Origin of the sequence: Streptomyces sp. NPDC002889 (genome assembly GCF_042888425.1) — a bacterium.
In the GTDB taxonomy this organism is placed as follows: domain Bacteria; phylum Actinomycetota; class Actinomycetes; order Streptomycetales; family Streptomycetaceae; genus Streptomyces.
Genome location: NZ_JBIAPT010000007.1, coordinates 243,810 through 300,931, shown reverse-complemented (window position 1 = coordinate 300,931; position 57,122 = coordinate 243,810). Strand labels below are relative to the sequence as shown.

Genomic DNA, 57,122 nt, shown 5'->3' with positions numbered 1-57,122 from the left:
GGGGAAGCGCTCGTCCAGCAGGTCGAAGGCCTTCTGGGCCTCCGTACCCGGCATCGAGAAGGAGGAGGAGGTGGCGGTGGACGCGGAACCCGCGCCGATACCGGCGAGTACCAGCAGTGCCACCCATATCAGGGCGACGAGTCGGCGCCGCTTGAAAGCGGACCGCCCGAGTTTGTACAGGAACGTAGCCATGAGTACGGGCTCCCGGTCAGGTCGTTGGGACAACAGAGGGCAGGAATGACCAGCCCGACGACGTGAGCGGTGCGCGTCAGGTGGGACTTTGTCGGTGGTGCTCGGTGGTACGGGGAGAGGTGAATCAGAGGCCGCGGGCGGGGAGACCCAGTGCGGGGAGCACAACGGCATCCAGGTAGTCGCGCAGGAAGCACTGGGTCATGGGCTCGTCCTGGATCAGTGGGTGCGCGACGAAAGCACCGACCAGCATGTGCGAGAGGAACTTCAGTGCGGGGTTGTCCGGGGCGAGTTCGCCGCGGTCGATCGCCCGCTGCAGCATCGCGTCGAGCCCGGTGATCTCGGGTTCGATGAAGAGCTCGCGCAGCGCCTGCAGCAGGTCGTCGTTCTCGTGGACCGCCCGGGTGAGACCCCGCATCAACGCGGTGTCCCGCTCCATCTGGCAGTTGTCGGAGAGCGCCACCATCTCGTGGAAGTCGCCGCGCAGGCTGCCGGTGTCGATCCTGGAGATGTCCACCGGCTTGCTGTGCCTCAGGGACATGGCGACCAGCTCAGGCTTGCTCCCCCACTGGCGGTAGAGGGTGGCCTTGCTGGAGCGGGTCCGGGCGGCGACGGCGTCCATGGTCAGGGCGTCGTAGCCGACCTCGCGCAGCAGGTCGAGCACGGCGTCGTACAGTTCGGCCTCGCGCTCGGGGGTGAGCCGGCTGCGGGTCATGACGGCCTCCTTCCCGGCCTCATCCGAACGAAACGGTTTCGTACACCTCGAAGGTAGCCCATCCCGCGAGCGAAACGAAATCGTTTCGCTTGTGGCCTCGGTCACGGACACGGACACGGCCACGGATACGGCCGGGGCGCCACGAACACCGAGGGCGGGGCCTTTCTCCGGACTCACCCGTCCCACAAGTTGCCGCGCACCCTCGGCACCGAAAGCATTGGGGGGTGAGTGACGACGTCGCGTATCTCCGCTTCCCGCACCTGCACGACGACTTGCTGTGCTTCACGGCCGAGGACGACCTGTGGATCGCGCCCCTGGTGCCGGAGGGTGATCCGCCCGGCCGCGCCTGGCGGATCACCGTCGACCGCACCAGAGTCGGCCATCCGCGCTTCTCCCCCGACGGCAGCCACATCGCGTACACGACCTGGCGCAGCCTCGACCCGGAGATCCATCTCGCGCCCGTCGACGGAGGACCCGCTCGCCGGCTCAGCTACTGGGGATCGACCGACACCCGGGTGTGCGGCTGGACGCCCGACGGCCACATCCTCGCCGTCTCCTCGCACGGCCAGCCGTTCTCGTACTTCTCCTGGGCCTACAGCGTCCCGACCACCGGCGCGCCCGGCGCAAAGCTGCCCTGGGGCCCGGTGTCCGACATCGCCGTCACCGATCTTGCCGGAGGCGAGGGACGCACCCTCCTCCTCACCGGCAAGCCGCCCCACGAACCGGCCGCCTGGAAGCGCTACCGCGGCGGGGCGACGGGCCGGCTGTGGCTGCACGGCGAACGGCTGCTGGCGGACCTGGAAGGCCATCTGGACAGCCCCATGTTCATCCGCGGCACGGGCACCGAGCACTGGTCACCCGACGACGGGGGCCGGATCGCGTTCCTCTCCGACCACGAGGGCGTCGGCAATCTGTACTCGTGCCTGCCCGACGGGACAGGGCTGACGCGCCACACCGACCATGACGCCTTCTACGCCCGGCACGCCTCGAGCGACGGTCGCAGGATCGTGTACCAGTGCGCGGGCGACCTGTGGATCGTCGACGACCTGAGTCCCGATGCGCAGCCGCGCAAGCTTCAGGTACGGCTCGGCGGCCCGCGTGCCGGCCGCCGTACCTACCAGGTGCCGGCCGCCAGCCACGTCGGCGCGGTCGCGGTCGACGAGACCGGGCGGGCCAGCGCCGTCAATGTGCGCGGCAGCCTGTACTGGCTCACCCACCGCGACGGGCCCGCACGCACCATCGCGGACACCCCGGGCGTACGGGTACGGCTGCCGGTGATGCTCGGCAGCAGCGGGCGGGTCGCCTATGTCACGGACGCGCAGGGCGAGGACGCGGTCGAGATCGCCTACCTCCCGAGGGCCAGCGGCGACAAGGAGCCACGGCTGCTCGACGGGGAGCAGCTCGGCCGGGTCCAGGAGATGGTCTCCGACCCGAGCGGGGAGAGGCTCGCGATCGCCTCGCACGACGGGCGGCTGCTGCTGCTCGACGTCTCCGAGGAGTCCACCGGGAGCGTGGGTACTCCCCCTGGCTCCGCCGGGGGGACCCCCACCCAGGCCGAAGGCTCCGGGGGAATCACCGAACTGATCAGCTCCGACAACGGGCCGGTGCGGGACCTGGCCTTCTCTCCCGACGGCGGCTGGCTGACCTGGTCCCATCCGGGCGTCGGCCGCTCACTGCGCCTGATCAAGCTGGCCCGGATCGCCGACCGTACGATCGTCGACCTCACCAACGGCCGGTTCGAGGACGAGAATCCGGTCTTCACACGCGACGGGCGCTATCTGGCGTTCCTGTCGTGGCGCGGGTTCGACCCCGTGTACGACGTACACACCGGCGACCTGTCCTTCCCGCTGGGCTGCCGGCCCTATCTCGTGCCGCTGTCGTCCGCCACGCCCTCTCCCTTCGCGCTGTCGCCCGAGGGACGGCCGGCGGCCGGCGGGCTCGATCCGCTGGAGGAGAGCCCGGACAGCTCGGTGATGGTCGAGATCGAGGGCCTGGAGAGCCGGGTGACACCGTTCCCGGTCACCGCGTCCAAGTACTCGGCGCTCCATCCGGTCGCCGGCGGCGGGCTGGTCTGGCTGCGCTGGCCGATCTCCGGCGCGCTCGGCGAGACGTTCGTCAACCCGGCCGACACCTCGGGCCGGCCCACCCTCGAGCACTTCGACATCTCCAAGGCCCGCAAGACCGAACTGGTCGGGCACCTGGACTGGTTCGGGGTCAGCGGCGACGGCACCCGGCTGGTCGTCATGGACGAAGGAGACATGCGGGCGGTGCCGGCCACCGAGATGGGCGACAGCGACTCGACGGTCTATCTGGACCTGCGCCGCATCCTGCACGAGGTGGACCCGGCCTCCGAGTGGCGCCAGGCGTACGGCGAGGCGGGCCGCATCACCCGCGCGTACTTCTGGGAACCGAACATGTGCGGGATCGACTGGGACGGGGTGCTGGAGCAGTACCGACCGCTGACCGAACGGGTCGCGTCGCCGGACGAGTTCGCCGATCTGATGCGTGAAGTGCTCGGCGAACTGGGCACCTCCCACGCGTACGTCACCCCGGCCCGGCGCAACGAGGGGCCGCCGCACTACCAGCGGGCGATGGGTCTGCTCGGCGCGAACCTGGTGTGCCGGGACGGCAAGTGGGTGCTCAGGCGGATCCTGCCGGGCGACTCGTCCGACTCCAAGGCACGCTCACCGCTCGCCGGTACGGGCATCCGCGAGGGCGCGGTCCTCACCCATGTCGACGGGCGCCCGGTGGACCCGGTGACCGGCCCTTACCCGATGCTGTCCGCGGCGGGCGGTACGACGGTCGAGCTGACCTTCCGCCCGGCCGACGACGAGGACGGACCGGCGCGCCGGGTGGCGATCGTGCCGCTGGTCGACGAACGACCGCTGCGGTACCAGGACTGGGTGGCCAAACGCCGTGCGGTCGTACGGGAGTTGAGCGGCGGCCAGTGCGGGTACCTCCACATCCCGGACATGGGCGGCTCGGGCTGGGCCCAGTTCAACCGCGATCTGCGCCTGGAAGTGTCGCGGCCTGCACTGATCGTGGACGTCCGCGGCAACGCGGGCGGCCACATCAGCGAACTGGTCGTCGAGAAACTGAGCCGCAACATCCTGGGCTGGGATCTCACGCGCAACGCCCAGCCGGTGTCGTACGCGTCGAACGCGCCGCGCGGCCCGGTGGTCGCGATCGCGGACGAGGCGACGTCGTCGGACGGCGACATGATCACGGCGGCGTTCAAAATGCTGAAGCTGGGCCCGGTGGTGGGCAGTCGCACCTGGGGCGGCGTGGTCGGCATGACGGGCCGCCACCGTCTGGGCGACGGCACGGTCATCACGGTCCCGATGAACGCGGCCTGGTTCGAGGAGTACGGCTGGTCGATCGAGAACCACGGCGTCGAACCGGACCTGGACGCGCTGCGCACCCCGCTGGACTGGGCGGAAGGCCGCCACGCCCAGCTGGACGACGCGATCCAACTGGCCCTGGACATGCTCAAGTCCTCGCCCCCGGCCGTCCCCCCGGACTACACGGAAGTCCCCGACCTCCACCGCCCCCCACTGCCCCCGAGGCCATGACACCGGGCCGTCGGCCGTGACGCCCGCGCCGTCCGGCTTCCCTGCCGCGCAGGGCATTCCCTGCCCAGGTGGGCCGGGTGGCGGCCGGCCCGAGGGGCCCGACTTCCGCTGCTGGCCCCAACTCCCTGCCCGGGTGTGACCGCTGACCCGGCCGGCCGGAAAAGGCGCGCGCACGCTTGCCGGTCGCCCGGCCAACTCCCTTGTCCTGCCAGGCCCACGAGGCCGAAGAAGCCACCCGCCGACGGGACAGAACAGCGGGCCGCCCGTCATCCCTACCTCGGCCCACGGCGACAGACCTGCTCCACAGCAGGCCGCACGGGACGACCCGGCTCCGGCGAACCCGAGTCGTGGGACGTGCTCGCGTCGCGAACCCGCCGCGCCCGCCGGGGGCACGGGGAGTACCTCGGTATCTCCAACTCCCCGAAAAGGACGGGCATATGGGGAGACACCTCGCACCGAGAAGAGGCGCACCCGCGATACGGGTGCGCCTCGTCAACCGTGTCCTGCGTACGCTTCGTCAGGCCTCGCGGTCCTGGTTGAACCTCGCCTCGTCCTGCATGCCGTCCTGGGTCCGGCCGCGCCGCTGCTCCCTGGACTGCGGGCCGCCGGTCCGCGGGGCGCGCCGGGCGGCCTCTTCCCGGCCGGGCTGCGGTCGCTGACGCTGCGGCGGCTGCTTCGGCTTGGCACCGCGCGCCGCCTGCTTCGCCTGGTCCGCGAGCTCCTGCGCCTTGTCCTTGAACTGGTCCTGGATGCCCATGGAAGTCACTCCTAGAAGGGTGTGAAGGGGTCGGGGGTCACGTACGCCCCCTGGGCTGCGACCAGCCTTGCATGCACGGACACAGCGCGCATTTCGATCAGTTACGCTCCGTACGAGCCGACTCGTCGGCCGCTCCGCCGGCCCCGACGAGCCCCTTCGCGACCCCGCCCAGCCGCGGTTCGAAGCGCCGCATCTCCCGCTGGCCGACCGTCCCGACGAGCCCCGGCAGAAGGCCGCGCACCGACTGCATCCCGCGCAGCCACCACTGCGCGTACACATGCGAGGAGCGCCGTTCGATCCCGGCCACGATCCGGTCCACCGCGGGCCCCAGCGGATACGTCCGGTTCGCCGGCCACGGCAGCCGCTGCCGCAGCTCCCGCATCACCTCGTCCTGGTCCGCGCCGCGCACCATGTCCGTGTCCGTCCAGGACAGATAGCCGACCCCGACCCGTACGCCCCGGTAGCCGACCTCCGCCCGCAGGGCGTGCGCGAATGCCTCGACGCCCGACTTGGACGCGCAGTACGCCGTCATCATCGGTGCCGGCGTGATCGCCGCGAGCGACGCGATCTGCAGGAAGTAGCCCCGGCTTTCCATCAGCACCGGCAGAAAGGCCCGCCCTGTCACGGCACTTCCGATCAGGTTGACCTCGATCACCCGCCGCCAGGACGCCGGATCGGAGTCCACGAACGGACCCCCGGACGCCACACCGGCGTTGGCGACGACGATGTCGACCTTGCCGAAGCGTTCCTTGACCTCCTGCGCCACCCGCGCCATCGCCTCGTGGTCGGTGACATCGGCGTACCAGTGCTCGCTGTCGGCGTGCAGCCGCTCCGAGACCTTCTTCAACTCGTCCGGTTCGAGGCCGACCAGCGCCACCTTCGCGCCGCGCGCCGACAGTTTGCGGGCCAGCAGTTCGCCGACGCCGCGCGCGGCTCCCGTGACGACCGCGACCTGCCCGTCCAGGCTCTTCCTGCTCATACGGCCTCCTCCTTCGCGTTCAGGTACGTACCGGCCAGCTCTCGGATCTTCGCGGTGACGGCCTCCGGAGCCTCCACCGGTGTCATGTGCCCCATGCCGGCGAGCTCCACGAGTCCGACGCACGCGGGCAGTGTCGCGGCCAGGCGGCGGGCGTGGACCATCGGGGTGAGCCGGTCGGCCGTACCGCCGATCACGAGCGCGGGCACGTTCAGGCCCCGTACGCCCGCGTCGAGATCGAGTCCACCGAGCACCTGCGCCCATGCCACCCGGGACGCCCGCGGACAGGCGTGCACGATACGGGCGCACTCGGCGACCGTCTTCGGCGATGAACCGGGGCCCATCGTCCCGTACTTGAGGATGCGCCGGGACAGCGCGGTGACCGGTCCGAGCGGCGCTCGCGCGCCGAGAACGAGATGGGTGAGTCTGGTGCGCAACCGCCCTGGCCGCAGCGGCAGCAGCAGCGACTCGTCGACCAGGCGCGCGCTGCCCGTGCTGCACAGCAGGACCGCGGCGGCGTGCTCCTGGAAGCGGACCCGCCCGGACGCGGCCAGCATCGTCATGCCGCCCATGGAGTGCCCGGCGAGCACGGCCTTGACGCCCGGTGCCAGTACGGCCCCGAGGACGGCCTCGAGGTCGTCGGCGAGCGCGTCGGTGGTCCATCCGCCGGGAGCGGCGGCCGGCGAACGGCCGTGGCCCCGCTGGTCGTAGACGATCACCCGGTGGTCGGCGGCCAGATCCCGTGTCTGCGCGGCCCAGAAGTGCGTGGAGCAGGTCCAGCCGTGGGAGAGCACGACGGTGGGGGCGTCCTCGGGACCGTGTTCCTCGACATGGATGCGCGACCCGTCGGCGGAGACCGCGGTCAGTTCCCGACGGGCAACGGGCGGGGCGTCGGTGCGCTTGAGGAGACGGCTCATCGCACGGCCTCCGCGCTCTGCCGGGTGCGCCCGGCCATCGGCTTGGGCGCGCGGACGACCTCGTACTCCGAGAGATCCACCCGCCGTGTCGCACTGCGGAACTCGCCCGTCGTGCCCGGCCAGAGCGTGGTGTTGCGGCCGGCTGCGTCGAGGTACCAGCTGGTGCAGCCACCCGTGCTCCACACGGTCCGCCGCATCCGTTCCTGGACCTTCCGGTTCCACGCGTGCACGGCGGACGGCCGCGCGGCGAGCACGGTCCCTTCGCCCAGCACGGTCAACTGCCGCATGTAGTCGGCCAGATAGTTCAGCTGGGACTCGATCATCAGGATCATCGAGGAGTTGCCGAGCCCGGTGTTCGGGCCGATGATCGTCATCCAGTTGGGGAAGCCCGCCGCGGTCGCGCCGCGCAGCGACTGCATGCCGTCCTTCCATGCCTCGGCGAGGGTGATCCCGTCGGCGCCGACGACCCGCTCGGCGATCGGCATGTCCGTCACACGGAACCCCGTACCGAAGATGATCGCGTCCACGTCGGTCTCGGTCCCTCCCCCGGAGCCGGCGCCCCGGGAGGTGCCCTCGGCGGCGACCAGCGTCGAGCCGCGCACCTCGCTCAGTCCCGAGGCCACCACCTCCACATTCGGCCGGGTGAGCGCCGGGTAGTAGGTGCTGGACAGCAGGATGCGCTTGCAGCCGATGCGGTACGAGGGCGTGAGCTTGGCCCGCAGCTCCGGGTCCTTGACGGATTTGGCGATGTTGGCCTTGGCGAGCCGCTCGACGAGGCCGAGTTCGTTCGGCCGCTTGGTGAAGGCCTGCACCTGAAGCTCCCGGATGCCCCACAGCAGTCCGCGCCGGGCGGCCGCGGTGAACGGCAGCTGCCGGTGCAGCCAGCGCTCGGCGCCGGTGATCTCGCGGTCGATGCGCGGCATCACCCACGGCGGGGTGCGCTGGAAGAGCGTCAGACCGGCGACCTTCGGCTGGATCGCGGGCACGATCTGGATCGCGGACGCGCCGGTCCCGATCACCGCGACGCGCTTGCCCGTCAGGTCGTAGTCGTGGTCCCACTGCGCCGAGTGGAAGACCTTCCCGGGGAAGTCGGCCAGCCCCGGGATCTCGGGGATCTTCGGGTCGGACAGCGGCCCGGTCGCGGAGACGACGACATCCGCGGTGAGCGCGCCCTGCGAGGTCTCGATCTCCCAGCGCAGCGCCTCGGTGTCCCAGCGCATCATCAGCACCTCGTGGTTCAGGCGCAGGTGGGGGCGGAGCCCGAAGGTGTCGGTGACGTGTTCCAGGTAGGCGCGGATGTGCTCCTGCCCGGAGAAGGTGCGGGGCCAGTCGGGGTTGGGGGCGAAGGAGAAGGAGTAGAGGTGCGAGGGCACGTCGCAGGCGCAGCCCGGGTAGCTGTTGTCGCGCCAGGTGCCGCCCACCGAGTCCGCGCGCTCCAGGACGACGAAGTCGGTGATACCTTCGCGGCGCAGTCGGACCGCGGCCCCGAGGCCGCCGAATCCGGATCCGATCACCGCCACCCTTACGTGTTCGTGCTGCTGCTCGCTCATCCCGCCGCCTCCTGCTGAACGTCCCGGACCGAACCCAACAAACGCTGCCAGCAATCACTGGCATGGTTGGGAGAGTAGAGCAGCCGCATACCCAGGGGTAGGGGTAGGGCCCGACAAGTTACCGGCGGTACAACATAGGCTTCTGCCGTGACAGAAGCGCGCGAGTACCGCATGGAGGAACTGGCCAAGGAGGCCGGCATCACGGCGCGCACCGTGCGCTTCTACCGCGAGCGCGGCCTGCTCCCACCTCCCCGCCGCGAGGGCCGGATCGCCTGGTACGACGACCACCACCTGGCCAGACTGCGGACCATCGCCGCCCTCCTGGAGCGCGGCCACACCCTCAACGGCATCGCCGATCTCGCCACCGCGTTCGAGAGCGGACGGGACGTGGGCGAGGTGCTCGGCCTCGGCGAACCCACCGAGGAGACCCCGGTCCGGCTCACCCCGGAGGCACTCGCCGACTACTTCCAGGGCGAGGTCACAGCCGAGAATCTGGCCACCGCGCTGGAGCTCGGCTATCTGGCCGTCGACGGCGACGAGATCGTCCACATCAGCCGCCGGCTGCTGGACGTCTCGGCAGCGCTCGTACGGGAGGGTGTCCCGCTCTCCGCCGTCCTGGAGGCGGGCCGCCAGGTCCGCACCCACGCGGACGCCCTGGCCGAGCTCTTCTTCGACATGCTGAGCACCCGCAGCGCGGCGTCCGAACTGAACCGGCTGCGCCCGCTGGCCAAGAGCGTGGTCGAGGCCGAGCTGTCCATGGCGATGGACCGCCGCCTGCGCACATCGCCGGAGGCCCGGCAGACATAGCGGCCGGGGCACCGGGGGCGTCGCGCTCGTCCGGACGCTCCGTGCCGCCGGGACTCGCCGCGCCGCACCGAGTCGCCGTGCCGCGCGGACCGCTGCGGCACCCGAGCCCCTGCGGCGGCAGCGGCGCCGAGCCGCGGCCCCGCGCAAGCCGCCAGAAGCGGCGCAGACACAGCCGGCCGAGGCACCAGAAGGCGCCGCGCCCGCCGGGACTCGCCGCGCCGCCGGGCCCGCCATGCCGCCCGGACCAAGACGCCCCCGAGTCCCCGCGGCGGCCGTCGGCGCGCCGCGCACACGGGGCGGCGTGCCTACAGCTCGTACACCGCCGTCACCGGCGCATGGTCGCTCCACCGCTCGCCGTGCGTCGCCGCGCGCTCCACCCACGCCTTCACCGCGCGCCGTGCGAGCCCGGACGTCGCCACCTGGAGGTCGATGCGCCAGCCCGTGTCGTTGTCGAAGGCGCGTCCACGGTAGGACCACCAGGAGTACGGCCCCTCCCGGTCCGGGTGGAGCGCGCGCACCACATCCACGTACCCGGCCTCGTCGTAGACACGGGAGAGCCACTCCCGCTCCTCGGGGAGGAAGCCGGAGTTCTTCTTGTTGCCCTTCCAGTTCTTGAGGTCGGCCTCCTGGTGGGCGATGTTCCAGTCGCCGCACACCACCACCTCACGGCCGTCCGCCGCCGAACGGGCCCGCAACTCGCCCAGATACGGCAGGAACTCGTCCATGAAGCGCGTCTTCTCGTCCTGCCGGGCCGTGCCCACCTCGCCCGAGGGCAGATACAGGCTGGCGACGGTGATTCCCGGCAGATCCGCCTCGACATAGCGTCCGCTGCCGTCGAACTCGTCCGACCCGAACCCGATCCGTACCTCGTCCGGCTCGCGGCGCGTGTACACGGCGACCCCCGCACGCCCCTTCGCCGCGGCCGGGGCATGCACCGTGTACCAGCCCTCGAGGTCACGGAGCTCGGCCGGCAGCTGCTCCGCCTCCGCGCGTACCTCCTGGAGGCAGACCGCATCGGCGGACGTACCGGCCAGCCACTGCACGAAGCCCTTCTTCGCCGCGGCGCGGATCCCATTCACATTCACACTTGTCACGGTGAGCACCACGGCACCATACAGACCGCCCGCAATCGCATACACGTACGCTTCTCGGCATGCATGTCAGAACAAGGGCCTTCGACCACCCCGACGCCGTCAAGCTCAATGACCAGGTGCAGCTCGAATACATCGAGCGCTACGGGGACGACGAAGGGGATGCCACCCCCCTGGACGCGTCGATGTTCGTCCCGCCGAAGGGCCTGTATCTGATCGCGTACGACGATCAGGAACGCCCCCTCGCCACCGGCGGCTGGCGCTCCCAGGACGCGGGCCCGCTCGGCTACTCGGACGGAGATGCCGAGCTCAAGCGCATGTACGTGATCCCCGAGGCGCGCGGTCTCGGCCTCGCCCGCCGCATCCTCGCCGCCCTGGAGGACGACGCCCGCGCCGCCGGCCGCACCCGGATGGTGCTGGAGACGGGCATCATGCAGCCCGAGGCGATCGCGCTCTACGCCTCCTGCGGCTATCTGCCGTGCGACAAATTCGGCCACTACCGGGAGTACGAGAGCAGCCGCTGCATGGCCAAGGAATTGTCGCGCCCCTGACATTTACGCGCTTCCCGTGGCACTCTGCCTCACGCACGCCGATCCGCACCGCCTCATCCCCCACCCCGCCCCTGCGCGTAGTCGGGCGGGCACGGCACAAGGAGACATGCGTGAGAAGCCATCGCACTGCCACCGCGGCCCTGTTGGCCGCCACCGCCCTGCTCGCCGGGGCACTGTCGGCCACCTCCGCCGGCGCCGCCCCCGCTCCCTCCCCCGCCCCCGCGTCCTTCGCTCCGCAGCAGGCGGCCAAGGGCTTCTGGACAGCCGAGCGGATGCGCGACGCCACCCCCCTCGATCTGGTCCGGGCCACGCCCGGCGCACTCAAGGCCCCCGCACCGGGCGGCAAGGAGACCGTGATCGGCCCCACCGCCTTCCCGCAGGCCGGCGGCCCGTGGACCGGGGGCGGCGCGGTCGTGAAGACGTCGGGGAGGGTGTTCTTCACCTTCCAGGGCCGTACCGCCTCCTGCTCCGGCAACTCTGTGACCAGCCAGAACGGCAGCACCGTCGTCACCGCGGGCCACTGCGTGAAGTACCAGGGCGCCTGGCACACCAACTGGGTCTTCGTGCCCGCCTACGACAACGGCCAGGCCCCGTACGGCCAGTGGAGTGCGACCAGGACGCTGACCACCGACCAGTGGGCGGCGAGCGAGGACATCAACTACGACGTCGGCGCGGCGGTCGTCGCCCCGCTGAACGGCAAGACGCTCGCCGAGACGGTCGGGGCCCAGGGGCTGAGCTTCAACGGCGGCTACAACAAGGCGATGTACGCCTTCGGCTTCCCCGCGGCCTCGCCGTACGACGGCTCCAAGCTGATCCACTGCAGCGGGAACAGCTCCAAGGACTTCCTGTTCTCCAAGGACCACAGCCTGGGCTGCAACATGACCGGCGGATCGAGCGGCGGCCCCTGGTTCACCTCGTTCAGCGAAGCCACCGGCACCGGACTGCAGGCGTCGGTGAACAGCTTCGGGTACACGTTCCTGCCGAACCGGATGTTCGGCCCGTACTTCGGCAACGAGGCGAAGGCGGTCTACGACAAGGCCCAGGTTTCCTGAGCCCTTGGCCGGCGGGGGCTCGGTCTCCCCCGCCGGTCCGGCCGGTCCGGCCCAGCGCAACAGCCGGCAACCCCCTGATCTCGCCCAGGAGTTCACCGTCGGCGTCGCGGGCCACCGGCCCGTCGAAGACCAGCCCGTCCACGCAGGCGAGGAATGTCACGGTCCGGCGCCCGGCCACCCCCTGGGGCACGTTGTGCGCCACCAGGAAATCCCGTACGCGATCCCGCGCGGAGTTCTCCCTCGGTACGAGACCCGCAGCTCCGGGTGAAACACGCGCGACGCCGTCCCACTGGCGGAGGTCCGCCGCCGCTTCGGCCACTGGCACGACCCGATCCCGGCGCAGCTGGACGTGACCACGCCGGCGACGTACTCCACCACGACATCGCCGAACTGCTCACGCCACTCCCCTCCTTCACCACCGGCAGCGTCGCCCTCCTCGGTGACGCCGCCCACGCCATGACCCCGCATCCGGGCCAGGGAGCCTGCCAGGCCCTGGAGGACGCGACGACCCTCGCCGCCGCCCTGGCCGGTGGAACCTCCCTCGAATCGGCCCTCGCCCGGTACGACGCCGAGCGCCGCCCCCGCGCCCAGTCGGTCGCCCGCGCGGCCCGCCAGGCCGGCCGGATGGGCCAGCAACTTGCCCACCCCGTGGCGGTGGCAGTCCGCAACACGGCCCTGCGCCTGGCACCGGCCGGCGCTACAGTACGGACGATCCTGCGTCACTCCTCCTGGGTACCGCCGCACCTGGAGCCGGCCTCGCGATAGTGCAGGAGCCCCTGCCGGGTTTCCCCGGCAGGGGCTCACACATGGTTCCGCAGGTCCGTCGCGCGTCAGGCGAGGGCGCCCTCACCCTTCGCGAGCAGCCACTCCCGGTTCAACGAACCGAGGGGGATGCGGTGCTGGAAGACGGGCGTACCGAAGATGGACAGCTGCAACTGCAGCCATCCGGCCAGATCCACTCCGCCGTAGACCTTCCAGGCCCCGGCCGCCGACGTCGGCGTGGCCGTCGCGGCGGCCTCGCCCCGCAGGTACGGGGCGAGATCGGCGGTGACGCCGACCGCTCCGTACAGGCCGATGCTGGCCTCGGCCCCGAGGGCGGCCTTCACCTTGCCTGCGGCGGCCACCTTCGCGCGCACCGGGGTGCCGGTCATCTCGGCGGTGCTGACCGGCTTCCAGCCGCCTTCCTTCGAGTAGCTGCCGCCGACCCGGAAGTCGCCCTTGAGGTCCTGCTTGACCTCGACGGTCACGGTGCCGTCCGCGGCCACCTGGACATAGGCCGTGAGATCGAGGTTCACCACGACGGGCACGGGACCGACCTGGATCACGGGGTCGGCATGCAGCTTGGCGAACGGAATCCGCACCGGCTTGCCGCCCGCGGCGGCCTTGCCCTTGAGCTCCCACTGCGACGTCCAGTCACCGCTCAGGCCCAGGAACGCCGAGTCCGGCGCGAGGACGGACGACCCGTCGTACGAGAACTCGACCTTCGGCGCGAGCTGCACAAAGCCCGCGACCGACGCCGCCCCGCTCACGGGAACGCCCTCGGTGACCGGCAACGGGACCGACGCACCGACATCGATCCGCAGGCTGCCCAGGGGGACGTTCGCACCGTGCGGGCCGACCTCGATGTCCCCGGCCTTGGCCCAGGAGACCTTCACGCCCTGCACCAGCGGCTCGACGTCGATGGTCGCCGGGTCGACCGGCACGGCGCCGTCGGCCTTGTCGTCACCGAGCAGCGCGCCGAGCGTCGCCGGCTCGGTCTTCACCTCGGTGCCCTTCTCGGTCTGCCCCGCCACATCGGTGACCTTGGCGAGCAGCCCGTCGGGGGCCCCGGGGGCGGGCCCGCTGGCGATGATGTCGCCCACGGCGGGGGCACCGTCGGCGGGACCGGCCGCCGGCGCCGACGTCCCGCTCGGGGACGCCTTCCCGCTCGGCGCCGACGTCCGGCCCGGGGACGGCCTCCCGCTCGGAGACACCTTCCCCGCACCGGATATGACGGCACGTCGGCTGGTGCGGTCGTACGAGGCCACCTTCAGCGGCGACTTCTTCGCCTTCCCGTCCCCGCCCACCCGGGCGACGGCGGTCGGCTCGCCCTCCGGCACCCCGGCCACCGCGAGCTGCTGCGAGGGAGTGGCTTCGGGGGTGACGGTGCTGACGGCCTGCGGTGCTTCGGCGCCGGCCGCGTCCGGGGACGACGCCCCGGTATCGGCCGAGCACCCTGTGGCGAGCAGGGAAACAGTAATCAATGCCGCGAAAGCGGCATTTCTGGCACAGAGCTTACGCACGTGGGAGTCCTCGGAGCGTGTGTTTGGGGGATACGCGCAACAGGGAAGGGACTCGCGAATACCAGCGAGTAACAACCGGCCGAACGATCCCACATACACAGCGGCCGCCGTGGCGATTCCCCACAACCGCCTCAATGACGTGCGCCACACCGTCAACTCCCGTCCCGGCAACCGCTCCAGGGCAATCGGCGTGCGATCGGATTCTCCATGGTGTGCCTGAACCTCGTGCTTGCGGCTGCGCTGGGGGCGGAGGTCCCCGATGGCGTCGCCGACACGAGCCTTTGGGCGCCAACGCCCCAAGTTCGCGGAGGCAGTTGGCCGCACACGCGCGGAGCTGGAGTTTGAGGTACCGGACGCTGCCGACGCGGCTCTGGCGTGGGCTCGGCCGGCAGGCTTCGGACGCGCCACGCAGCGGGCCGCGGTCGAGGAAGTGTGCTCCCGCGAGTACTTCGGTGGAGGACCTGTTCGATCTGCTGCTGGACGGACTTTCCCCCGGCGGTCGTACCGGGTGGTGACGGCTGACCTTCGCCTCGCTCCGCGAGGAGCCCGCCGACCCGGGCCCAGTCCCGCGAGCGACGCCGAAGAGCCCCTGCCGGACTTCTCCGGCAGGGGCTCTCGGCTGCGGTGGACGTATGGGAATGCAATAGGGCCGAGCGCGGCCTACGGCGCGAGCCACTCCGCCTGGAGCTGGGGAGCCACGTTGGTCTCTCCTGTGAACAGCCAGGTCGAGGTGGCGTCACTTCCGGTGGTCTGGAAGGCCCTGAGGGAGATCACGTCACCGACATTCAGCTGAACAATCGTCGAAACGTCCTGCGACGTACCCATGCCGACCGGGGCGTCCGCGGTGTCCTGCCCGTCAAAGGCGACGACACTGCCGTTGACGGAGATGCGAAGTTGACGCTGCCCCTCGTCATTCGCAGTGAAGTCCCAGAGAATCCTTCCCTTGAGGAGGTAACGCCCGGCGGTGTTGACCTCCAGCGTCGAGGTCGTCGAGTCGAACATCGTGTCCGTGTCGTAGGCGGCGCCACTGAAAGTGATCTGGGTCTCGGCGTTGGTCGGGATGGTCTGAGATTCGCCGGCGAAGACACTCGCTCCGACATTGACCGTGGGCACGGCAGGCCCCGTGGCCCCGGTCGGTCCCGTCGCACCCGTCGGTCCTGTCGGTCCTGTCGGTCCCGTCGGGCCGGTTGCACCCGTCGCACCCGGGTCACCCTGCCCGCCCGTCGGTCCCGTCGGACCAGTCGCACCCGTCGGTCCCGTCGGTCCCGTCGGGCCGGTTGCACCCGTCGCACCCGGGTCACCCTGCCCGCCCGCCGTCCCCGTCGGCCCTGTCACACCCGGGTCACCCGGCCCACCCGCCGTCCCCGTCGGGCCCGCCGCACCGGTCGGCCCCGCCGCACCGGTCGGCCCCGCCGCACCGGTCGCCCCCTTCGGGCCCCGTTTGCATTTGTCCTTGCCGCGGCGGTCCGACTCGTCCTTGCACTTGTCGTCTACGCCGCCCGGTCCGCTCGGCGCGCTCACGCGTTCGCCCGTGCTCTGAGCCGCGACCGCGACCGGACCGACGACCCCGGCCGCCAGGACCAGCGCGAGTGAGGTGATCGCGCCGGCCGCGCTCCACTTGGCTCGACGGGGCAGGGGTCCCAGCCGGGACCCTGTCCTGTTGGCAGGACTCATGTACGTGCTCCTTGTTTCGATCGGTTGGGGACTCCAGGTCCGATCCCAAGGGCGAGCTTGACCCGCGCGCAGCCGATCGATCGTCACACCCGGTCGGCGCGCGCCGATTATCAATAACTCGGAGTAATCGTTGGATCCAGGTGGGGCGCTCTTCGTCCGCCGATACGCACGCGGTGCGCGCGGCCGGCCGGGCGCCGTTCCGAGCCGCCCGGCTCGTGCGGTGACGAGGGCCGGACGTGCAGTGCGGAAGACGGCGGTGCACGACAGCCGGTCCGGTCCGACACGCACGCTCCGGCTCACACCTCCGGGGGACCAGTGCGCCGCCCGCGGCCACGCCACGCATCCGGCCCTGACACGAAGCAGGCAGCGACGCAAGCCTGTTGACCCCCGATTCCGGCAGGGGGCTGCGGATCCAGTGAGCCCCCGCTCGGTGGATCCGGGCACGCCTGCAGAGCAGTGCGTCACTGCGGTACGGACAGGAGCGGGGGCACGCAAGGCTCTTCGGAAGCGGAGAGGCATCCGGGCGGACCGGATCAGACGCAGTTGCGGTACTTCACTGCTGCACGACGCCGAAGAGCCCCTGCCGGACTTCTCCGGCAGGGGCTCTCAGCTGCGGTGGACCTGTGGGGATTTGAACCCCAGACCCCCTCGATGCGAACGAGGTGCGCTACCAGACTGCGCCACAGGCCCTTGCAACGAGTGAAACTCTAGCATCCCGATCGGCGTGCTTGGAAATCCGTTTCTCCGCTGGTCACGGACACCGCCCGGGCCGGTGTCACTCGTTGGCGGCACGCCGCCTGCCCTCGTCGGCGTACTGGTCGAAGAGCGGGGTGCGGCCACGTTCGCGCGGGCGACGGGGCGACGTCGGGCGCCGGCTCGAAGGGACGTCCGCGGTCGGGGCCGGGGCGTCGGAGCCCGCCTCGGCCTGTGCCTTCGCCTGCGCCTGGTTCGGCTCCGCCGTCGAGGAGCGGGCCGCGCTCCAGGTCTCCGGATCGCTGACCTCCACCCCACCGGAGGCACGCGGGGCGACCGGGGCCGTCACATACGTCGGCAGCGGGACCGGAACCGGGTCCCAGCTGTCGCCGCGGGCCGGGCCGCGCTCGCGCTGCTGGTCCACCCACTCGGCGTGGTCGGTCTGCTCGACCAGCGCCCGGCGGTCCGCCTCCTGGGGGGAGAGCTGGGGAGCGGGGTCGGGTTCGGTGAGCACCGCGGGTTCCCCGTCCGGCTCGGCAGCCGTCTCCGCCGCCGACTGGTGCCGGCGGGGACCCCTCTCCCGCAGCCGCTGCGCCGCGGCCTCGGCCCGGCGCCGGTCCATGGTGAACGCGAAGCGCCGTCGCTCCTGCCTGCGCAGATGAAGGATGTAGAAGCTCAGGAGCAGGGCCGGTACGGCCGGAGCCCACAGGAAGCCGAGCCCGCCGACCGCCGCGACGATCGCGCCGGCCGTGAAGGCAAGGAAGAGGACGATGGTCGTCCGTCTGCGACGGGCCAGGACCCGGCTGCGCCGTGCGCGCTCGACGGCGGCCCGGTCGGGCCGCGGCCGACGGCCGGCCGGAGGCCCCGCCGGACCCCGCCTCTTGGCCGTCTGGCCGGCCTGCCCCTGCGACGCCGGGGTGCGCCGCCCCGGCACCTCCATGCGGGCTTCCGTACGGGCCGGGGGCGCGGCGAAGGCCCGGACGTCCACGGAACTCAAACGGTCCGTGACGGCGTCCGGGTCCACCTCGGGCTCGGGCTGCTCGGCACTGCGCTCCCGCAGCTCCTTGGCATATCGGCGCTCCATCGCCGCACGTCCGGACAGCAGCCGGATGGCGGTGGAGAAGCGTTCCGTCGGACGGGCTTCGTTCAGCTCGTCCTGCCTGCGGAGCCACATCGGCACCAAGTAGGCGGCCCAGGCCCCGACGATGACTGCGTAGATGAGGCCGCTGCTGCTCACGCATCACACCGTAGAGGGATTTGCGCAAGGGGATCCGCCAATTGGCCCGGTGTGTCGCACGATCTGGCTGATATCACGGACTTTTTTTGTGATTGTTCGGATCAGCTCATGGTCGACACCGATCGTTTTCGAACGTTTATTTTATTTCTCGAGCTGTGCCAGGTCGTGCCCGGTGCCAGCGGCGGAGCAGCCCCTCCGGCACCTCCTCGGCCGTCAACGCGAAGACCAGATGGTCCCTCCACGCACCGTCGATGTGGAGGTAGCGGGGGCGCAGTCCCTCTTCACGGAATCCGAGTTTCTCCACGACGCGGCGGCTGGGACCGTTCTCGGGCCGAATGCAGACTTCCATCCGGTGCAGCCCGACCGTACGGAAGCAGTGGTCCACGGCGAGAGCGACAGCGGTCGGCATCACCCCGCGGCCCGCGACCTCGCTGTCCACCCAGTAGCCGACATGGCCCGAGCACATCGAGCCCCAGGTGATCCCCGCGACCGTCAGCTGGCCCACCAGCCGGCCCCGGTACTCGATGACGAACGGCAGCATCCGCCCCGCGTTCGCCTCAGCGCGCAGATGGCGGACCATCTGGCGGTAGGTGGGCCGACGGGCCACCGGGCCACCGGGCGCCGGCGGCGGGATCGTCGCCTCCCACGGGCGCAGCCAGTCGCGGTTGCGCCGGTTGACCTCGCGCCAGGACTGCTGGTCACGCAGCCTTATCGGGCGGAGGGTGACATCTCCGTCCGCCAGCGTCACCGGCCAGGGCATCCTCATGACGGCCGGGGATGGTCGCCGCCACGGATCTGGTCGACGGCATGGCGCAGGAGATGTTCCAGTACGGCGAGTCCGTCGTGCACGCCGCCGGTGGAGCCGGGCAGGTTCACGATCAGCGTGCGTCCTGCCACGCCGGCGACGCCCCGCGACAGGGCCGCCGTGGGCACCTTCTCGCGTCCGTGGGCGCGGATCGCCTCGGGGATGCCGGGGATCTCGTGGTCGAGCAGTTCGCGGGTGACGTCCGGGGTGCGGTCGGTGGGCGAGATGCCGGTGCCGCCGGTGGTGAGGATGACGTCGTACCCGGCGGCGACCCCCCCGCGCAGGGCCTCGCCGACCGGGTCACCGTCGGGGACGACGCGGGGGCCGTCGACGGCGAAGCCGAAGGAAGCCAGTCCCGCGGCGATGACCGGACCGCCCTTGTCCTCGTACACACCGGCGGCGGCACGGTTGGAGGCGGTGACGACGAGCGCTCGGTACGGCGCGTCCGGGGCGGTCATGAGCCCGTCTCCTCGCGCGCCGCGTCGCGCGACCAGTCGCCGGACTTGCCGCCCGTCTTCTCCTCCACCCGGATGTCCGTGATGACCGCCGCCTTGTCGACCGCCTTGACCATGTCGACGACGGTGAGCGCGGCGACCGAGACCGCGGTGAGCGCCTCCATCTCCACGCCCGTGCGGTCCGTCGTCTTCACGGTGGCAGTGATCTCGACCGCGTCGTCCGTGACGGACAGATCCAGTTTCACCCCGGAGACGGCGAGCGGGTGGCACAGCGGAATGAGATCGGGTGTGCGCTTGGCGCCCATGATGCCGGCGATCCGGGCCGTGGCGAGCGCATCACCCTTGGGGACACCCTCGCCGCGCAGCAGCTCCACGACCTGCGGGGAGACCAGGACCCGGCCGGTGGCCCGCGCGGTGCGCGCGGTCACGTCCTTCTCGGAGACGTCCACCATGCGGGCCGCCCCCGCCTCGTCGATGTGCGTCAGCCTGCCTTGGGTACTCATCTTCGCGCCTGTGCTCCCGGTCCGGACCCTTGGGCCTGTGTGGGCAGACACGGTACCGCCACTGCCCGGCTCTCACCCCAGGAGGACCGCGTCGACCTCCGTGCCGGGCTCCACCGAGGTCTCGGCCTCCGGGACGACGATGAGGCAGTCGGCGTGTGCGAGCGCCGCGATCAGATGGGAACCGGCGCCGCCGACGGGGGTGACGCTGCCGGCCTCGGAGTCGTACGTGCCCCGCAGGAACTGGCGCTTGCCCGCCGGGGACGACAGGGGCTTGTCGGCCTTGAGCACGGCGCGCGCCTTCGGGCGGTGCACATCCGGCAGTCCCATCAGCGCACGGATCGCGGGGCGGACGAACAACTCGAAGGAGACGTAGGACGAGACCGGGTTGCCGGGCAGGGCGAGCAGCGGGGTGTGCTCGGGGCCGATCGAGCCGAAGCCCTGCGGCTTGCCCGGCTGCATGGCGAGTGTGCGGAAGTCGATCCCGCTGCCGGGCACGTCCTCGTCGCCTACCGACGAGAGGGCCTCCTTGACCACGTCGTACGCACCGACGCTGACGCCACCGGTGGTCACCAGCAGGTCCGCGCGGATCAGCTGGTCCTCGATGGTGGCGCGCAGTGTCTCGGCGTCGTCGGTGACCGCGCCGACGCGGAAGGACAGGGCGCCCGCGTCCCGTGCGGCGGCGGCCAGCGCGAAGCTGTTGGAGTCGTAGATCTGGCCCTGGCCCAACTCGCCGCCGGGCTGAACCAGTTCGCTGCCGGTGGACAGGACGACCACACGGGGCCGCGGCCGCACCCGCACGGTGCCGCGGCCGATGGCGGCGAGCAGACCGATCTGCGGGGGTCCGAGGACCGTGCCCGCCTGAAGGGCCAGGTCACCGGCCTGGACATCGCTGCCGCGGGCGCGCACATGGGAGCGCGGCTCGACCGGACGGTTCACGCGGACCTCGCCGCTCGCGCCTTCGGGCGCCTCCCCGGCCGGACGCATGGTGGTGGCCGCTTCCCCGCCGCTGCCGCCGTCGGTCCACTCGACGGGGACGACCGCCTCGGCACCGGGCGGCAGCGGGGCTCCGGTCATGATGCGCGCTGCCTGGCCGGGGCCGACGGTGGGCAGCGGGCCGCTGCCCGCCGCCACATCGCCGATGACCGTCAGCACGGCAGGGAACTCCTCGCTGGCGCCGGCGACGTCGGCCGTGCGCACCGCGTACCCGTCCATGGAGCTGTTGTCGAAGGGTGGCAGCGCGACGGGGACGGTGACGTCGTCGACCAGGACACAGCCCTGGGCGTCGGGCAGCTGGAGCTCGATGGGATCCAGTGGGCGGATCGCGCCGAGGATGTCCTCCAGGTGGTCGTCCACCGACCATGTCGTGCTGCTCACGGTCCTACATCTCCTCGGTGACGTAACTGCGAAGCCAGGTCCGGAAGCCCGGGCCCAGGTCTTCACGTTCGCACGCGAGTCTGACAATGGCGCGCAGGTAGTCGCCACGGTCGCCGGTGTCGTAGCGGCGACCCTTGAAGATCACACCGTGTACGGGGCCGCCCAGCTTCTCGTCCTCGGCGAGCTTCTGGAGGGCGTCGGTGAGCTGGATCTCGTTGCCGCGGCCCGGCTCGGTCTCCCGCAGTATGTCGAAGACGGCGGGGTCGAGGACGTAGCGGCCGATGATCGCCAGGTTGCTGGGGGCCTCGGTCGGGTCGGGCTTCTCCACCAGGCTGGTGACCCTGACCACGTCGCCGTCGCGGGTGGGCTCGACGGCCGCGCAGCCGTACAAGTGGATCTGGGACGGGTCGACCTCCATCAGAGCGACGACGCTGCCGCCCTCGCGCTCCTGGATCTCGACCATACGGGCCAGCAGCGGGTCGCGCGGGTCGATCAGGTCGTCGCCCAGCAGGACGGCGAAGGGCTGCTCGCCCACGTGCGGCGCCGCGCACAGCACCGCGTGGCCGAGGCCGCGCGGGTCGCCCTGGCGCACGTAGTGCATGGTGGCGAGGTCGCTGGACTCCTGTACCTTTGCGAGCCGTTCGGCATCGCCCTTGCGGGTGAGCGCTTCTTCGAGCTCGTAGTTGCGGTCGAAGTGGTCCTCGAGCTGCCGCTTGTTGCGGCCGGTGATCATGAGTACGTCGGAGAGGCCGGCCGCGACCGCCTCCTCGACGACGTACTGGATCGCGGGCTTGTCGACCACAGGCAGCATCTCTTTGGGAGTGGCTTTCGTGGCAGGCAGAAAACGGGTGCCGAGGCCTGCGGCGGGGATGACAGCCTTGCTGATCCTGGAGTGCGACTGAGTCATGCGGAGCACCCTATCCGGTGAGTATGGGCGGAAGATGATACTCCGGTTAACTTCAGTCGCATAAAGACATATACGAGAGGCTTACAAACGGGTAATGGGCGAAGAAATGTCCGGAAAGAGTGCGGTACGGACCGAACTCCTCGACGCACGAGGGCTTCTGTCCACCAAGGACGTCCAGGAGGCCGCCGCGGTTCTCGCCCGACACGCCCTCGAGCTGCCGGAATTGACCGGAGCGACCACAGTCGCGGCCTATGTCTCGGTCGGACGCGAGCCCGGCACCCGCGCACTGCTCGACGCGCTGCACGCCCGGGGCATTCGCGTCCTGCTTCCCGTACTGCTGCCGGACAACGACCTGGACTGGGGCGTGTACCGGGGCGCGGACCATCTGGTGCGCGCCGGGCGAGGCCTGCTGGAGCCGGACGGCGAGCGCCTGGGGCCGCACGCCGTCGTCGAGGCCGGTGCCGTACTGCTGCCGGGCCTCGCCGTGGACGCCCACGGCATGCGGCTCGGCCGCGGCGGCGGCTCGTACGACCGGGTGCTGGCCCGGCTGGCCGCAGCCGGAGCGGACCCCGCGCTCGTGGTGCTCCTCTACGCGAACGAGGTGGTCGAGCGGATCCCCGTGGAACCTCACGACCACCCCGTGCACGCGGTGGTGACACCCGAAGGCGTCACCCGCTTCAGCCGGCCGCCGCGCCCTTCGGCGTGAGCGTGAGGGTGTCGACGGTCTTCGCCGACACGGCCTGCTCGCCGTAGGCCCAGTCCAGCAGATCGCCGTTCGCCCACTTGTCCGTCTGGTCGGTGTAGTGCGCGTTGTAGGCGTGCCCCGACGCGCCGGTCAGGTTGATCCACCGGGACTTGTCCCAGTCGCCGACGTTGAGGACCATCCGCATCGAGGGCACCCAGACCACTCCGTAGCCGCTCGCCGCGTTCCAGCCGGTGGCGTTCACCGCGGCCTCGCCGCCGCCCAGGTTCCACGGCCCCCGGTTGAGGACGAACTGCAGGAAGCCCGGACCCTCGGTGCCCAGCGTCTGGTTCTTCAGCGTCAGCTGGTGCAGCCGGCCCCAGCTCCAGCTGGAGGCATCCTTGCCGAGCTCGGCCGTCAGCTCCCAGCGGGCGTCATCCATGGCGCGGCCGAGCAGCTCGTCACGGGTCTCGGTGGCGGGCTCGGTGCGGCGCTTCGGGGAGCTCCACCACTCGTTGTTCTCGTCCTTCAGTATCCGGCGCACCACCTCGTACCAGCGGTCGCCGCCGTCCGGCTGCGCCGTGTCCCCGTCGCGCCGGCCGCACTCGCGCACCCGCTCGTCGAGGTCGTCGTCCGGGGCCGTGCTGTCGGCCCGGCGGACGTTGAGGCACTCGTCCTCGACCCGCAGCTCCTTCGGGAGCTTGTTGCCGAACGCCAGCTTGAGGACATTGCGCCACACCACGTTGAAGTACGCCGCGGCACCGGAGTCCGGCTCCTGGGTGTAGTCCCAGCCCTCCAGCAGCTTCTGCGCCTCGCGGACGTACGGGTCGGAGATGTCGATCTTGAGCAGATACGGGGTGAGCAGCTTGGCGATCTCGCTGCTGTTGTCCATCTGCATGGTGCGCATGTCTTCGGTCGAGATCTTGCCGCCACCCTGGATCTTCGACTCGATGAGGTCGTTGATCCGCTGGCTGCGGGCGCCGTAGCCGTAGTCCTTGGTGATCAGGTACGGGTACTTCTCGGCGTCGACGACCGACTGGTTGGCGGTGACGATGTAGCCGCGGTCCGGGTTGTACTCGTACGGCAGCTCGTCGAAGGGGATGTAGCCCGTCCACTTGAACTTCGGATCCCAGCCGGGCGCGGGCGTCGAACCGTCGCCCAGGGCCCGTATCGGGATCCTGCCCGGCGCCTGATAGCCGATGTTCCCCTTGGTGTCGGCGTAGACCAGATTCTGCGACGGCACCTCGAACTTCCGCGAGGCCTTGCGGAAACTCTTGAAGTCCTTGGCCCGGTCGAGCTCGAAGACAGCGTCCATGGAGTTACCGGGCTGCAGGGCGGTCCACTGCAGGGCGACGGCGTAGCCGGAGCCGCGGTCGGGGGCCGCATTGGAGACCGGGGCCTTCTCGCCGACCTTCTCCAGCTCGCTGCTGCGGTCGGAGACCAGAGGCCCGTGACCGGTGGAGCGGACGGTGATCTTCTTGTCGGCGCCGCCCGCGACCTTGATGACCTCCGTGCGGGTGGTCAGTTTCCTCTCCCTGGCGCCGACCTGGTAGTTGTCGCCGGAGAGCTTCTCCAGGTAGAGGTCGGTGACGTCCGCGCCGAGGTTGGTGAACCCCCAGGCGATGTCCTGGTTGTGGCCGATGATCACACCGGGCGTACCGGAGAACGTGTAGCCGGCGACGTCGTACTTGCAGGCGGCGGAGACCGTGCGGCAGTGCAGGCCCATCTGGTACCAGAGCGAGGGCAGCTGCGGCGCGAGGTGCGGGTCGTTCGCCAGCAGCGGCTGGTTGGTCGTCGTGTACCGGCCGGCGACGACCCACGAGTTGGAGCCGATGCCGTTGCCGGACGGCCCGAGCAGAGCCGGGATCGCGTCCAGGGTGTCGGACAGCGCGGACAGCTGGGAGTTCAGCCCCTGCGTGGCGCCCGCAGGGCTCTCCGCCCCGTTGCCGGTGCCGGTGCCGTTCCCGTTGGCACCGCTGCCGTCGCCGCCGTCGTTCAGGTCGGACGGCTTTGCCGCCGGATCGAACCTGCCCGTGGCCGGATCGATCCCGCCCTCCGCGACGATCGGCTTGTTCCGGTCGTACGGGTAGGCCGGGTACAGGTCGTTGATCTGCTCCTCGCTGAGCCTGCTGGTCAGCAGCGAGCGGTCGATCTCCTCCTGCATGTTGCCGCGCAGGTCCCAGGCCATCGCCTTGAGCCAGGCCACCGAGTCGACGGGCGTCCATGCCTCGGGCTTGTAGTCGTTGGTGAAGGCCAGGGCCGCGTACTCGACGGAAAGCTCCTCGGCCGAGCGCCCCTTGAGATAGGCGTTCACACCGTCCGCGTACGCCTGCAGATACTTCTTGGTCTCGGCCGACAGCTTGGTGTCGTACTCCTGCTGCGCGACGCGGCGCCAGCCCAGCGTGCGCAGGAAGGCGTCCGTCTCGACCTGGCCCGAGCCGAACATCTCGGAGAGCCGGCCGGCCGTCATATGGCGGCGGACGTCCATCTCCCAGAACCGGTCCTGCGCCTGGACGAAGCCCTGGGCTCGGAAGAGGTCCTCGTCGGTGTCCGCGTAGAGCTGCGGAATGCCGTGGTCGTCGCGCTTGACCTCGACCTTGCCCTTCAGGCCGTCGAGTTCGATGGTCCCGCTGGTCTGCGGGAAGGAGGCGCGCACCGTACTGATGCTCCAGTACGTGCCGTAACCGACACCCGCGACGAGCGCCAGCACCAGGACGAGCACGAGCAGGCGGGCGCGTCGCCCCTTCTTCTTGGGGGAAGGGGCGGTTGTGTTGGCGGGCATCGCTGTCCTTCGAGGGGCAGGGTGGTCCTGGGAATGCTGGAGCAACTCTAGGCGCAGCGTTCAACCGGACCGGACGCGGTATCCGTAAGGCATCGTCCACCCCCGTCCGGACCGATCATTCGACCGTCAAGAAAGCGTTAAAGATTAGGTAAGGTAACGAAGTGTCGTTCGCCGGTTCGACGATCCGGCACGCATGCGCGAGGGAAGGATCGGCCACTGACTGTCCACCAGCTCAACGCACTCCTGCTCATCTGCTCGCTCGTTCTGCTCGTCGCCGTCGCGGCCGTGCGCATCTCGTCCCGCAGTGGGCTCCCCAGCCTGTTGCTGTATCTCGGCATCGGGGTCGCCCTCGGGCAGGACGGCATCGGTGACGTCAGTTTCAACGACGCGAACCTGACGCAGGTGATCGGTTATGCCGCACTTGTGGTGATCCTGGCCGAAGGTGGCCTGAGCACCAAGTGGAAGGAGATCGAACCCGCGTTGCCCGCGGCGGTCGTGCTGTCGACCGTCGGCGTCGCGGTGAGCGTGGGCGTCACGGCGACCGCCGCCCACTATCTGGTGGGCCTGGACTGGCGGCAGTCCCTGATCATCGGCGCGGTCGTGTCGTCGACCGACGCCGCCGCCGTCTTCTCCGTCCTGCGCAAGGTGCCGCTGCCCTCCCGGGTGAAGGGCGTGCTGGAGGCCGAGTCGGGTTTCAACGACGCCCCGGTGGTCATCCTGGTCGTCGCCTTCTCCGCCGACGGACCGATCGACTCCTGGTACATGCTCATCGGGAAGATCGCCCTGGAACTGGCGATCGGCGCGGGCATCGGCCTGGCGACGGGCTGGCTGGGCGCGTTCGGGCTGCGGCATGTGGCACTGCCCGCCTCCGGTCTGTACCCGATCGCCGTGATGGCGATCGCCGTGGTCGCCTACGCGGCCGGCGCCATGGCGCACGGCAGTGGCTTCCTCGCCGTCTACCTCGCCTCGATGGTGCTCGGGAACTCCAAGCTGCCGCACTCGCCCGCCAACCGCGGATTCGCCGAGGGGCTCGGCTGGATCGCCCAGATCGGCATGTTCGTCCTGCTGGGCCTGCTGGCCACCCCGTCCGAGCTGGTGGACGACTTCTGGCCCGCTGTCGTCGTCGGCCTGGTGCTGACGATGGTGGCGCGCCCACTGGAGGTCTTCCTCAGCCTGATCCCCTTCCGTATCCCCTGGCAGGAGCAGGTGCTGATGTCCTGGGCGGGGCTGCGCGGAGCGGTGCCGATCATCCTCGCCACCATCCCGACGGTCTTCGGGGTCGAGGGCAGTGGCCGGATCTTCAACATCGTCTTCATCCTGGTGGTCGTCTACACCCTGATCCAGGGGCCGACGCTGCCCTGGCTGGCGAGGGCGCTGAAGCTCGGCGACTCCGCCGAGGCGGCCGATCTCGGGATCGAGTCCGCTCCGCTGGAGCGGCTGCGCGGACATCTGCTGTCGGTCGCGATCCCCGCGACCTCGAGGATGCACGGCGTGGAGGTGGCCGAGCTGCGGCTGCCGCCGGGGTCCGCGGTCACCCTGGTCGTACGCGACGAGAAGAGCTTCGTACCACTGCCCTCGACGGTGCTGCGGCACGGCGACGAGCTGCTGGTGGTGGCCACCGATCCGGTGCGGGACGCGGCGGAGCGGCGGCTGCGGGCGGTGGGCCAGGGCGGAAAGCTGGCCGACTGGCTGGGAACGGGCGGAAGAGCCACCCGACGACCCGGTTGAAATCCCAGGCCCGTACCCAGTGATATTGACCATTTCCCAGGCGCATATGCGCCTGGGCCCCTGTATCGTGAAGCCGCACTGATCGACCAACTCTGCCTGACGCAGAGCTGGCGCGACCGTATGGCGGCCGCGGAGTCCCCGCACCGGACCCCGGTATCTACCGCAGTTCCGCGCAAGAGGACAGCTCTCGGCTGCTCCCCGGCACCCCGGCGAGCGCTACCAGGCGGCAGAAAGGCAAGGGGCCGTGGCATCCACGGTCACTTCTGACAAGCGGCCCGGCTACGGGCAGCTGCTCCGTACCCCCGGAGCCTGGACATTCCTGCTTCCCGGATTCGCTGCCCGTCAGCCCTTCGCGATGCTGACCATCAGCATCGTCCTGCTGGTCCAGCACACCACCGGTTCGTACGGCAGCGCCGGCGCCGTGGCCGCCGTCACCGGTGTCTCCATGGCACTCTTCGCGCCGCAGAGCGGCAAGCTCGCCGACCGCTTCGGTCAGCGCGCGGTGCTGTTGCCCGGCGTGCTGGTGCACACCGCCTCCGTGACGGTGCTGATCACGCTGGCGCTGACGGACGCGCCGCTATGGGCGCTGTTCGCGGCGGCCGTGCCGGCCGGCGCGTCCGTTCCACAGGTCGGCCCGATGGTGCGGGCCCGCTGGGCGGCCAGGCTCCCCGGCTCCCCGCTGCTGCAGACGGCCGCGGCCTTCGAGTCGGTGACGGACGAGTTCACCTTCGTGGTCGGGCCGGTCCTGGCCACCGCCCTGTGCACCGGCGTCCATCCGGCCGCCGGTCTGACCGCAGAGGCCGTGCTCACGCTGGCCGGCGGTCTGCTGTTCGCCGCCCAGCGCCGCACCCAGCCCGCCCACGCCGGCCCGCTCGCCGACGCGCGCGCCGAGCGCACATCGGCGCTGCCCGCGCCCGGCGTACGGGTCCTGGCCGTGGCGTTCCTCGGCATCGGTTCGGTCTTCGGCGGTATGCAGGTCTCGCTGACGGCCTTCACCGAGCAGATCGGGCAGCCCGGCATGAACGGCCTGCTGTACGGGCTCTTCGCCGCGGGCAACATGCTGGCCGGCGTCGCCGTCGGCGCGATCGCCTGGAAGACCGGGCCGCGCCGGCGCCTGGTGCTCGGATACGCGGGCCTCACGGTCGCCGCGTCGCTGCTGTGGACCGCGCACTCCGTCGTGCTGCTCGGCGCGCTGGGTCTGGTCGTGGGTCTGTTCATCGCCCCCGCCCTGATCACCGGCTACACGCTGGTCGAGTCGCTGGTGCCGGCGTCCGGCCGCACCGAGGCCTTCACCTGGCTGACCGGCGCCGTGGCGCTGGGCCAGGCGGCGGCCGTCACCGTGGCCGGGCGGCTGGCCGACGGGTACGGCCCGAGCGCCGGATTCGCCGTCCCTCTGGTGGGCACCGCGCTCGCTCTGGCCACCCTGGTCGCCCTGCGCTCGCGGCTGTCGCCGAGGGGGCCGGGGAGGGTCGCGGCACGTGGGATGGGTCACCGCGTGCCGGTGACGGTGGACTGATCCAGCGGAATACGTCACTATGGACTGTCGTTAGCACTCATTGAGTGAGAGTGCCAGGAGGAAGACAAGTGCCGACCTACCAGTACCAGTGCACCGAATGCGGCGAGGGCCTCGAGGCGGTGCAGAAGTTCACCGATGACGCCCTGACCGTGTGCCCCAGCTGCGATGGACGCCTGAAGAAGGTGTTCTCGGCGGTAGGCATCGTCTTCAAGGGCTCCGGCTTCTACCGCAATGACAGCCGCGGATCGTCGTCGAGCAGCGCGCCCGCCTCGACGTCCTCGTCGACGAGCGCGAAGTCGTCGTCGGACTCGAAGCCCGCCGCCTCCTCGTCCTCCTCGGGTTCTCCGTCGAGCTCGTCGCCCTCCAGCTCTTCGTCGAGCAGCTCCTCGTCGAGCTCGAGCGGCAGCTCAGCCGCCTGATCGCTTCTGATCCCTTGGTCTCCGGGACCCCGCCGCCGTGCAGCGCACAGCGGCGGGGTTCTCGTCGTCCTGGACTCCATACGGCGGGCTCCGCAGCGTTCGGGCGGGCGGCTACTGTGACCGCCATGGCGACCAACGCGAACGCAGCAGCAGCGTCCGGCTCCGCGGAGATCGGCGTGATCGGCGGCTCGGGCTTCTACTCCTTCCTGGAGGACGTCACCGAGATCCAGGTCGAGACCCCGTACGGCCCTCCCAGCGACTCGCTGTTCCTCGGCCGGATCGCCGGCCGACCGGTCGCGTTCCTGCCCCGGCACGGCCGCGGCCACCATCTGCCGCCGCACCGCATCAACTACCGCGCCAATCTGTGGGCGCTGCGCTCGGTGGGCGTACAGCAGGTGCTCGCGCCGTGCGCGGTGGGCGGTCTGCGCCCGGAGTACGGCCCCGGCACGCTGCTCGTGCCCGACCAGCTCGTGGACCGTACGAAGGCCCGCACGCAGACGTACTTCGACGGCCTGCCGCTGCCCGACGGCTCGATCCCGAACGTCGTGCACGTATCACCTGCCGACCCGTACTGCCCGCAGGGACGCAAGGTCGCGCTCGCGGCAGCGCGTGGGCGTGACTGGGAGCCGGTGGACGGCGGGACGCTGGTGGTCGTCGAGGGGCCGCGCTTCTCGACCCGGGCCGAATCCCGGTGGCATGCGGCGATGGGCTGGTCCGTGGTCGGCATGACCGGGCACCCGGAGGCGGTCCTCGCACGTGAACTGGAGCTCTGCTACACGTCGATGGCCCTGGTCACGGACCTGGACGCGGGTGCCGAGGCCGGCCAGGGCGTCTCGCACGAGGAAGTGCTGAAAGTGTTCGCGGCCAATGTGGACCGGCTGCGGACCGTCCTCTTCGACGCGGTGGCGGGCCTGCCGGAGGACGGGATGCGGGACTGCCTGTGCATGCATGCCCTGGACGGGCTCGACCCGGGCATCCAGCTGCCGTAAACCCCCTCCGGGGTGAGGCAGTTGTCCACAGATGAGGGTTCGTCCACAGGCTCGAGCGGAGCGGGCACGTAGCGGGGATCGTGGGGATCGGTCGGTCAACGGAACCGGCGGACAGCTCTCTGCGACAGACGGGTGTGCGACATGCCACTTCCCAGCTCCTCCACTCCCCGTTCCCTTTCGTCATCCTCATCGCCTTCGTCATCCTCATCCTCCTCGCCGCCCCCACCCTCCTCACCCTCTTTGCCCTCTTCGTCACCCCCGTTCCCCGGACCCCCGCTTCCCGCGTCCGCGGCGCCGGAGCCGCTGGGTGTGCCGCCGTTCGCTCCGCTGCGGGTACGAGGCGGGGCGCAGCGGCTACGACGGGCGATGCGCCGGAAGCGGCGTGCGATGGCGGCCGGCCTGGCGGTGACGGCCGCCGCGCTGGCCGCATCGAGCGCCCATGGACCGGACGGCCCGGTCGATCCACTGGGGCCGCGCGGCGAACGCGGTCAGGGCGGCGGAGTGTTGGCGGCCGCGGCCCCGGCGCACGAGCGACGGCCGGCCGCGGATCTGGTGTCCGCTCCGGTACGGATCGCGGACGCCGCGACGGTCCGGCTGCTGCGCCCGGGAGACCGGGTCGATGTGATCGCGTCCGTGAACTCCCCGGTGGGGGAAGGCGGGGAAGCGAAGGTTGTGGCATCGGGGGCCCGGGTGGCCGAAGTTCCGGAGGTGCTCGAGAGTTCCGTGGACGGCGGCGCGCTGGTAGTGCTGTCCGTACCGCGCACGACCGCGGCCGAGCTGGCCGGTGCGGGAGCGAGCTCCCGACTGACGGTAGTCATGTGCTGACCCGTAACCGACGTGCCGTAGGTTGCCCCGCAGCCCCCCTCTCCTCCTGCACATCGGAAAAGAGATTCGTTCGTGAGCAAGAACAAGCCAAGCGTGCTGGACGGCTTCAAGGCCTTCCTGATGCGTGGCAACGTGATCGACCTCGCGGTGGCGGTGGTCATCGGTGCCGCCTTCACCAACATCGTGAACGCCGTGGTGAAAGGGGTGATCAATCCGCTGGTCGGCGCCTTCGGGACGAAGGAACTGGATTCCTACGCCTCCTGCCTGAAGGACCCCTGCAAGCTCGTGAACGGCGAGATGCAGGGCATCCAGATCATGTGGGGTTCCGTGCTCGGCGCGACGCTCCAGTTCCTGATCACTGCGGCCGTCGTCTACTTCCTCATGGTGCTGCCCATGTCGAAGTACCTCGCGCGCCGGGCCGAGATACAGAAGGCGAAGGAAGGCGTGCAGGAGACGCTGGAGGTGAGCGAGCTGGAGGTCCTCAAAGAGATCCGCGACGCCTTGGTGGCACAGCGAGGTACGAGTGCCCCGGGTCCGTCGGGTACTTCGGGTCCGTCTGCCGTTTCGGGCCCGTCGGGTACTTCCGGCGCTTCGGGTCCGCCGGGCGCCCCGGGGCATGGCAGCGGCCGGTAGCGACAGCGCGGGCCCGTGAGGGCTCAGACGTGATGGGGCGGCTTCTCGTCCAGGAAGCGCGCCAGATCCGCGGCGCTGTCGCCACCAGCGGGAGGCCGCTCGCCCCACCCACGGTCCGTATCGTCCGAGGATTGCTGGTCCAGCGGATCGTCGAAGATCAGCTTCGGCTTGGGCTGCTGCCGGGGCTGCTTCGCAGCACGCGGTCCGGAGGTGGGGGCGGTGCTCATACCTCCAGGGTACGGCGGCGAGGCAGAGCTGCGTCAGCGGTCCTGGGGACCGCTCCACGGCAGCCCCTCGCGCGGTGACCGAGTGACCCGGCGCGGCGGCGCGCGCGTCCCGCCTGGCGTGCCCTGACCGCTCTGGTGTGCTGGGCCGATGATGTCCACACCTGCACCGGACCACCGCGCAGGAGCAGATCCGGCCACCCCCCCGCTGCGCCGTATGAAGGCCCGCAGCCGTAGCGAGCCCCATCGCGCGGTCACGCCGCTGGAGCTGTTCTTCGACCTGTGCTTCGTCGTGGCTGTCGCCCAGGCCGGAGCGCAACTGGTGCACCCGCTCGCCGAAGGCCACTACGCCGACGGAAGCATCGGCTACGCCTATGTCTTCTTCGGCGTGTGGTGGGCCTGGATGAACTTCACCTGGTTCGCCTCGGCCTACGACTGCGACGACGTGCCGTACCGCATCGCCACGTTTATCCAGATCAGTGGCGTGCTGATCTACGCGGCCGGCGTGCCGCGTGCCTTCGTCGACAACGACTGGACCGTCGCCGTCATCGGCTATCTGGTGATGCGGGTCGCCCTGACCGCCCAGTGGCTGCGCGCCGCGGCATCCGAGCCGCCGGGGCCGGCCCGCCGCACCAATGCCCGCTACGCCGCCGGCCTCGTGATCTGCCAGGCGGCCTGGGTGGCGCTGCTGGCCGCCCCCGAGAACATGCGGCGCTGGCTGTTCCCGATCGTGGCAGTGGCCGAGCTCCTGGTTCCGTTGATCGCCGAGCGCGACCACCAGACCCCGTGGCACCCGCACCACATCGCCAAGGGATACGGCCTGTTCAGCCTGATCGTGCTGGGGGAGACGATGTACGCGGCCACCACCGGTGTGCAGTCCGCGCTCGACGAGACCGATGCGGTGGACGAACTGCTGCCGATCGCCGGCGGCGGACTTCTCATCGTCTTCTCCGCCTGGTGGGTCTACTTCGCGGCGCCCGCCCACGAGCGGCTCGGCTCCAACCGTCAGTCCATTCCCTGGGGTTACGGGCATCTGCTGATCTTCGCGTCCGCCGCAGCGATCGGCGCGGGCCTGGAGGTCGCTGTGGAGGAGGCGGTCCACAAGGCCCATGTCTCCACCACGGCCGCGGCGGCCACTGTCACGATCCCCGCCGCCGCCTTCGTCCTGATGGTGTGGCTTCTGCACTCCCGCCACTTCAAACGCGGCTTGGCGCAGCAACTGACACTGCCGGCCTGCGGAGCGGCCATGCTCGTCTGCACCTTCACGGGCCGCTGGGCGGTGCTCGCCGCCGGTTTGGTCGCCGCCGCGACCGTCGCGGTCGGTGTGACCCTCACCACCCGCCCCGTCCGCCACACTCGACCCCAACTACCGTGATACGCATGGGCGTTATGGACAGGATTGACGCAGCGACAGACGGCCTCACCGATGTGAGGGGTCTACGGGTCGGCCATGCGCAGGTCCCCGGGGACCGTGCACTCAGCGGCACCACCGTCGTCCTCGCGCCCGAGGGCGGGGCGATCGCCGCGGTCGACGTACGGGGCGGCGGGCCCGGCACCCGGGAGACCGATGCCCTCGACCCCCGCAACCTGGTCCAGCGCATCGAGGCGGTGGTGCTGACGGGCGGCAGCGCGTTCGGGCTCGACTCGGCGGCCGGGGTTATGGCGTGGCTGGAGGAGCAGGGCCGGGGCGTACGGGTCGGACCCGACCCGTGGCAGGTGGTTCCGGTGGTGCCGGCCGCATGCGTCTTCGACCTCGGCCGTGGCGGCGACTGGAGGGCCAGGCCCGACACGGCGACCGGACGCGCCGCGGTGGAGGCGGCGGCCGCGTCCGCCGAAGGCGCACCGGTCGTACAGGGTGGCGTGGGTGCCGGGACCGGCGCGGTCGTCGGGCAGCTCAAGGGCGGCATCGGCAGCGCGAGCACGGTGCTGGAGTCCGGGATCACCGTCGCCGCTCTGGTGGTGGCGAACGCGGTTGGTTCGGCGGTCGATCCCCACACGGGCGCGCTGTACGGCGGGTACGTCAGCGAGCCGGCGGAGCGCATCCCGACCCCGCTGCCCGCGGTCCATGCCGCGGCGCAGCTGCGGCTGGCCGAAGCCCGCGAGAGGAACGGGCCGGCGCCGCTGAACACCACCCTCGCCGTCGTCGCCACCGACGCCGATCTGACCCGCTCCCAGGCGCAGAAGCTCGCGGGGACGGCGCACGACGGCATCGCGCGCGCCGTGCGTCCGGTCCATCTCCTCAACGACGGGGACACGGTCTTCGCGCTCGCCACGGGGACCACCCGCCTCGACTCGGCACGCCCCCTCGCCCTCAACGATGTGCTGGCCGCGGGTGCTGACGTGGTGACGCGTGCGATCGGGCGAGCGGTACTGGCGGCACGGAGCATCGAGGGGCCGGGCGGTGTCTTCCCTTCGTACCGGGAGCTGTACGGGGTCGAGTGACGTACCTCGGGCTGCTTCGTTTTGCCGAACCCGGGACGCGTTGTCGGACCCAGGCGCTACGTTTAGCAACCAGCAAGTGACGTGTGGCGACGGCCTGGAGACCCATCTTGAACGAGCCGACCGAGCAGAACGACGGGCAGAACGAGCCGTACGAGACAACCGAGACGCACCTCGAGCGACTCCTGGGTCGGGCGCTCAACTCCTTCGATCTGCCCGATGCGACGGTCGGGCGGCTCGAGTCGGCGCTGGCACACGCCAGTTCGCTGCACTCCTCCCACCACAGCGCGGCTCTGCACCGCGCCACCTACCGTCATACGTATCTGCTCGGCGACGGCAGTTCGCTGACACTGTGGGAGCTGGTGCACAGCACCGGCCGGGACGGCGCCGATCAGCACCAGGCGGCCGATCAGCACGAGGTCTACGCCGAGGAATCCGAGGCCCGGCTCGCCGCATCCCGGCTGCCGGCCGGCTTTCCGGGTTTCGCAGGCTCCGAGTTCCTGACCACCACGGACAGCTGCCTGGACGAGATCACCCCGGGCTCGGACCTGGACGCCGATCTGGAGCTGCTCGCCTCGCTGATGTCCCCGCCGCCGGATCCGGCGCCGCCGGTGTATGTGCCGGACGACTCGGCGGACCACGCCCGCCGCGTACTGCGCCGTGCGGAGAACGCGGACCGGCCCGGCGAGGAGACGGCTCTGCGGCTGCGGGCGGCGTTCGCCCACCACATCACGCAGGTCTTCGGCCGCCAGTTCCGGGTGGCGGGCAAGGACGCGGGCTTCACGCTGTACGAGCACGCGTTCCTGCTGCTCGACGGCACGGAGAGGAGTCTGTGGGAGGTCGAGCACACGGCGACGCCCGACGGACGCCATATGTGCGAGGTGTACGACACCGAGCACACCGCGCGCGAGGCCGTGGAGCTCCGCGCACAGGTGCGTCGCTGACCCGGCCGACGACGGCCCCGGACACAGGGGAACGGGACCTCAGGCCACAGGCCACAGGCCACAGGCCACAGGCCACAGGCCACAGGCCACAGCATGACGATGCCCGCGCCACCGGAGTGACGCGGGCATCGTCGGCAGGCCGTACCGGTCAGTGCGCCAGCACGGGCTCCGGATCAGCGCTCTTCACCGGCGTCAACTCCTCCTCCGCGCCTTCGACATGCTGCTTCGGGCGGGCCGGCAGGAAGAACATCACCACGAAGATCACGCCCAGTACCGCGGCCACCCACCACAGCGAGTTCTGGAACGCCTCCACGAAGGCCTTGCCCACCGCGCTCGGTGCGATCCGGTCGTCGATCGACCCGAAGAAGACCACCGACACCAGGCCGAGTCCGAGCGCATTGCCCATCTGGCCGGTCGTGTTGATCAGACCGGACGCCGAGCCTGCGTGCTCGCGCGGGACGTCCGAAAGCACCGCGTCCGTCAGCGGGGCCACGATCAGGCCCATACCCACACCCATGATCACCAGCGGAGCGATCATCTGCCAGGACTGGATCTCGGTACCGTACCGACCGGCCTCCCAGATGTAGAGAAGCAGTCCGGCGGCCATCGTCGCCGCGCCGGCCTGCAGCACCTTCCGGCCGAAGCGCGGGACCAGCATCTGTACGGACATCCCGGCCGCAGCCGAGACCGCGATGGAGAACGGCACGCCGGTCAGACCCGCCTTAAGCGGGGTCCAGCCGAGACCGCTCTGCATGTACAGCGTCCAGACCAGGAAGAAGATGCCCATCACGATGCCGAAGGTCAGCTGAACGGCGATACCGGCGGCGAAGCTCTTCACCTTGAACAGCGACAGTTCGACCAGCGGCGAGCCGTCCTTGCGCGCCTTGTACTTCTCGTACACGACGAACGCGGCGAACACGAGCAGGCTGCCGGCCATGCACAGGTGACCCCACAGCGGCCAGTCCAGCTCACGCCCGCGGGTCAGCGGGTAGATCAGCATTAGCAGGCCGAGCGTGACCATCGCGACGCCGACCAGGTCGAGCCGGAGCGCCTTGGGGGCGCGGGACTCGGTGATGAACTTGCGGCCCAGCAGCAGACCCGCGATGCCCACCGGCAGGTTGATCAGGAAGATCGGGCGCCACTCGAGGCCGAAGAGATTCCACTGGGTCAGCAGCGCCCCGAGCAGCGGGCCGGAGACCGCGCCGAGCCCGATGATCGCGCCGAACAGACCGAAGACCTTGCCGCGTTCATGCGCCGGGAAGGTGACATGGATGATCGCCAGCACCTGCGGCACCATCAGGGCGGCCGTCGCGCCCTGCAGCAGGCGGGAGGCGACCAGCATCTCCTCGTTCGCGGCGAAACCGCAGAGCGCGGAGGCGAGCGTGAAGCCGGTGATGCCGATCAGGAACAGCCGCCTGCGACCGTAGATGTCACCGAGCCGGCCGCCCGTGATCAGACCGGCGGCGAAGGCGAGCGCATAACCCGCGGTGATCCACTGGATGGCACCCAACGAGGCACCGAGATCCTTCTGGATGCTGGGGATCGCGATATTGACGATGGTGACGTCGACCAGGTCCATGAAGGCGGCGGTCATCACGATGGCGAGCGCTATCCAGCGACGGCGGTCTGATGCCGTACCCGGTACGGCGGACTGTGAACTCATAGGAAGAAAGTTAGAGGTGATATAGGTCAGGTCATGTCCTAGACCCAGGGCATCCTGGGGGACATGACGGACACTCCGGCACGACTGTTGAATCTGCTCTCGCTCCTCCAGACACCGCGCGAGTGGCCCGGCAGCGAGCTTGCCGAGCGCCTCGACGTCAGCCAGCGCACGATCCGGCGCGACATCGACCGGCTGCGCGACCTCGGCTACCCGGTCGAGGCGACCAGGGGCTCGATCGGCGGATACCGCCTGGTCGCGGGCGCTGCCATGCCCCCACTGCTCCTCGACGACGAGGAGGCGGTCGCGATCGCGGTCGGACTGCGGGCCGGGGCGGGTCACGCCATCGAGGGCATCGAAGAGGCTTCCGTACGAGCTCTGGCCAAACTGGAACAGGTGCTGCCGTCCCGACTGCGGCACCGCGTCACCACGCTCCAGGCCGCGACGATCCCGCTCACCCGGGGCGACGGCGCCACGATCGACCCGCGGACGCTGACGGTCATCGCGGGCACGGTCACCGGGCGCGAACGGCTCCGGTTCGCGTACCGCGCGGGTGACGGCCTCGAGTCGCGACGCCAGGTGGAGCCGTACCGCCTCGTCTCGACGGGCCACCGGTGGTACCTCGTCGCGTACGACCTCGAGCGGGAGGACTGGCGTACGTTCCGCGTGGACCGGGTGACCGAGCCGTTCGCCACCGGGGCGCGTTTCACTCCGCGGGAGGTGCCCGCGGCGGACGACGCGACGGAACTGCTGCGCCACTCGATGTCGCGGCGGCAGCAGGAGCACGAGGTCGATGTGAGCTTCGCGGCGCCTGCCTCGTTCGTGGCGGCCCGGCTGCCACAGACGCTGGGCGCACCGGTCGCGACGGGTGACGGGACATGCCGGCTGCGGGTGCGCGCCGCGGACTCGATCGAGTGGCTGGCCCTGCGACTGGCGCTGGTGGACTGCGAGTTCACGGTCCACGGCCCGCCGGCACTGCACGACTATGTGACGGACCTGGCGACCCGCCTGACACGGGCAACGGCATGACACGGGCGGCCCCGGGGAGTGCGCCCCGGGGCCGCCTGTCTCGAGCCCCCGCTATGCCGCCGCGTCGAAGCCCGTGTCGCGGGCCATCCGCTTGAGCTCCAGCAGCGCGTGCTTCTCTATCTGCCGGATCCGCTCGCGGGTCAGGCCGTGTTCCTTGCCGACCTCGGTCAGCGTCCGCTCGCGGCCGTCCTCGATGCCGTACCGCATACGGATGATCGAAGCCGTCCGGTGGTCGAGCTTGCCGATCAGGTCGTCGAGCTCCTCGCTGCGCAGCAGCGTCAGCACCGACTGCTCGGGCGACACCGCCGAGGTGTCCTCCAGCAGATCACCGAACTGCGTCTCGCCCGCGTCGTCCACCGACATGTTCAGGCTGACGGGGTCGCGTGCCCAGTCCAGGACGTCCGCGATCCGCTCCGCCGTGGAGCCGAGCTCGGTCGCGATTTCCGCGGGCTCCGGGTCCCTGCCGTTCTCCCTGTTGAACTCGCGCTGGACACGGCGGATCCGGCCCAGCTCCTCCACCAGGTGCACGGGGAGCCGGATGGTGCGGGACTGATCGGCTATGGAGCGCGTGATGGCCTGGCGGATCCACCAGGTCGCATAGGTGGAGAACTTGAAGCCCTTGGCGTAGTCGAACTTCTCGACCGCGCGGACCAGACCGGCATTGCCCTCCTGGATCAGGTCGAGCAGCGGCAGCCCACTGCGCGGATAGCGCCGCGCGACAGCCACGACCAGGCGGAGGTTGGAGCGGATGAAGATGTCCTTCGCGCGCTCGCCCTCGGCAGCCAGCGCCTCGAGCTCTTCGCGGGTGGCGCCCCCGGCTTCGCTCTCCACTTCTCCGTCAAGAATCTGCCGGGCATACACCCCGGCCTCGATGGTCTGCGACAGCTCGACCTCTTTCGCAGCGTCGAGCAGTGGCGTGCGGGCTATTTCATCGAGATACATGCCGACCAGGTCGCGGTCGGCGATCTCCCCGCCCACGGCGCGAACGCTGCTTGCCCTCTGCGCCCCACCGGAGTCGGACTGCCGACGGGCGACGGCACGGGTTGCCATGCGTGCTCCCTTGCTGAGTAGGTCGCGACACCCTCCCGGGTGCCCTGCATCCGATGGAAACAACGACTGGAATCCGGACAGAATTCCCAACGCGTGCATCGATTTTCGGGATCATGCAGTACCCTGTCCGGCCATCAGGGGAGGCCGAATGCCGCAGGAAGGTACAGAGGTGCAGGTCAGGGCGGGCACCGCAGCCGACCTGGCAGCTCTCACGGAGATCTACAACCACTACGTGCGCGAGACCCCCATCACGTTCGACACGGCGCCGTTCACTCCCGAGCAGCGCCGCGACTGGCTGCTCTCCTACCCAGAAGACGGCCCCTACCGCCTTCTGGTTGCTCAGGATGTCCCGAATGTCGACAGCTCTTCGAGTGGCTGCCCCGCGGGCTCTTCCACCGCCGGCATTCTCGGCTACGCCACCAGCAGCCCCTTCCGGCCCAAGGCGGCGTACTCCACCTCCGTCGAGGTCAGCGTCTACTGCGCCCCGAGGGCCACGGGCCGGGGCATCGGCACCCTTCTCTACGAGGCGCTCTTCGAGGCCCTGAAGGACGAGGACCTGCACCGCGCCTACGCGGGCATCGCCGTCGGCACTTCCGCCGAAGGCGGCGGGGCGAACGCGGCGTCGGCCAGGCTCCACGCGCGCTTCGGCTTCCGCCACATCGGTACCTACGAGCAGGTGGGCCGGAAGTTCGGCCGGTACTGGGACGTGGCCTGGTACGAGAAGCGATTGACGCAGGACTGAGTCGCCGGGCCGGTCGAACCGCGCCGACAGCCCTGCCGGCACCAGCAGCCCGACCGTTCCGGGCAGCCCTGCCGCGCCCTCAGCCGAACTGCACCGACCGCTTCGCGAGGCCCATCCAGAAGCCGTCGATCACGCTCCGGCCGCTCTCGAGCTCCCCCTGAGAGGCCCCCAGGGTCACGAACAGCGGTGCGAAGTGCTCGGTGCGCGGATGGGCGAGCCGGCCGGCCGGAGCCTTGTTCTCGAAGTCGAGCAGCGCATCCACATCGGCCGCCGCCAGCGCCCGCCGCCCCCAGTCGTCGAACTCCGCCGACCAGCCGGGAGTCCCGCTGTGCCGCAGCGCCGCCAGATTGTGGGTGAAGAAACCACTGCCGACGATCAGTACGCCCTCGTCCCGCAGCGGAGCGAGCTTGCGCCCGATGCCCATGAGCTTCTGGGGGTCGAGCGTGGGCATCGAGATCTGGAGCACCGGGATGTCGGCCTCCGGATACATCTCCACCAGGGGGACGTACGCGCCGTGATCGAGGCCGCGGTCCGGGATGTCCTGCACCGGGGTGCCCGCGCCGCGCAGCAGTTTGCGTACGGAGTCGGCGAGCCCGGGCGCGCCCGGGGCGTCGTAACGCACCCGGTAGTAGTGCCCGGGGAAGCCCCAGAAGTCGTACACCAGTGGGACGGTCCCGGTCGCGCCGAGCGCGAGCGGGGCCTCCTCCCAGTGGGCGGAGACCATGAGGATCGCCTTGGGCTGCGGCAGACCGGCGGACCAGGCGGCGAGCTCGCCGGGCCAGACGGGGTCGTCGGCGAGCGGCGGGGCGCCGTGCGAGAGGTACAGGGCGGGCATGCGCTCCGCGACCGGGGTGGCATTCATGACGGCTTCCTCTCCACTCCTGGCAGGACTGCTGCGAGTGATCACTTTGCTTGAATCTTCAAGCTAAAACTGACCCTAACGCGATATAGTTAAACTTTCAAGGATGGGTCTTACAGTGGGATACATGAACACGGCATCCATCGGCGGGAGCGGCGGCGAGCCGCGCTGGCTGACCGACGAGGAACAGCGCGTCTGGCGCGCCTACCTGCACGCCACCACCCTCCTCGAGGACCATCTCGACCGCCAGCTGCAGCGCGACGCCGGAATGCCGCACATCTACTACGGCCTGCTCGTCCAGCTCGCCCAGGCGCCGCATCGCCGGCTGCGGATGACCGAACTGGCCATCGACGCCAAGATCACCCGGTCCCGGCTCTCCCATGCGATTGCCCGCCTGGAGAAGAACGGCTGGGTGCGCCGCGAGGACTGCCCCTCCGACAAACGGGGCCAGAACGCCGTGCTGACGGACGCGGGCCACGACGTGCTGCGGCGGACCGCGCCCGGCCATGTGGAGGCCGTACGCCAGGCCCTGTTCGACCGGCTCACCCCTGAGCAGGTCGAGCAGCTCGGCGCGATCATGCAGGTCATGGCCAAGGGGCTGCAGCCGCAGGACACCGGTGCGGATCTGCCCTGGCTGAGGTGAGCCGCCACGGCCGCCGTCGTACGAGAGGGGCCTGCCCGGGTGCATCCACCCGGACAGGCCCCTTCACTCATACGTGATCTCACCCGGTCATGGCCGGCAGTCGCTCAGTGCGCGATGACCGGGATCTTGACCTCGTCCACGCCCTCGGCGTCACCCGAGCCCGAGCCCGCAACCGCCGAACCCATCTCCGGACGCCCGGTGTTGATCAGCGTGAACGCGATCGCGGCGGAGGCCACGAGGATGCCGACCGCCCACCAGATCGCCGACGAGAACCCGTGCACCATTGCCTGGAGCTGCAGCAGCTTGGGATCCGTCGCCCCGGCGGCGTGCGAGGTGATGTAGGCGGTCGTGGCGGACGCGGCGATCGTGTTCAGCAGCGCCGTACCGATCGCACCGCCCACCTGCTGGGAGGTGTTGACCATCGCGGAGGCGACACCCGCGTCGGCCGGGTTCACCCCGTGCGTGGCCAGCGACATCGCCGGCATGAACGCCGTACCCATGCCCAGGCCGAGCAGCACCTGAGCGGGCAGGACCAGGCCCACGTACGAGCTGTCGATCTCCAGCTGCGTCAGCATCAGCATGCCTGCCGCCGCGACGACGAAGCCGGGGCCCATCAGCAGCCGCGGTGCGACGCGGGTCATCAGGCGGGCGCCGATCTGGGTCGAGCCCGCGATCATGCCCGCGATCATCGGCAGGAAGGCGAAGCCCGTCTCGACCGGCGAGTACCCCTTCACGACCTGCAGGTAGAAGGTGAGGAAGAGGAAGAGCCCGAACATCGCGATGATCGCAAGCCCCAGCGAGAGGTAGACACCGCCACGGTTGCGCTCGGTCAGCACGCGCAGCGGCAGCAGCGGCGCCTTGACCTTCGCCTCGGTGAGTACGAACGCCGCAAGCAGCACGGCGGAGGCGACGAACATGCCCACGGTCAGGCCGTCGGACCAGCCGGCGGACTCGGCGCGGGTGAAGCCGTACACCAGCGCGACCAGACCGAGGGTGGACAGGACGACACCAGGGATGTCGAGGGACGAGCGGTTGCGCGCGCCCTCGGGCTCCCGGATCACGAGGTACGCGCCGACGGCGGCGACGATCGCGAACGGGATGTTGACGAAGAAGGTCCAGCGCCAGTTGAGGTACTGGGTGAGGAAACCGCCGAGGATCAGGCCGACCGCGCCACCGCCACCGGCGATCGCACCGTATATACCGAAGGCCTTGGCCCGCTCCTTGGCATCGGTGAACATCACGGCGAGCAGCGAGAGCGCGGCGGGCGCGAGCAGCGCACCGAAGGCACCCTGCAGGGCGCGGGCGCCCAGCATCATCGCCTCGCTGTTCGCGGCGCCGCCGAGCGCCGACGCCGCGGCGAAGCCGATCAGGCCGAGGACGAAGGTGCGCTTACGGCCCCACAGGTCGGCGATACGGCCGCCGAAGAGCAGCAGTCCGCCGAAGGCGAGGGCGTAGGCGGTGATGACCCACTGCCGGTTGGCGTCGGAGATGCCGAGGTCCTGCTGGGCGGTGGGGAGCGCGATGTTCACGATCGTCGCGTCGAGCACCACCATGAGCTGGGCAACGGCGATGAAGACCAGGGCTTTCCAGCGATTGGCATCAGGGAGTGAGATGTCGGGCGTTTTTGGCATGGGTCTGGCCACCTAAGGACTGCGGAGAGATCACGCGGGACGCCTGTCCACGCGGGACGGATGAGGGATGAATGAGTGGGTGCGAGTCAAAGGACTGCTGTGCAAAAGGGCTGCTGTGCAAGGGTGAGGAACGTGAAGGCCTACGGCGGACTCAACTCGTCACGAGCTGCTCCGGAGGCCTTCCAGGGTCGCGGCCGCGCCCGGCAGCTCGGAGCGCGCCGGCGCTTCGAGGCCGTCCAGGAACAACTGAAGATGGCGGTGGACGAACTGGTCGATGTTCAGGCACGCGGTGCCGGGCAGCGGCCTGGTGAGCTGGGACAGGGCGACCAGCAGATCGCCGACGGCGACGTCGGCGCGCATCCGGCCCGCCGACTGGGCCCGCTGCACGAGTCCCTGCACGGCCCCCTCGAGACGGTCGCGCCCGGAGTGCAGGTCGGGGTGGTCGGATTCGAAGCTGCCGGAGAGCATCGGGCACAGGGCGCCGATCCGTTCGTCGGCGGCCTGGTGAACGAAGCGGCACAGCGCGAGGAAGGGGTCGCCCTCCTCGGCCGCAGCCGTCTCCGCCTGTTCGGTGGTGCGGGACATGACGGAGAGGACGACCTCGCGGATGAGCACCGCGCGGTCGGTGAAGTGGCGGTAGAGCGTGGCGTTGCCGACGCCGGCGCGGCGGGCGATCTCGTCGAGCGGGACCTCGGGTCCGTGCTCCACGAACATCTCGCGCGCGGCCGCCACGATCCGTTCGCGGTTCCGCAGGGCGTCGGCCCGCGGGCGCGACATGCGGCGCGTTTCGGTGGCGGCGGGGCTCACAGCTCCACTCCCTCTCTGTTCCGGCTTCCTCGCGTCCCGTGAACCGGGGATCGTCTCCCCGTTTCGCGGGGACACGGGTTCAAACGGGGAAAGGGTCCCCGGTTATTTCCCTGCCGCGCCGTGACCTGAGTCACATGCACCTCGCCTAGTCCTCGACCGCCGAAAAATCCCACGTACGGCCCACCCGACGGGCGCCCCGCACCTACCCGATCCAGGCTGTTTCGGGACAGAGCGCAGCCAGGGTCCGGCCTGCTGCCGCGGACCCGAAGGCGATCGGATGCAGCAGACGCGCCACCGAATACGCACCGGGAGCGGCTCCCGTCGGCTCGGCGGACTGGCCGCTCTCGGCGCCCTCGCGCTCGCCGCCCTGACCACCGCGAGCGCGACGCTCCCGCTCCCCACGAGGGCCTCGGCGGGGCCCGTGGCCACCGCCCCCGAATCGACCGGGCTCGGACCGTGCCGTATCCCCGCGACACTCGGGGTGCAGATGTCGGAGGGCGTGCCGACGCCGCCGGGGTACGTGCGCTCGACCGGTGAGATACGCGCCCTGAACCTCATGATCGACTTCCCGGACGCGGAAGGCGAGGGCGCGGCCCGGGACCGGCTGGCCGAGTTCTTCCCGCAGACGTCGAAATGGTTCGGCACCAGCTCGTACGGACGACTCAGCTACCGGGCGCACGCCCCGATAGACGACTGGCTGCGGATGCCGATGCCGTTCGCCGCGTACGGGATAGAGCGCGGCTCACCCTACGAACCGGGCTACCGCCGGCTCGTCCACGACCTCGTCTCGGTCGCCGACCCGAAGGTGGACTTCAGCAGCTACGACCTGGTCAATGTGCTGGTCACGCCCAACGCCGGGCCCTCCGCCCTGGACACCGTGCTGTCGGTGACCTTCTCCGGCAACGAGGACGCGCCCTACGCGGACGGGGTGCCGCTCGCCAACACGTCCTTCGTCTACAGCCGTCAGGACGACGGCTCGGGCTCGTACGCGGAGACGGGCTACCGCGTCCTGCCCCACGAGAACGGCCATGTCTTCGGTCTGCCCGACCTCTACACCCCCCACGGCGGGGGCGCGGTCGGCCACTGGGACATCATGTCCGAGGACTGGGGTGCCAACAACGATCTGCTGGGCTGGCACAAGTGGAAGCTGGGCTGGCTGGACAACAGCCAGGTCGGGTGCGCAGCCACCGCCGGCACCACCGAATACGCGCTGACCCCGCTCGCCGCCCGCGGGGGCTCCAAGCTGGCGATCGTGCCGGTGAGCCAGGACACCGGCTACGCGGTGGAGGTACGCACCCGCGCCGGCAACGACGAGGCCGTCTGCAAGCCGGGCGTGCTGATCTACCGGGTGAGAACGGGCGTGGACACCGGGCGGGGCCCAGTGACCGTCGCGGACAGCGAACGGGACAGCGGCGGCTGCACCCGGCGGCCCAATGTGCACGCGGAGCTGTCCGACGCGCCCTACCAGCCCGGTCAGTCCTTCACGGACAGCAGGAACGATGTACGCATCTCCGTGATCCGCGAGGAGCGGGGCGGCGTCTACCGGGTGCGGATCACGCGTTGGTGAGGGGTCCAGGGGCGGGTCACGGGTTCGTGAAGTGCTCCGGCACCGGGCGGATCACGGGTTCGTGAGCCGGTGATCCCGTACGAGCGGATCACGCGCTTCCGAACAGGTGCTCCCGTACGGGATCGCGCAGCTCGCGCTTGAGAATCTTGCCCGTCGGATTACGGGGCATCGGCTCGTCCCGCACCAGCACATGGGCGGGCACCTTGAACGCGGCGAGCGTCCTGCCGACATGCCCCCTGAGCTCGTCGACCGTGACCGAGGCTCCGGTGCGCAGCTGTACGACGGCCGCGACCTCCTCCCCCAGTACCGGGTGCGGCACTCCCAGCACGGCGGCGTCGGCGACATCGGGGTGATCGTGCAGCACGGCCTCGACCTCGACGCAGTACACGTTCTCGCCGCCGCGGACGACCATGTCCTTGATCCGGTCGACGATGCTGACCCGGCCGTCGCACACGGTCGCGAGGTCGCCGGTCCGGAACCAGCCGTCCCGGAAGGCGTCCGCGGTCGCCTGCTCGTCGCGCCAGTAGCCACGTACGAGGGACTGGCCGCGCAGCCACAGCTCGCCGACCTCGCCCTCGGGCAGCGCCTCCCCGGCCGGACCGGCGATGCGGACCTCGGTGGCCGGGGCGGGGCGGCCCACGCTGCCCGGGTGTTCTCGATACGCGTCACCGTAGTTGGCGAGCACGCCCCCGCTGGTCTCGGTCAGCCCGTACCCGTTGCGCGGCTCGATGCGCCGCCCGTGGCGGGCGGTCAGCCGGGCCACGAGGTCGGGCGGGGCGGCGGCCCCGCCGGTGCTCAGATTGGTGAGTGTCTCCAGCTCGGAACCTGCCCGCTCCGCGGCGTCGAGGAGCTGGAGCGCGGTGGTCGGCACGCCGGAGTAGTGGGTGACCCGGTGCTTCTGGATGAGCGCGAGAGCTTGATCGGCGTCCCACTTCCGCATCAGGACGAGCGTGCCGCCGGTCGCCATCATCGCGTAGAGCGTGGTGAACGCGGCCACATGGAAGAACGGGAAGGTCATCAGCGCGACGGGGGACTTCACCTGCGCGGGCACCCCGTGGCGCGCGAGTGCGGCGGCGGTGGCGTGGAACCGCGGGTTGGCCGCGGCCCCTGCCTGGGCGAGCTGGGTGGCGACCGCGCCCTTGGGCCGCCCGGTGGTCCCGGAGGTGTAGATGATCGTGGCGTCGTCCTCGGCCGCTGCCTCGACGGCGGGCGGCGCGGCGAGCGGATCGGGCGCCTCGAAGTCCTCGTACCGCTCGACGCCCTCGCCCGTTGCCCCCTCGGAGTGGAAGACGACGGTCCGGACGCCGTGCCGCACCCGCCATGCATCGATGCGCGGCAGCCGTTCCCCGTCGACGAGCAGCACGCGCGGGGAGCAGTCGTCGAGCGCGTACGCCAATTCTTCCCCGGTCCACCAGGCGTTGAGCGGCACGGCCACCAGGCCCGCCAACTGGGTGGCCCAGAAAGCGATCTGCCACTCGGGGTGGTTGCGCATGGCGACGGCGGCCCGGTCGCCGGGCCGCAGCCCGTACTCCTCGACGAAGCGCCGGGCGAGCGCGCTCGCGGCGGCGAAGAACTCCCCGTACGTGTACGTCCGGCTCTCGGCGACGAGGAACGGCCGCTCCCCGAACGCCCAGGTCGCCTCCACGAACTCGCGCAGGGTGCGTGGCCCGGTCGCATACTGCAGCCCGCCGTCCTCCGCGCGTATGACCTCGAACGGAGCACCGGGTGCGGTCAGGGCGTCCTCGGGGCGGACGGACGGATCGGGGTGCGGCACGAGTCGCCCTCTCTAAGCGCTTGCTCAGTACGTGCGCGACGCTATGCGGCGGCCCCGATCGCGTCAAGGTTCATGTATCGGCCACCGGGACGCGGTCAGCCGGGACGGGGACCGCGTCCGGATGCGGTCAGCATGTCCCTTCCACCCGCCCGAACACCCACGGGCGCAGCCAGGTCCCCTCGGGGCCGACGGCGTGAACACCCACGAGCGCCACCGTGCGTTCCCCGTCACGGAAGAGGCGGCCGCGCACCACGTAGCTGTCCCCGGCCGAGAAGGGGGCCTTGAACACCGCCGCGATCCGGTTGACGGCGTGATCGGCCGCGGGCAGCCCCGCCTCGGCCACCAGCCGGGTGGCCATGTCCTCCATCACCGCCGTGTATTCGCCGGTGTAGACGTACTGGTTCACATCGGTGTGCTGCAGACCGTACCGGCCCTGGAATTCGACCGGTCCCACCGCCTCCTCGACGTATCCGCTCCCCAACTCGCTCAGCGACTCGACGGTCGGATGCGGCTCCTCCAGCACGTGCAGCCGCAAGTGGGCCAGCTCCGGCTGGGGCTCGCGGACCAGGCGTTCGGCCGGCGGCCCGAAAGGCCGCAACAGAGTCAGAACGATCCGGCCCTCACCGCACTCGCGGGGCTCCTTGGACAGCTGCTCCCGGTACCTGCGCGTCTCGCCGGCGCCCAGCGGGGTCGCGAACGTGTACCCGATGTCGAACCCGAACCGGCTGCTCGGATGCCCCGGGCCCTCGCCGGAGAGTTCACTGTGGCGCGTCTCGACGGTGGTGTGCAGCGGAGCGGCCACGGCTGCCGGGGCGTCCCCACGGCGGAAGTCGAGATGGGTGACAACGGACACCACGCCCCGTCCGCGCAGTGCGGTGACATCCACCTGACTGCTCAGGCCGTCGTACATCAGCGGGGCGAACAGGGCGACCAGGGAACGGACCTTGATCCGGAATCTGGCGTCGAGGTCGGGCACGTGGAGCGGAATCGTGTTCCGGGTGAGGACCGACTCGGCCGGCTCGAAGGACGCGGCCGGCTCGGCGGGCGCGGGCGGCGCGACGGGCTCGGGCGGCGCGACGGGCTCGGGCGGCGCGACGGGCTCGATGGACTCGGCCGAAAGGACCGACTCGGCCGGCTCGACCGACTCGGCCGGGAGGGAGACTGACATGTCGACTCCTGTGCGTGGTTTTCCGGACCCGCGGCGCAGATGCCCATGAACGAACAAGGCGGACAGATCGGCGACCGGTGGGTACTGCGCGATGTCGGGATGCTGCGGATCCTCAACGGCTACCAGTACCGGGAAGCCGTTGCTCCCCGACACGACGAACATGTCGAGCGCCTCGCCCGAAGGGGAGCACGAACTCGCGGAAGGACTCCCGGCCGTCCCGGCCCCGGGCACTGATCCACCGGCGTCCCGGGGCTCCGTCGGGCACACGGCCGAGCCGGAGCGCCACCCGCTACATTGTCCGCGGTGGCGCAGCCTTACCGGCCGCAGCACCACCAGCGCCTTCATGGGATCTGTCGAAAACCCCTGAGGCCCAGGTCAGCGCCTTGGCCGTCGTAGCCGCGTGAGACGGACGGTACCGAAGCCGCGGCCCGCACCGACTACGGATCGATGATCCCCGCGCTCGGCTCGGCCTCACGCCCCTCACGCTCGCGGACCCGCCCACGCAGCCGGTCGTTGAACTCCGCGATCAGCCCCTTCTGCCGCCGGCGGCGGCAACAGAGACGAGGGCGAGGGTGAGAAGCGGCGACTCACCTCCGCTCGCGCAGGGCACACAGGGTGATCCCTGGCGGGGGCGTACGCCGATCCGACTCACCTCCCCTCGCCCGGAGCCCACCGCCCTGTACTCGCGGCCTCCACCGAACGTCGACTCACCTCCGCTCGCGCCGAGCGCAGCGGGCATGCCGCGTGATGGTCGGGGGTCCGGTGGCGGATCCCCGACCATCACGTTCCGGTCGGTCGGTCCGGTGCGGTCAGATGAGGCCTTGCGCGCCCATTGCCTCCGCCACCCGCTCGAAGCCGGCGATATTGGCACCGAGGACGTAGTCCCCGGGGGCTCCGTAACTCTCGGATGTCTCGTAGGCGATGTCGTGGATGCCGCGCATGATGGTCCGCAGTCGGTCCTCGACATCGGCGAAGTTCCACGAGTCTCGGGCGGCGTTCTGCTTCATCTCCAGGGCACTCGTGGCGACTCCGCCGGCGTTGGCGGCCTTGCCGGGGCCGAAGGCCACCCCGTTTTCACGAAGGATCTCGACGGCCTGCGGGGTGCAGGGCATGTTGGCGCCCTCGGAGACCGCCTTGACTCCGCCGCGCACGAGCGTCGCGGCGCCGCCGGCGCCCAGTTCGTTCTGGGTGGCCGAGGGAAGCGCCACATCCGCTGGGACGTCCCACACCTGTCCGCCGCTGACATAGCGGGCCGAGCCGCCGCGGCGTTCGGCGTACTCGCTGATGCGGGCTCGCTCGACTTCCTTGATCTCCTTGAGGAGCTGGACGTCGATGCCCTTCTCGTCCACCACGTACCCGCCGGAGTCGGATGCGGTCAGCACGTTGGCACCGAGGGCCTGGGCCTTCTCGATGGAGTAGATGGCGACGTTGCCCGAGCCGGATACGACGACCTGCTGTCCTTCGAAGTCCTCGCCTCGCTTGGCGAGCATCTCGGCGGCGAACAGGACGTTGCCGTAACCGGTCGCCTCGGCACGGACGTTGGAGCCGCCCCACTGGAGTCCCTTGCCGGTGAGGACACCCGCCTCCCAGCGGTTGGTGATCCGCCGGTACTGGCCGAAGAGATATCCGATCTCCCGGCCGCCGACGCCGATGTCGCCGGCCGGCACATCGGTGTGCTCGCCGATGTGGCGGTACAGCTCGGTCATGAACGACTGGCAAAAGCGCATGACCTCGGCGTCGGAGCGGCCGCGCGGGTCGAAATCGCTGCCGCCCTTGCCGCCGCCGATGCTCAACCCGGTGAGCGCGTTCTTGAAGATCTGCTCGAAGCCGAGGAACTTCACCACGCCCAGGTTGACGGAGCGGTGGAAGCGCAGACCGCCCTTGTAGGGGCCGAGTGCGCTGTTGAACTCCACCCGAAAGCCCCTGTTGACCCGGGTGGCGCCAGCGTCGTCCTGCCAGGGCACGCGGAACATGATCTGGCGTTCCGGTTCGACGATCCGCTCGAGCAGGCCGGCGTCAAGCAGTTCGGGGCGCGCGGCGAGCAACGGTGCGAGGGAGTGGAGGACTTCGGCAAGGGCCTGGTGGAACTCGGGCTCGCCGGGGTTGCGGCGCAGAACTTCGGCCTTGATGGAGTCGAGTGCGGTGGGGATGGCCGCGCTCGACGCTTCGGTCGGGTACTTCGGCATGGGGTCGTTCCGTTCCAGTCGGTCGGTGGCGCAGGGGCGGAGGCGGAGGTCGAACCCGTCAGCTGGCTACGGCGGTTGCCCACAGCGAGGTGAAGGCAGACTCGGACACAGCGCCCTTGCGGGGCCTCAGCCGTACCGCGTCGTGGTCGTCCACGTGGAGGATTTCGGCCTGCAGTCGTTGCAGTTCCGCGGAAGGCTCCAGGCCCAGCTCGCGCTTGAGGATGTTGTACAGGTCCTGGTAAGCCTGCAGGGCCTCGCCGCGGCGGCCGGCGCGATGCAGGGCCGAGATGAGTTGGCCGTGGAACCATTCGTGCAGCGGGTGGTCGTTGACCAGAGTGCGCAGCTCCGGGAGGAACTCCCGGTAGCGACCCAGTTGGTTCTCGGTCTCCACACGCAACTCAAGGGCGCGGATTCTGAGTTCTTCGAGGTGGGCAATGCGCCCCGTGAGCACCACTCCGACGGATACGTTGCTCAACATTTGCCCGCGCCACAGGGCCTGGGCCCGCCTGAGATGGTTTGCCGCCCGTTCCGGGGATCCCTGGTTGAGCTCCCATTGGGCCCGCCGCACGAATCGCTCGAAGACATGCACGTCAACCTCGTCGTCGGCGATGTCCAGGCGGTAGCCGGGCGCTTGGGTCACCAGCAGCGTGCGCGCGGGGGCGTCGCCCTGTGCGTCCTCGAGCATCCTGCGCGCGTGGTAGACGTGCGTCTGCAGTGTCCTGATCGCGTTGCTCGGCGCGTCCTCGCCCCACAGTTCCCTGACGAGCGTGTCGGTGCCCACGGCCTCGCGTGGTTGCAGCGCCAGCACCGCGAGCATCTGACAGATCTTGGGCGCCTTCGGAGCGTACGCCTGGTCGTCATCGGTCACGATCTCGAAGGGTCCGATGAGGTTGAACTGCACTACGCACGCTCCTGTTTCCGGCGCCCCCGCCCCCGTGACGGTGCTGTGTGTTGATCCCGACGTTAAGGAACCGGGGCCGCCAGGTCATCACGACGGAGAGCGAGAATGTCACGTTACCGGACGGTAGGTAGGTTAAATTGGTCCAGGTCGCCCGCCGACCTCAGGCCTTGCGCGACGGCAGTCTCGTGCCCTGCGTGGCGGCAACATGATGGGCCACCGAAGCCAGCGTGACGTGGCGGTGCCAACCAGGAAACGAACGTCCCGCGAAGTCCGTCATGCCCACGCTCTCCGAAATGGCGGCGAAGTCACGGGTCACCACGGACGGCAGCCGGGTGAGCCGAAGCAGCGTCGCCAGCGAGGGGGCGTCGGCGCTCGTCAGCCACAGCCGCGGATCCGCCGCCCCGCCGCGCCACTCCCCCACGAGCAACATGCCGTCACCCCGACCGCCCGGCGGCGCGACCACGGGGATCGCCGCCGCCATCGTGGGCCCGTCACCCGGGTTGACCCGATGCCTGAGGCGGATCAACGAAGCGGCGAGCTCCCCCGCCGTCCGCTCTCGATCGCCGTACTTGGGCAACTTGGTTCGATCCAGGCGTAGTTGGGCGTCAGCTCCCACCCGTACGAGACAGGCGAAGCCCGTGGTCGAAAGATGACGGGCCAGCGCCACGGCGTCGATGCCTTCGACGTCTACCACGACGGGGCCGGCCTGGACATCGGTGGCGACGGCGACATGAGCCACCGACTCGCGTACACACGCCTCCAGGCTTCCGGCGGTGACATCGGAGGGGATGCTGGCACGCTGTCGCAGCGGATCCTCCAGCCACCGGCCACTGAGGCGCAGTCGCCAGTCGACAGGCACTGCGGAGCGGCCCGAGACCAGCCAGGCCCCCACCGCCTGCTGGCCGTTGACGGCCTGCCCCAGATGAGGCAGGTACTGCTGGTCGACGCCGATCGAGTGCGACCCGACCTTGGGAATCACGGTGGGCCTGATGACCCAGGCCTCAGGGGCCAGCGTCCGCTGGACGTGGCGGGCCAGGGTCTGGCGTATGGGCATCCACTCCCACGGCGACGTACTGATGAAGTGATGCACGCTCTGCTGGGCCGCCGCCCCGTCGAACTGCCTGGCGATGTTGCGCAGCGTCTTGCGACCCGGCAGCGCCAACAAGCCGCGGACGTACTGCTCCGCCTTGAGGCGCTGGCCGGCGCGCTGCAGCGAGCCGAACAGGTGGGCACTGAGCTCGGCGTCCAGCAAAGGGCGCGAGGGGTGCTCTTCCCCTGTGCCGTCATGGTGCCGAACGTTCCGGTTCATGGATCCCCCAGGATGCGACGGTGGACAGCGAGACACTGGACTCACTGCGCGCCTGACGATGCGGCCCCACTCCCCAATAGAGGCCAGTCATCCGGTTTCTTTATACAGGGATGCTTCTCGGGCCGGGGCGCCCCGGCCCACCGACGGCCTCTCCCAGACCCTCATGAACTCAGGCTCGTGACGCTGCGTCACCGGATCACGGCGATAGTTAACTCTGGTGACATTTTAAGCAGTTGAAGGGAAACCGGCCAAGGCATATGTTATGCGGGGAGCCACTCGCGGGATCGCGGGAAAGCGGGATCGTTGAACACTCTTGACGGCAGACAAGACGGGGGACCATCGGGTGATCAGAGGTACACCGCAGGCCCATCCGGCCGACGGCACGCCTTGCTCGTCGGCACGTTGTCAAGTGATCGCAGCCGGACGCCGCCACGCATCCGGAGGCATGGTCACGAGGCCAGCGGGGCGGCCTCGAGCAACCGCTCGGCGCGGTACGGGGAGGTGTCCAGTTTCGCCAGGACGCCGGGACAGGCGATGTTGGGAAGCATCAGCGCGAACATGCTCGAGATCTCTTCGGACAGGTTGCGGTCCGGCAGTGTCTCCGTGATCAGCTGCACTCCGGTCCACGCACCGACGAACAGCCGGGCCGTCTCGCTCGGATCGACGTGGGGCAGCAACTCGCCCCGCTCCTTTGCCTCGTTGAGCAGCCCGTTTCCCACTTCGATCCAGTCGGGCCACCGGGTGCCGAACAGGTTGCGGGCCTTGGGATCGACGGACAGCCGTATCGAGGCACTGAGCACCGGCTCCCGGGGCAGGCGGTAGGCGAGGAGCAGCGCCGCGTCCACCCACTCCTGCAGCTTGAACGTCTGCGGAGCGACCCCCTCCAGAGTCACCGCCTCGTCGAGCACGGCGCGCGCCAGTTGCTCTTTCGAGGTGAAATGGAAGTACAGCCCACCTCGGGTGAGTTGCATTCGCTCGATGAGCCCACCGATGGTGGTCGCGTCGTAACCAAGCTCGTTGAACATCTCGGCAGCGGTCTCGAGGATCATCCTGCGCGTACGAACCGCACGCTCCTGCCTAGCCAACTCGCGCCTCCATGATGCTCCCTTTACTAGTGTTTGAACTCACGTTTACCTACGGTCAATACCGACCGGAGAGCCGGTACTTTAACAGCGCATCTTCCACCGCCAAGACAGGGGGGGCCTTGTCGGAAATAGCCCTTGCGCCACGCCTTTCAAACCATCAACAGCCAAGCTCGTCCCCTACGAGATCGTCTCCCCTCGGTGCCTACACGCACCTCGAGCGCGACGAGTCGATACTCGTCGTCGGCTGGGAGCGCAGCGGGGCGCATGCCTTCACGCTGGACATCAGGTGGCCTGCCGTCCAGGGGGACCTGCCGTACGATCCGCGCATCCTCGCCCAGACCATCCGGCAGAGCGGTCTGGTCGTAGCTCATGCCGAGTACGACGTCCCACTGGACCACCAAACGTTGCTGAACACCCTGGACATCACCATCGCACCGGGGTTTCGGGCTCCTCGCGACCAGACCTCGGCCCTGCGCGTCGAGCTCGACGTATCGGAACCGAAGCGCGGCCGGAGGAAACCCAGCGCGTTACGCGTGAGCCTCCACATTCTGCACGGGGACGTCACCGTGGCTCGGGTCGATTCCGAGTTCGGCTGGATATCCCCGCCGGTCTACCGGCGTTTGCGCGGTGAGTACGCCAGTGTCGAATGGGCCGACTGGCCGGTTCCGGCCCCTGTCGCCCCTGAGCTCGTCGGCCGACACGACACCGTCGACGTGGTCCTGTCGCCCGGTGAAGAATCAAACCGTTGGCTGCTTCGGAACGTCGTGGCCAACACCCGTCTCTTCGACCACCCGGTCGACCACGTGCCGGGGCTTGTGCTGCTGGAGGCGGCGCAACAAGCAGCACACGCGCTCGTTGCTCCGGTTCCTTTTTCACCCACCGGGGTTTCCACCCGCTATTCACGCTATGTCGAGTTCGACCGGCCCTGCTGGATCGAGGCCGAGACTCTCCCCACGCCCGACCCGGACGCGCTCTCCCTTCGAGTCCGCGGGGTCCAGGGCGGGGAGATCGCGTTCACGGTCGATCTCGACGGCATGACGAATTGATCACCTTGTGCGTCCGGGCGACGCGCAGCCCGCCCGGACGCACAAGGTCATTGGTTCACGAAGCCACCGTCCACCGGTACGACGACGCCGGTGAGGAACGGGCAGCGATCACTGAGCAACCAGGCGGCCGCGGCGGCTATCTCCTCGGGCTCCGCCGTACGCCCCTGCGGGGTGAGCGAGTTGGCGAGTTCTTCGAGGCCGGGGTTGCGTCCGAACCAATCGGTGGTGATCTCGCTGCGGGTGGTTCCCGGGGCCACCGCGTTCACGCGGATGCCCTGCTTGGCGTACTCGTCGGCCGCGGCCCTGGTGAAACCGACGACGGCGTGCTTGGAGGCGATGTAGGGAGCAGCAGTGGGGATGGCCACCAGGCCGCCCACACTGCTGTTGTTGACGATCGAGCCGCCGCCGTTCTGCAGCATCGCCGCGATCTCGTGCCGCAGGCAGTTGAAGACGCCTCGGACGTTGATGTCCATGATGCTGTCGTACACGTCGTCCGACATGAGGTGCAGCGGGGTGCGGTCGCCGCCGATTCCCGCATTGTTGAATGCCGAGTCGAGCCGCCCGTACTCGCCCACGGCGAAGTCGACTGCCCTGGCCGCGTCTTGGGGAGCGGACACATCACCGACCACGTACGCGGCTTCCGCTCCTTCCCCGCGCAGCTCCTCGACGAGTGCGGCCAGACGGTCCTCTCTTCGGGCGGTCACCACCACCGTCGCGCCCTCACGGGCGAACACCTTCGCCGATGCCGCCCCTATACCGCTGCTCGCCCCCGTGACGAGAACGACTTTCCCCGCAAGAAGATCACTGGTCATGGCTGAAGTCTGACAGGCCCTTTCCGCGCGGCGGATGGGAGCTCTGGTGGTACCCAGGGCTCATGCCGACTCGCTGCTCAGCGAGGATTCCCGCACCGACCGGCCGAGGGCGCGAAGAAGTTCGGCCGGCCGACGACAGGAGTCTTTGAACGTCCCCTGCTCCAGCACCACCAACACGGCGCACTCCAGCAGCAGCGTAGAGACGAACGCTTCGTGTCGGATCGGTGGTTCCGCGTCCGGATGGGACGGGAACGACGGCGCGGCGAGCCCGAAGGCCTCGGTCAGCAGCTCCCGGGCACGGCTCACCGCCGCGGACCGCGCCGCGGCGTCGTGCCGATCTTCCCGGGCGAGGGCGGCCGGCAGGCAGGCTGCGAAACGCCGCAGCACCGCGGCCGCATAGGGATCGGGCAATTCGGCACCGCCGGAGGGCTGTCCGGGCAGTGCGTAGGCCCGTGACTCCACCGACCTCGTCAATCCCTCGTTCAACGCGTCCACAAAGCGCTGACCGATGGCAGCTATCCACATCTCGCTGTTTCCCGGATCGTTTCCTGTTCCGCCAGGCATTTCTCGTACACACCCGCGCATTCGTTGTTCGGTGGCCGCACCGTCAGCAACGGGGCTTGAGTGCCGCACTGTGAGGGAGGCAACACAACGCCATCGGTGAGTCCAGCAACACAGAGGGGAACGCGTGGAGCCGAAGACTCATATGGAGAACATAGAGTCGGCAATCCCTCGGACACTCATCCTTGAGTAACCGGATGCCCAGCGCCTTTGCCACCACGCATGTAACAGCTGCCCCACACCGCGCGAAGGACGTCGCACACCTCGCCGACCGTGGCACCGGCCGCCAAAGCGTCCATCATGGGGTAGAGAACCTTGTCCGTTCCCGCAGCGGCCCTCTGTACGAGCGAAAGCGAGTGGTCCACCCGTTCCTGGTCGCGCCAGGGGCGGAGTTTGGCGAGGCGTTCGGCCGGCCCGAGTCTGTCTTCACCATCCACTGGTGCTACTGGGCAGGAGCCGGTCCGGCAGCCCGATTGCCCCAGGGCTTCGTCGCGGCGGTCGGCGCCAGCCGGGCCACGTCGATACGGCCGCAGTTGAGCGCGTCGTACGACACGCTCAACTGCGGCGGTGTTCAGCCATCGAACGGCGGCAAGCTCGCTGCCACACCCGGAACCCTCGGGTGTACCGGTCCTACGAACGACCGGTGCGATCCCACTCCTGAACGGTTGGACATGCTGAGGTGTCAGACACCACGACCAACCGCCCAGGAGCCCTGCTCGTCAGGTCATCCGATCAGCGGCCTTCGCTGAAGAGGCTCAGTCGAGTTCGTCGACGAAGGCGAACAACTCCTCGTCGGCTGCATCGTCCAGATCCTTGCCGAACTGCTCGTCGAAGGTCGCGCCGGTCGCAGCGCCGCCGAGCAGTTGTCGAAGCCTTGCCACCGCCTCCGAGTCGAGCTGTCCGTCGCGAATCAGCGCCTCCAACTGGTTGAGGAGAGGGGCGGCTTGCTTGGCCGCCAGAATACTGCGCAGATTCTCGGCCAATGCGGACGGATTCGGATAATC

50 protein-coding genes, 1 tRNA gene and 2 pseudogenes (2 of these 53 cut by a window edge) are annotated in these 57,122 nt (G+C 70.0%); 20 read left to right on the top strand and 33 right to left on the bottom strand.

Features of this window, described 5'->3' with window-relative positions:
- Together ACFYWI_RS13270 and ACFYWI_RS13265 are read right to left on the bottom strand one after the other, a co-directional pair.
- Positions 1-192, bottom strand: the 5' end (the start) of a protein-coding gene (locus tag ACFYWI_RS13270; protein WP_389229942.1) for an MMPL family transporter. Its footprint begins 1,974 nt before the window's first position; the window shows 192 of its 2,166 coding nt (coding positions 1-192); the start codon lies at positions 190-192; its stop codon lies beyond the left edge, outside the window.
- Between the two features lie 124 nt (positions 193-316).
- Positions 317-904, bottom strand: coding sequence for a TetR/AcrR family transcriptional regulator (locus ACFYWI_RS13265; protein WP_389229939.1), 588 nt, complete (start codon positions 902-904; stop codon positions 317-319).
- Between the two features lie 224 nt (positions 905-1,128).
- Between ACFYWI_RS13265 and ACFYWI_RS13260 the strand changes: the two genes are divergently transcribed.
- Complete coding sequence (locus tag ACFYWI_RS13260) at positions 1,129-4,476, top strand: S41 family peptidase (protein WP_389229936.1); 3,348 nt, start codon at positions 1,129-1,131, stop codon at positions 4,474-4,476.
- Between the two features lie 517 nt (positions 4,477-4,993).
- On the opposite strand, the gene ACFYWI_RS13255 is transcribed toward ACFYWI_RS13260, so the two are convergent.
- The 4 genes from ACFYWI_RS13255 to ACFYWI_RS13240 all read right to left on the bottom strand — a co-directional run bounded on the left by ACFYWI_RS13255 (position 4,994) and on the right by ACFYWI_RS13240 (position 8,676).
- A complete protein-coding gene (locus tag ACFYWI_RS13255; protein ID WP_389229933.1) occupies positions 4,994-5,233 on the bottom strand; it encodes a hypothetical protein in 240 nt (79 codons plus the stop codon).
- 97 nt (positions 5,234-5,330) lie between these two features.
- On the bottom strand, positions 5,331-6,212 hold the full coding sequence (locus ACFYWI_RS13250; RefSeq protein WP_389229930.1) for an SDR family oxidoreductase: 882 nt from the start codon (positions 6,210-6,212) through the stop codon (positions 5,331-5,333).
- Complete coding sequence (locus ACFYWI_RS13245) at positions 6,209-7,126, bottom strand: alpha/beta fold hydrolase (RefSeq protein WP_389229927.1); 918 nt, start codon at positions 7,124-7,126, stop codon at positions 6,209-6,211. Before ACFYWI_RS13245 ends, ACFYWI_RS13250 begins: the two co-directional genes overlap by 4 nt.
- Positions 7,123-8,676, bottom strand: coding sequence for a flavin-containing monooxygenase (locus ACFYWI_RS13240; protein ID WP_389229924.1), 1,554 nt, complete (start codon positions 8,674-8,676; stop codon positions 7,123-7,125). The genes ACFYWI_RS13245 and ACFYWI_RS13240 overlap by 4 nt, the downstream gene beginning before the upstream one ends.
- Before the next feature lie 171 nt (positions 8,677-8,847).
- Here ACFYWI_RS13240 and ACFYWI_RS13235 point away from each other — a divergent pair, with 171 nt between their 5' ends.
- Positions 8,848-9,483, top strand: a complete 636-nt coding sequence (locus tag ACFYWI_RS13235; protein ID WP_389230101.1) for a MerR family transcriptional regulator — start codon at positions 8,848-8,850, stop codon at positions 9,481-9,483.
- A gap of 305 nt (positions 9,484-9,788) precedes the next feature.
- Here ACFYWI_RS13235 and ACFYWI_RS13230 read toward each other — a convergent pair whose 3' ends face one another.
- On the bottom strand, positions 9,789-10,586 hold the full coding sequence (locus ACFYWI_RS13230) for an exodeoxyribonuclease III (protein ID WP_389229921.1): 798 nt from the start codon (positions 10,584-10,586) through the stop codon (positions 9,789-9,791).
- Between the two features lie 50 nt (positions 10,587-10,636).
- Here ACFYWI_RS13230 and ACFYWI_RS13225 point away from each other — a divergent pair, with 50 nt between their 5' ends.
- The 3 genes and pseudogenes from ACFYWI_RS13225 to ACFYWI_RS13215 form a co-directional block, all read left to right on the top strand.
- Positions 10,637-11,125 carry a GNAT family N-acetyltransferase gene (locus ACFYWI_RS13225; RefSeq protein WP_389229918.1) on the top strand — a complete coding sequence of 163 codons (489 nt, stop codon included), beginning with the start codon at positions 10,637-10,639 and terminating at the stop codon, positions 11,123-11,125.
- A gap of 110 nt (positions 11,126-11,235) precedes the next feature.
- A complete protein-coding gene (locus tag ACFYWI_RS13220) occupies positions 11,236-12,177 on the top strand; it encodes a trypsin-like serine peptidase (protein ID WP_389229915.1) in 942 nt (313 codons plus the stop codon).
- A 274-nt stretch (positions 12,178-12,451) separates the two neighbouring features.
- Positions 12,452-12,942 (top strand): annotated as a pseudogene (locus ACFYWI_RS13215) (FAD-dependent monooxygenase); the annotation flags it as partial.
- Between the two features lie 65 nt (positions 12,943-13,007).
- Here the strand turns inward: ACFYWI_RS13215 and ACFYWI_RS13210 are convergent.
- The 9 genes from ACFYWI_RS13210 to galU all read right to left on the bottom strand — a co-directional run bounded on the left by ACFYWI_RS13210 (position 13,008) and on the right by galU (position 22,107).
- Entirely contained in the window at positions 13,008-14,420 is a 1,413-nt protein-coding gene (locus tag ACFYWI_RS13210) for a hypothetical protein (protein ID WP_389229912.1), read from the bottom strand.
- Positions 14,421-15,119: 699 nt separating this feature from the next.
- Positions 15,120-15,572, bottom strand: a complete 453-nt coding sequence (locus ACFYWI_RS13205; RefSeq protein WP_389229909.1) for a hypothetical protein — start codon at positions 15,570-15,572, stop codon at positions 15,120-15,122.
- A 1,177-nt stretch (positions 15,573-16,749) separates the two neighbouring features.
- Positions 16,750-16,823, bottom strand: a tRNA-Ala gene (locus ACFYWI_RS13200).
- Positions 16,824-16,908: 85 nt separating this feature from the next.
- The gene (gene glpR, locus ACFYWI_RS13195) at positions 16,909-18,063 is read right to left on the bottom strand and encodes a gephyrin-like molybdotransferase receptor GlpR (RefSeq protein ID WP_389229906.1); all 1,155 of its coding nucleotides are present in this window, start codon (positions 18,061-18,063) and stop codon (positions 16,909-16,911) included.
- Positions 18,064-18,199: 136 nt separating this feature from the next.
- On the bottom strand, positions 18,200-18,829 hold the full coding sequence (locus tag ACFYWI_RS13190) for a GNAT family N-acetyltransferase (RefSeq protein WP_389229903.1): 630 nt from the start codon (positions 18,827-18,829) through the stop codon (positions 18,200-18,202).
- A complete protein-coding gene (locus ACFYWI_RS13185; protein WP_389229900.1) occupies positions 18,826-19,326 on the bottom strand; it encodes a molybdenum cofactor biosynthesis protein B in 501 nt (166 codons plus the stop codon). Before ACFYWI_RS13185 ends, ACFYWI_RS13190 begins: the two co-directional genes overlap by 4 nt.
- Positions 19,323-19,826, bottom strand: a complete 504-nt coding sequence (gene moaC, locus ACFYWI_RS13180; RefSeq protein WP_389229897.1) for a cyclic pyranopterin monophosphate synthase MoaC — start codon at positions 19,824-19,826, stop codon at positions 19,323-19,325. Before moaC ends, ACFYWI_RS13185 begins: the two co-directional genes overlap by 4 nt.
- Before the next feature lie 72 nt (positions 19,827-19,898).
- The gene (gene glp, locus ACFYWI_RS13175; protein ID WP_389229894.1) at positions 19,899-21,200 is read right to left on the bottom strand and encodes a gephyrin-like molybdotransferase Glp; all 1,302 of its coding nucleotides are present in this window, start codon (positions 21,198-21,200) and stop codon (positions 19,899-19,901) included.
- Between the two features lie 4 nt (positions 21,201-21,204).
- Positions 21,205-22,107, bottom strand: a complete 903-nt coding sequence (galU, locus tag ACFYWI_RS13170) for a UTP--glucose-1-phosphate uridylyltransferase GalU (RefSeq protein ID WP_389229891.1) — start codon at positions 22,105-22,107, stop codon at positions 21,205-21,207.
- Positions 22,108-22,201: 94 nt separating this feature from the next.
- Here galU and ACFYWI_RS13165 point away from each other — a divergent pair, with 94 nt between their 5' ends.
- On the top strand, positions 22,202-22,813 hold the full coding sequence (locus ACFYWI_RS13165) for a 5-formyltetrahydrofolate cyclo-ligase (RefSeq protein WP_389229887.1): 612 nt from the start codon (positions 22,202-22,204) through the stop codon (positions 22,811-22,813).
- On the opposite strand, the gene ACFYWI_RS13160 is transcribed toward ACFYWI_RS13165, so the two are convergent.
- The gene (locus ACFYWI_RS13160) at positions 22,785-25,571 is read right to left on the bottom strand and encodes a penicillin acylase family protein (RefSeq protein ID WP_389229884.1); all 2,787 of its coding nucleotides are present in this window, start codon (positions 25,569-25,571) and stop codon (positions 22,785-22,787) included. The two genes, ACFYWI_RS13165 and ACFYWI_RS13160, sit on opposite strands and share 29 nt — an antisense overlap.
- Before the next feature lie 216 nt (positions 25,572-25,787).
- Between ACFYWI_RS13160 and ACFYWI_RS13155 the strand changes: the two genes are divergently transcribed.
- From ACFYWI_RS13155 to mscL, 6 genes are all read left to right on the top strand, one after another.
- Positions 25,788-27,299 (top strand): potassium/proton antiporter, encoded by a 1,512-nt coding sequence (locus ACFYWI_RS13155; protein WP_389230099.1) that lies wholly within the window; start codon positions 25,788-25,790, stop codon positions 27,297-27,299.
- A gap of 244 nt (positions 27,300-27,543) precedes the next feature.
- Positions 27,544-28,815 carry an MFS transporter gene (locus ACFYWI_RS13150; RefSeq protein ID WP_389229881.1) on the top strand — a complete coding sequence of 424 codons (1,272 nt, stop codon included), beginning with the start codon at positions 27,544-27,546 and terminating at the stop codon, positions 28,813-28,815.
- 68 nt (positions 28,816-28,883) lie between these two features.
- Positions 28,884-29,234, top strand: a complete 351-nt coding sequence (locus tag ACFYWI_RS13145) for an FmdB family zinc ribbon protein (protein ID WP_389229878.1) — start codon at positions 28,884-28,886, stop codon at positions 29,232-29,234.
- Positions 29,235-29,359: 125 nt separating this feature from the next.
- Positions 29,360-30,223, top strand: coding sequence for an S-methyl-5'-thioadenosine phosphorylase (locus ACFYWI_RS13140; protein ID WP_389229876.1), 864 nt, complete (start codon positions 29,360-29,362; stop codon positions 30,221-30,223).
- A gap of 309 nt (positions 30,224-30,532) precedes the next feature.
- Complete coding sequence (locus ACFYWI_RS13135; RefSeq protein WP_389229873.1) at positions 30,533-31,048, top strand: hypothetical protein; 516 nt, start codon at positions 30,533-30,535, stop codon at positions 31,046-31,048.
- 72 nt (positions 31,049-31,120) lie between these two features.
- Entirely contained in the window at positions 31,121-31,681 is a 561-nt protein-coding gene (gene mscL / locus ACFYWI_RS13130) for a large conductance mechanosensitive channel protein MscL (RefSeq protein ID WP_389229870.1), read from the top strand.
- A 23-nt stretch (positions 31,682-31,704) separates the two neighbouring features.
- On the opposite strand, the gene ACFYWI_RS13125 is transcribed toward mscL, so the two are convergent.
- Complete coding sequence (locus ACFYWI_RS13125; protein WP_389229867.1) at positions 31,705-31,908, bottom strand: hypothetical protein; 204 nt, start codon at positions 31,906-31,908, stop codon at positions 31,705-31,707.
- A gap of 151 nt (positions 31,909-32,059) precedes the next feature.
- Between ACFYWI_RS13125 and ACFYWI_RS13120 the strand changes: the two genes are divergently transcribed.
- The 3 genes from ACFYWI_RS13120 (at position 32,060) to ACFYWI_RS13110 (ending at position 35,288) form a co-directional block, all read left to right on the top strand.
- A complete protein-coding gene (locus tag ACFYWI_RS13120) occupies positions 32,060-33,280 on the top strand; it encodes a low temperature requirement protein A (protein WP_389230096.1) in 1,221 nt (406 codons plus the stop codon).
- A 14-nt stretch (positions 33,281-33,294) separates the two neighbouring features.
- Positions 33,295-34,347 (top strand): P1 family peptidase, encoded by a 1,053-nt coding sequence (locus tag ACFYWI_RS13115; protein WP_389229863.1) that lies wholly within the window; start codon positions 33,295-33,297, stop codon positions 34,345-34,347.
- A 107-nt stretch (positions 34,348-34,454) separates the two neighbouring features.
- Entirely contained in the window at positions 34,455-35,288 is an 834-nt protein-coding gene (locus ACFYWI_RS13110) for a DUF6227 family protein (RefSeq protein ID WP_389229860.1), read from the top strand.
- Positions 35,289-35,436: 148 nt separating this feature from the next.
- On the opposite strand, the gene ACFYWI_RS13105 is transcribed toward ACFYWI_RS13110, so the two are convergent.
- Positions 35,437-36,951 (bottom strand): MFS transporter, encoded by a 1,515-nt coding sequence (locus ACFYWI_RS13105; RefSeq protein ID WP_389229855.1) that lies wholly within the window; start codon positions 36,949-36,951, stop codon positions 35,437-35,439.
- 63 nt (positions 36,952-37,014) lie between these two features.
- On the opposite strand from ACFYWI_RS13105, the gene ACFYWI_RS13100 reads away from it, so the two are divergent.
- Positions 37,015-37,977: a helix-turn-helix transcriptional regulator gene (locus ACFYWI_RS13100; protein WP_389229852.1), complete on the top strand. Its 963-nt coding sequence runs from the start codon at positions 37,015-37,017 to the stop codon at positions 37,975-37,977.
- Between the two features lie 51 nt (positions 37,978-38,028).
- On the opposite strand, the gene ACFYWI_RS13095 is transcribed toward ACFYWI_RS13100, so the two are convergent.
- Positions 38,029-39,027, bottom strand: a complete 999-nt coding sequence (locus ACFYWI_RS13095) for an RNA polymerase sigma factor RpoD/SigA (protein ID WP_389229849.1) — start codon at positions 39,025-39,027, stop codon at positions 38,029-38,031.
- A 148-nt stretch (positions 39,028-39,175) separates the two neighbouring features.
- Here ACFYWI_RS13095 and ACFYWI_RS13090 point away from each other — a divergent pair, with 148 nt between their 5' ends.
- Positions 39,176-39,769 (top strand): GNAT family N-acetyltransferase, encoded by a 594-nt coding sequence (locus ACFYWI_RS13090; RefSeq protein ID WP_389229845.1) that lies wholly within the window; start codon positions 39,176-39,178, stop codon positions 39,767-39,769.
- A gap of 79 nt (positions 39,770-39,848) precedes the next feature.
- Here ACFYWI_RS13090 and ACFYWI_RS13085 read toward each other — a convergent pair whose 3' ends face one another.
- Positions 39,849-40,631: a dioxygenase gene (locus ACFYWI_RS13085; RefSeq protein WP_389229841.1), complete on the bottom strand. Its 783-nt coding sequence runs from the start codon at positions 40,629-40,631 to the stop codon at positions 39,849-39,851.
- 115 nt (positions 40,632-40,746) lie between these two features.
- Between ACFYWI_RS13085 and ACFYWI_RS13080 the strand changes: the two genes are divergently transcribed.
- The gene (locus tag ACFYWI_RS13080; RefSeq protein ID WP_389230093.1) at positions 40,747-41,271 is read left to right on the top strand and encodes a MarR family winged helix-turn-helix transcriptional regulator; all 525 of its coding nucleotides are present in this window, start codon (positions 40,747-40,749) and stop codon (positions 41,269-41,271) included.
- 104 nt (positions 41,272-41,375) lie between these two features.
- On the opposite strand, the gene ACFYWI_RS13075 is transcribed toward ACFYWI_RS13080, so the two are convergent.
- Both ACFYWI_RS13075 and ACFYWI_RS13070 read right to left on the bottom strand, forming a co-directional pair.
- Positions 41,376-42,902, bottom strand: coding sequence for an MFS transporter (locus ACFYWI_RS13075; RefSeq protein WP_389229838.1), 1,527 nt, complete (start codon positions 42,900-42,902; stop codon positions 41,376-41,378).
- A gap of 159 nt (positions 42,903-43,061) precedes the next feature.
- A complete protein-coding gene (locus tag ACFYWI_RS13070; RefSeq protein ID WP_389230090.1) occupies positions 43,062-43,679 on the bottom strand; it encodes a TetR/AcrR family transcriptional regulator in 618 nt (205 codons plus the stop codon).
- Positions 43,680-43,986: 307 nt separating this feature from the next.
- Between ACFYWI_RS13070 and ACFYWI_RS13065 the strand changes: the two genes are divergently transcribed.
- Positions 43,987-45,276: a M6 family metalloprotease domain-containing protein gene (locus tag ACFYWI_RS13065; RefSeq protein ID WP_389229835.1), complete on the top strand. Its 1,290-nt coding sequence runs from the start codon at positions 43,987-43,989 to the stop codon at positions 45,274-45,276.
- A gap of 88 nt (positions 45,277-45,364) precedes the next feature.
- Here the strand turns inward: ACFYWI_RS13065 and ACFYWI_RS13060 are convergent, their stop codons facing one another.
- The 6 genes from ACFYWI_RS13060 to ACFYWI_RS13035 all read right to left on the bottom strand — a co-directional run bounded on the left by ACFYWI_RS13060 (position 45,365) and on the right by ACFYWI_RS13035 (position 53,699).
- On the bottom strand, positions 45,365-47,050 hold the full coding sequence (locus ACFYWI_RS13060) for a class I adenylate-forming enzyme family protein (RefSeq protein ID WP_389229832.1): 1,686 nt from the start codon (positions 47,048-47,050) through the stop codon (positions 45,365-45,367).
- A 127-nt stretch (positions 47,051-47,177) separates the two neighbouring features.
- Positions 47,178-48,218 (bottom strand): hypothetical protein, encoded by a 1,041-nt coding sequence (locus tag ACFYWI_RS13055; RefSeq protein WP_389229829.1) that lies wholly within the window; start codon positions 48,216-48,218, stop codon positions 47,178-47,180.
- Positions 48,219-49,027: 809 nt separating this feature from the next.
- Positions 49,028-50,404 (bottom strand): NADP-specific glutamate dehydrogenase, encoded by a 1,377-nt coding sequence (gene gdhA, locus ACFYWI_RS13050; RefSeq protein ID WP_389229826.1) that lies wholly within the window; start codon positions 50,402-50,404, stop codon positions 49,028-49,030.
- 58 nt (positions 50,405-50,462) lie between these two features.
- The gene (locus ACFYWI_RS13045) at positions 50,463-51,305 is read right to left on the bottom strand and encodes a BTAD domain-containing putative transcriptional regulator (RefSeq protein WP_389229823.1); all 843 of its coding nucleotides are present in this window, start codon (positions 51,303-51,305) and stop codon (positions 50,463-50,465) included.
- Positions 51,306-51,465: 160 nt separating this feature from the next.
- On the bottom strand, positions 51,466-52,614 hold the full coding sequence (locus ACFYWI_RS13040) for an IS701 family transposase (RefSeq protein WP_389229820.1): 1,149 nt from the start codon (positions 52,612-52,614) through the stop codon (positions 51,466-51,468).
- Between the two features lie 449 nt (positions 52,615-53,063).
- The gene (locus ACFYWI_RS13035; protein ID WP_389229816.1) at positions 53,064-53,699 is read right to left on the bottom strand and encodes a ScbR family autoregulator-binding transcription factor; all 636 of its coding nucleotides are present in this window, start codon (positions 53,697-53,699) and stop codon (positions 53,064-53,066) included.
- A gap of 119 nt (positions 53,700-53,818) precedes the next feature.
- On the opposite strand from ACFYWI_RS13035, the gene ACFYWI_RS13030 reads away from it, so the two are divergent.
- Entirely contained in the window at positions 53,819-54,745 is a 927-nt protein-coding gene (locus ACFYWI_RS13030; protein ID WP_389229813.1) for a ScbA/BarX family gamma-butyrolactone biosynthesis protein, read from the top strand.
- A gap of 47 nt (positions 54,746-54,792) precedes the next feature.
- Here ACFYWI_RS13030 and ACFYWI_RS13025 read toward each other — a convergent pair whose 3' ends face one another.
- The 4 genes and pseudogenes from ACFYWI_RS13025 to ACFYWI_RS13010 all read right to left on the bottom strand — a co-directional run.
- Positions 54,793-55,557, bottom strand: a complete 765-nt coding sequence (locus tag ACFYWI_RS13025) for an SDR family NAD(P)-dependent oxidoreductase (protein ID WP_389229810.1) — start codon at positions 55,555-55,557, stop codon at positions 54,793-54,795.
- Between the two features lie 60 nt (positions 55,558-55,617).
- A complete protein-coding gene (locus tag ACFYWI_RS13020) occupies positions 55,618-56,019 on the bottom strand; it encodes a hypothetical protein (RefSeq protein WP_389229807.1) in 402 nt (133 codons plus the stop codon).
- Between the two features lie 278 nt (positions 56,020-56,297).
- A pseudogene (locus ACFYWI_RS13015) lies at positions 56,298-56,528 on the bottom strand (methylmalonyl-CoA mutase family protein); the annotation flags it as partial.
- A 345-nt stretch (positions 56,529-56,873) separates the two neighbouring features.
- Positions 56,874-57,122, bottom strand: the 3' portion of a protein-coding gene (locus ACFYWI_RS13010) for an SDR family NAD(P)-dependent oxidoreductase (RefSeq protein ID WP_389229804.1). Its footprint extends 16,779 nt past the window's final position; only the last 249 of its 17,028 coding nucleotides appear in the window; its start codon lies off the right edge, out of view; it ends in the stop codon at positions 56,874-56,876.

Coding starts and splice junctions, on each gene's coding strand:
- ACFYWI_RS13265 (WP_389229939.1), bottom strand. CDS start 904: ATGACCCGCAGCCGGCTCACCCCCGAGCGCGAGGCCGAACTGTACGAC.
- ACFYWI_RS13255 (WP_389229933.1), bottom strand. CDS start 5,233: ATGGGCATCCAGGACCAGTTCAAGGACAAGGCGCAGGAGCTCGCGGAC.
- ACFYWI_RS13250 (WP_389229930.1), bottom strand. CDS start 6,212: ATGAGCAGGAAGAGCCTGGACGGGCAGGTCGCGGTCGTCACGGGAGCC.
- ACFYWI_RS13245 (WP_389229927.1), bottom strand. CDS start 7,126: ATGAGCCGTCTCCTCAAGCGCACCGACGCCCCGCCCGTTGCCCGTCGG.
- ACFYWI_RS13240 (WP_389229924.1), bottom strand. CDS start 8,676: ATGAGCGAGCAGCAGCACGAACACGTAAGGGTGGCGGTGATCGGATCC.
- ACFYWI_RS13235 (WP_389230101.1), top strand. CDS start 8,848: ATGGAGGAACTGGCCAAGGAGGCCGGCATCACGGCGCGCACCGTGCGC.
- ACFYWI_RS13225 (WP_389229918.1), top strand. CDS start 10,637: ATGCATGTCAGAACAAGGGCCTTCGACCACCCCGACGCCGTCAAGCTC.
- ACFYWI_RS13190 (WP_389229903.1), bottom strand. CDS start 18,829: ATGAGGATGCCCTGGCCGGTGACGCTGGCGGACGGAGATGTCACCCTC.
- ACFYWI_RS13185 (WP_389229900.1), bottom strand. CDS start 19,326: ATGACCGCCCCGGACGCGCCGTACCGAGCGCTCGTCGTCACCGCCTCC.
- moaC (WP_389229897.1), bottom strand. CDS start 19,826: ATGAGTACCCAAGGCAGGCTGACGCACATCGACGAGGCGGGGGCGGCC.
- galU (WP_389229891.1), bottom strand. CDS start 22,107: ATGACTCAGTCGCACTCCAGGATCAGCAAGGCTGTCATCCCCGCCGCA.
- ACFYWI_RS13165 (WP_389229887.1), top strand. CDS start 22,202: ATGGGCGAAGAAATGTCCGGAAAGAGTGCGGTACGGACCGAACTCCTC.
- ACFYWI_RS13160 (WP_389229884.1), bottom strand. CDS start 25,571: ATGCCCGCCAACACAACCGCCCCTTCCCCCAAGAAGAAGGGGCGACGC.
- ACFYWI_RS13140 (WP_389229876.1), top strand. CDS start 29,360: ATGGCGACCAACGCGAACGCAGCAGCAGCGTCCGGCTCCGCGGAGATC.
- ACFYWI_RS13125 (WP_389229867.1), bottom strand. CDS start 31,908: ATGAGCACCGCCCCCACCTCCGGACCGCGTGCTGCGAAGCAGCCCCGG.
- ACFYWI_RS13120 (WP_389230096.1), top strand. CDS start 32,060: ATGTCCACACCTGCACCGGACCACCGCGCAGGAGCAGATCCGGCCACC.
- ACFYWI_RS13115 (WP_389229863.1), top strand. CDS start 33,295: ATGGACAGGATTGACGCAGCGACAGACGGCCTCACCGATGTGAGGGGT.
- ACFYWI_RS13105 (WP_389229855.1), bottom strand. CDS start 36,951: ATGAGTTCACAGTCCGCCGTACCGGGTACGGCATCAGACCGCCGTCGC.
- ACFYWI_RS13100 (WP_389229852.1), top strand. CDS start 37,015: ATGACGGACACTCCGGCACGACTGTTGAATCTGCTCTCGCTCCTCCAG.
- ACFYWI_RS13095 (WP_389229849.1), bottom strand. CDS start 39,027: ATGGCAACCCGTGCCGTCGCCCGTCGGCAGTCCGACTCCGGTGGGGCG.
- ACFYWI_RS13090 (WP_389229845.1), top strand. CDS start 39,176: ATGCCGCAGGAAGGTACAGAGGTGCAGGTCAGGGCGGGCACCGCAGCC.
- ACFYWI_RS13085 (WP_389229841.1), bottom strand. CDS start 40,631: ATGAATGCCACCCCGGTCGCGGAGCGCATGCCCGCCCTGTACCTCTCG.
- ACFYWI_RS13075 (WP_389229838.1), bottom strand. CDS start 42,902: ATGCCAAAAACGCCCGACATCTCACTCCCTGATGCCAATCGCTGGAAA.
- ACFYWI_RS13070 (WP_389230090.1), bottom strand. CDS start 43,679: ATGTCGCGCCCGCGGGCCGACGCCCTGCGGAACCGCGAACGGATCGTG.
- ACFYWI_RS13065 (WP_389229835.1), top strand. CDS start 43,987: ATGCAGCAGACGCGCCACCGAATACGCACCGGGAGCGGCTCCCGTCGG.
- ACFYWI_RS13055 (WP_389229829.1), bottom strand. CDS start 48,218: ATGTCAGTCTCCCTCCCGGCCGAGTCGGTCGAGCCGGCCGAGTCGGTC.
- gdhA (WP_389229826.1), bottom strand. CDS start 50,404: ATGCCGAAGTACCCGACCGAAGCGTCGAGCGCGGCCATCCCCACCGCA.
- ACFYWI_RS13040 (WP_389229820.1), bottom strand. CDS start 52,614: ATGAACCGGAACGTTCGGCACCATGACGGCACAGGGGAAGAGCACCCC.
- ACFYWI_RS13025 (WP_389229810.1), bottom strand. CDS start 55,557: ATGACCAGTGATCTTCTTGCGGGGAAAGTCGTTCTCGTCACGGGGGCG.